The sequence below is a fragment of the Kribbella sp. NPDC023972 genome, from assembly GCF_040639075.1.
GTDB lineage: Bacteria > Actinomycetota > Actinomycetes > Propionibacteriales > Kribbellaceae > Kribbella.
The window spans coordinates 652,334-707,978 of record NZ_JBEZZH010000003.1 but is presented as its reverse complement, the minus strand read 5'-3'; the positions used below and the strand labels follow the sequence as shown (position 1 = coordinate 707,978).

The 55,645-nt window shown below is 68.9% G+C and carries 55 protein-coding genes (2 of these 55 cut by a window edge); 28 read left to right on the top strand and 27 right to left on the bottom strand.

From position 1 onward, the window contains the following. Positions 1 to 399, top strand: partial view of an AAA family ATPase gene (locus AB0F43_RS16525; protein WP_360476499.1) — the 3' portion only. It extends 321 nt beyond the left edge of the window; the window shows 399 of its 720 coding nt (coding positions 322-720); its start codon lies beyond the left edge, outside the window; its stop codon occupies positions 397 to 399. Here AB0F43_RS16525 and AB0F43_RS16520 read toward each other — a convergent pair. Continuing rightward, on the bottom strand, positions 396 to 752 hold the full coding sequence (locus AB0F43_RS16520; RefSeq protein WP_360476496.1) for a metalloregulator ArsR/SmtB family transcription factor: 357 nt from the start codon (positions 750 to 752) through the stop codon (positions 396 to 398). The two genes, AB0F43_RS16525 and AB0F43_RS16520, sit on opposite strands and share 4 nt — an antisense overlap. A gap of 114 nt (positions 753 to 866) precedes the next feature. Here AB0F43_RS16520 and AB0F43_RS16515 point away from each other — a divergent pair, with 114 nt between their 5' ends. Next, entirely contained in the window at positions 867 to 2,102 is a 1,236-nt protein-coding gene (locus AB0F43_RS16515) for a sodium:proton exchanger (protein ID WP_360476493.1), read from the top strand. Between the two features lie 60 nt (positions 2,103 to 2,162). On the opposite strand, the gene AB0F43_RS16510 is transcribed toward AB0F43_RS16515, so the two are convergent. From AB0F43_RS16510 to AB0F43_RS16495, 4 genes are all read right to left on the bottom strand, one after another. Further along, entirely contained in the window at positions 2,163 to 2,456 is a 294-nt protein-coding gene (locus tag AB0F43_RS16510) for a WhiB family transcriptional regulator (protein WP_360476490.1), read from the bottom strand. A gap of 138 nt (positions 2,457 to 2,594) precedes the next feature. Next, the gene (locus AB0F43_RS16505) at positions 2,595 to 3,098 is read right to left on the bottom strand and encodes a GNAT family N-acetyltransferase (protein WP_360476488.1); all 504 of its coding nucleotides are present in this window, start codon (positions 3,096 to 3,098) and stop codon (positions 2,595 to 2,597) included. Continuing rightward, positions 3,099 to 4,067: a zinc-binding dehydrogenase gene (locus AB0F43_RS16500; RefSeq protein WP_360476485.1), complete on the bottom strand. Its 969-nt coding sequence runs from the start codon at positions 4,065 to 4,067 to the stop codon at positions 3,099 to 3,101. It lies immediately after the preceding gene. A gap of 28 nt (positions 4,068 to 4,095) precedes the next feature. Then, positions 4,096 to 4,449: a MerR family transcriptional regulator gene (locus tag AB0F43_RS16495; RefSeq protein WP_360476813.1), complete on the bottom strand. Its 354-nt coding sequence runs from the start codon at positions 4,447 to 4,449 to the stop codon at positions 4,096 to 4,098. Positions 4,450 to 4,515: 66 nt separating this feature from the next. Between AB0F43_RS16495 and AB0F43_RS16490 the strand changes: the two genes are divergently transcribed. Then, a complete protein-coding gene (locus AB0F43_RS16490) occupies positions 4,516 to 5,316 on the top strand; it encodes an alpha/beta fold hydrolase (protein WP_360476483.1) in 801 nt (266 codons plus the stop codon). Here AB0F43_RS16490 and AB0F43_RS16485 read toward each other — a convergent pair. Further along, a complete protein-coding gene (locus AB0F43_RS16485) occupies positions 5,220 to 6,428 on the bottom strand; it encodes an NADP-dependent malic enzyme (RefSeq protein WP_360476480.1) in 1,209 nt (402 codons plus the stop codon). The genes AB0F43_RS16490 and AB0F43_RS16485 overlap by 97 nt on opposite strands. 314 nt (positions 6,429 to 6,742) lie before the next feature. Between AB0F43_RS16485 and AB0F43_RS16480 the strand changes: the two genes are divergently transcribed. The 5 genes from AB0F43_RS16480 to AB0F43_RS16460 all read left to right on the top strand — a co-directional run bounded on the left by AB0F43_RS16480 (position 6,743) and on the right by AB0F43_RS16460 (position 10,657). Continuing rightward, on the top strand, positions 6,743 to 7,591 hold the full coding sequence (locus tag AB0F43_RS16480; RefSeq protein ID WP_360476478.1) for an ABC transporter substrate-binding protein: 849 nt from the start codon (positions 6,743 to 6,745) through the stop codon (positions 7,589 to 7,591). Then, the gene (locus AB0F43_RS16475) at positions 7,588 to 8,418 is read left to right on the top strand and encodes an amino acid ABC transporter permease (RefSeq protein ID WP_360476475.1); all 831 of its coding nucleotides are present in this window, start codon (positions 7,588 to 7,590) and stop codon (positions 8,416 to 8,418) included. The genes AB0F43_RS16480 and AB0F43_RS16475 overlap by 4 nt, the downstream gene beginning before the upstream one ends. Further along, positions 8,418 to 9,173: an amino acid ABC transporter ATP-binding protein gene (locus AB0F43_RS16470; RefSeq protein ID WP_360476472.1), complete on the top strand. Its 756-nt coding sequence runs from the start codon at positions 8,418 to 8,420 to the stop codon at positions 9,171 to 9,173. The genes AB0F43_RS16475 and AB0F43_RS16470 overlap by 1 nt, the downstream gene beginning before the upstream one ends. A gap of 158 nt (positions 9,174 to 9,331) precedes the next feature. Then, positions 9,332 to 9,724 (top strand): anti-sigma regulatory factor, encoded by a 393-nt coding sequence (locus AB0F43_RS16465; protein WP_360476469.1) that lies wholly within the window; start codon positions 9,332 to 9,334, stop codon positions 9,722 to 9,724. A 138-nt stretch (positions 9,725 to 9,862) separates the two neighbouring features. Beyond that, positions 9,863 to 10,657 carry an RNA polymerase sigma factor SigF gene (locus tag AB0F43_RS16460; protein WP_360476467.1) on the top strand — a complete coding sequence of 265 codons (795 nt, stop codon included), beginning with the start codon at positions 9,863 to 9,865 and terminating at the stop codon, positions 10,655 to 10,657. Positions 10,658 to 10,668: 11 nt separating this feature from the next. Here the strand turns inward: AB0F43_RS16460 and AB0F43_RS16455 are convergent, their stop codons facing one another. Beyond that, complete coding sequence (locus tag AB0F43_RS16455; protein ID WP_360476465.1) at positions 10,669 to 11,079, bottom strand: hypothetical protein; 411 nt, start codon at positions 11,077 to 11,079, stop codon at positions 10,669 to 10,671. Positions 11,080 to 11,575: 496 nt separating this feature from the next. Here AB0F43_RS16455 and AB0F43_RS16450 point away from each other — a divergent pair, with 496 nt between their 5' ends. After that, entirely contained in the window at positions 11,576 to 11,827 is a 252-nt protein-coding gene (locus AB0F43_RS16450; RefSeq protein WP_012922773.1) for a WhiB family transcriptional regulator, read from the top strand. Between the two features lie 269 nt (positions 11,828 to 12,096). On the opposite strand, the gene AB0F43_RS16445 is transcribed toward AB0F43_RS16450, so the two are convergent. After that, positions 12,097 to 13,575, bottom strand: coding sequence for a histidine kinase N-terminal domain-containing protein (locus AB0F43_RS16445; RefSeq protein WP_360476462.1), 1,479 nt, complete (start codon positions 13,573 to 13,575; stop codon positions 12,097 to 12,099). A 104-nt stretch (positions 13,576 to 13,679) separates the two neighbouring features. On the opposite strand from AB0F43_RS16445, the gene AB0F43_RS16440 reads away from it, so the two are divergent. Next, on the top strand, positions 13,680 to 14,585 hold the full coding sequence (locus AB0F43_RS16440) for a DUF2785 domain-containing protein (RefSeq protein WP_360476459.1): 906 nt from the start codon (positions 13,680 to 13,682) through the stop codon (positions 14,583 to 14,585). Here AB0F43_RS16440 and AB0F43_RS16435 read toward each other — a convergent pair. Further along, entirely contained in the window at positions 14,572 to 15,585 is a 1,014-nt protein-coding gene (locus AB0F43_RS16435; protein WP_360476456.1) for an endonuclease/exonuclease/phosphatase family protein, read from the bottom strand. The two genes, AB0F43_RS16440 and AB0F43_RS16435, sit on opposite strands and share 14 nt — an antisense overlap. 81 nt (positions 15,586 to 15,666) lie before the next feature. Here AB0F43_RS16435 and AB0F43_RS16430 point away from each other — a divergent pair, with 81 nt between their 5' ends. From AB0F43_RS16430 to AB0F43_RS16420, 3 genes are all read left to right on the top strand, one after another. Then, a complete protein-coding gene (locus tag AB0F43_RS16430) occupies positions 15,667 to 15,948 on the top strand; it encodes a DUF3311 domain-containing protein (protein ID WP_360476453.1) in 282 nt (93 codons plus the stop codon). Further along, positions 15,945 to 17,600 carry a monocarboxylate uptake permease MctP gene (gene mctP, locus AB0F43_RS16425; RefSeq protein ID WP_360476450.1) on the top strand — a complete coding sequence of 552 codons (1,656 nt, stop codon included), beginning with the start codon at positions 15,945 to 15,947 and terminating at the stop codon, positions 17,598 to 17,600. The genes AB0F43_RS16430 and mctP overlap by 4 nt, the downstream gene beginning before the upstream one ends. Before the next feature lie 117 nt (positions 17,601 to 17,717). After that, complete coding sequence (locus tag AB0F43_RS16420; RefSeq protein WP_360476447.1) at positions 17,718 to 18,335, top strand: DUF5317 domain-containing protein; 618 nt, start codon at positions 17,718 to 17,720, stop codon at positions 18,333 to 18,335. Here AB0F43_RS16420 and AB0F43_RS16415 read toward each other — a convergent pair. Further along, positions 18,297 to 19,574 (bottom strand): HD domain-containing phosphohydrolase, encoded by a 1,278-nt coding sequence (locus AB0F43_RS16415; RefSeq protein WP_360476444.1) that lies wholly within the window; start codon positions 19,572 to 19,574, stop codon positions 18,297 to 18,299. The two genes, AB0F43_RS16420 and AB0F43_RS16415, sit on opposite strands and share 39 nt — an antisense overlap. After that, on the bottom strand, positions 19,571 to 20,818 hold the full coding sequence (locus tag AB0F43_RS16410) for an HD-GYP domain-containing protein (RefSeq protein ID WP_360476442.1): 1,248 nt from the start codon (positions 20,816 to 20,818) through the stop codon (positions 19,571 to 19,573). The genes AB0F43_RS16415 and AB0F43_RS16410 overlap by 4 nt, the downstream gene beginning before the upstream one ends. Before the next feature lie 762 nt (positions 20,819 to 21,580). Here AB0F43_RS16410 and AB0F43_RS16405 point away from each other — a divergent pair. Continuing rightward, a complete protein-coding gene (locus tag AB0F43_RS16405; protein ID WP_360476439.1) occupies positions 21,581 to 24,037 on the top strand; it encodes a tetratricopeptide repeat protein in 2,457 nt (818 codons plus the stop codon). A 7-nt stretch (positions 24,038 to 24,044) separates the two neighbouring features. Here the strand turns inward: AB0F43_RS16405 and rsrA are convergent, their stop codons facing one another. From rsrA to AB0F43_RS16380, 5 genes are all read right to left on the bottom strand, one after another. Beyond that, on the bottom strand, positions 24,045 to 24,323 hold the full coding sequence (gene rsrA / locus AB0F43_RS16400) for a mycothiol system anti-sigma-R factor (protein ID WP_360476436.1): 279 nt from the start codon (positions 24,321 to 24,323) through the stop codon (positions 24,045 to 24,047). Continuing rightward, on the bottom strand, positions 24,320 to 24,934 hold the full coding sequence (locus tag AB0F43_RS16395) for a sigma-70 family RNA polymerase sigma factor (protein ID WP_132207908.1): 615 nt from the start codon (positions 24,932 to 24,934) through the stop codon (positions 24,320 to 24,322). Before AB0F43_RS16395 ends, rsrA begins: the two co-directional genes overlap by 4 nt. A gap of 129 nt (positions 24,935 to 25,063) precedes the next feature. Beyond that, on the bottom strand, positions 25,064 to 25,696 hold the full coding sequence (locus tag AB0F43_RS16390; protein WP_360476433.1) for an alpha/beta family hydrolase: 633 nt from the start codon (positions 25,694 to 25,696) through the stop codon (positions 25,064 to 25,066). 104 nt (positions 25,697 to 25,800) lie between these two features. After that, a complete protein-coding gene (locus tag AB0F43_RS16385; RefSeq protein ID WP_360476430.1) occupies positions 25,801 to 26,601 on the bottom strand; it encodes an SOS response-associated peptidase in 801 nt (266 codons plus the stop codon). A 153-nt stretch (positions 26,602 to 26,754) separates the two neighbouring features. Then, positions 26,755 to 27,570, bottom strand: coding sequence for a hypothetical protein (locus AB0F43_RS16380; RefSeq protein ID WP_360476427.1), 816 nt, complete (start codon positions 27,568 to 27,570; stop codon positions 26,755 to 26,757). 265 nt (positions 27,571 to 27,835) lie between these two features. Here AB0F43_RS16380 and AB0F43_RS16375 point away from each other — a divergent pair, with 265 nt between their 5' ends. From AB0F43_RS16375 to AB0F43_RS16355, 5 genes are all read left to right on the top strand, one after another. Further along, the gene (locus AB0F43_RS16375; RefSeq protein WP_360476424.1) at positions 27,836 to 30,124 is read left to right on the top strand and encodes a sigma-70 family RNA polymerase sigma factor; all 2,289 of its coding nucleotides are present in this window, start codon (positions 27,836 to 27,838) and stop codon (positions 30,122 to 30,124) included. Between the two features lie 248 nt (positions 30,125 to 30,372). Continuing rightward, positions 30,373 to 31,662 (top strand): aspartate--tRNA(Asn) ligase, encoded by a 1,290-nt coding sequence (aspS, locus tag AB0F43_RS16370; protein WP_360476421.1) that lies wholly within the window; start codon positions 30,373 to 30,375, stop codon positions 31,660 to 31,662. A 58-nt stretch (positions 31,663 to 31,720) separates the two neighbouring features. After that, the gene (locus tag AB0F43_RS16365) at positions 31,721 to 32,983 is read left to right on the top strand and encodes an ArgE/DapE family deacylase (RefSeq protein WP_360476418.1); all 1,263 of its coding nucleotides are present in this window, start codon (positions 31,721 to 31,723) and stop codon (positions 32,981 to 32,983) included. A 12-nt stretch (positions 32,984 to 32,995) separates the two neighbouring features. Next, the gene (locus tag AB0F43_RS16360) at positions 32,996 to 35,587 is read left to right on the top strand and encodes an AAA family ATPase (protein WP_360476415.1); all 2,592 of its coding nucleotides are present in this window, start codon (positions 32,996 to 32,998) and stop codon (positions 35,585 to 35,587) included. Between the two features lie 126 nt (positions 35,588 to 35,713). Next, positions 35,714 to 36,427, top strand: a complete 714-nt coding sequence (locus tag AB0F43_RS16355) for an alpha/beta hydrolase (protein ID WP_360476413.1) — start codon at positions 35,714 to 35,716, stop codon at positions 36,425 to 36,427. An 84-nt stretch (positions 36,428 to 36,511) separates the two neighbouring features. Here the strand turns inward: AB0F43_RS16355 and AB0F43_RS16350 are convergent, their stop codons facing one another. Continuing rightward, entirely contained in the window at positions 36,512 to 37,348 is an 837-nt protein-coding gene (locus AB0F43_RS16350) for an aminoglycoside phosphotransferase family protein (RefSeq protein WP_360476410.1), read from the bottom strand. A 69-nt stretch (positions 37,349 to 37,417) separates the two neighbouring features. Here AB0F43_RS16350 and AB0F43_RS16345 point away from each other — a divergent pair, with 69 nt between their 5' ends. From AB0F43_RS16345 to rsgA, 4 genes are all read left to right on the top strand, one after another. Further along, positions 37,418 to 38,143: a DsbA family oxidoreductase gene (locus AB0F43_RS16345; RefSeq protein WP_360476407.1), complete on the top strand. Its 726-nt coding sequence runs from the start codon at positions 37,418 to 37,420 to the stop codon at positions 38,141 to 38,143. A 217-nt stretch (positions 38,144 to 38,360) separates the two neighbouring features. Next, entirely contained in the window at positions 38,361 to 38,939 is a 579-nt protein-coding gene (locus tag AB0F43_RS16340) for a DoxX family protein (protein ID WP_360476405.1), read from the top strand. 266 nt (positions 38,940 to 39,205) lie between these two features. Next, the gene (aroA, locus tag AB0F43_RS16335; protein ID WP_360476402.1) at positions 39,206 to 40,477 is read left to right on the top strand and encodes a 3-phosphoshikimate 1-carboxyvinyltransferase; all 1,272 of its coding nucleotides are present in this window, start codon (positions 39,206 to 39,208) and stop codon (positions 40,475 to 40,477) included. Next, a complete protein-coding gene (gene rsgA / locus AB0F43_RS16330; protein ID WP_360476399.1) occupies positions 40,477 to 41,490 on the top strand; it encodes a ribosome small subunit-dependent GTPase A in 1,014 nt (337 codons plus the stop codon). Before aroA ends, rsgA begins: the two co-directional genes overlap by 1 nt. Here the strand turns inward: rsgA and AB0F43_RS16325 are convergent. Beyond that, positions 41,483 to 41,974, bottom strand: a complete 492-nt coding sequence (locus tag AB0F43_RS16325; protein WP_360476396.1) for a DUF2231 domain-containing protein — start codon at positions 41,972 to 41,974, stop codon at positions 41,483 to 41,485. The two genes, rsgA and AB0F43_RS16325, sit on opposite strands and share 8 nt — an antisense overlap. A 307-nt stretch (positions 41,975 to 42,281) precedes the next feature. On the opposite strand from AB0F43_RS16325, the gene hisN reads away from it, so the two are divergent. Beyond that, on the top strand, positions 42,282 to 43,061 hold the full coding sequence (gene hisN, locus AB0F43_RS16320) for a histidinol-phosphatase (RefSeq protein WP_360476393.1): 780 nt from the start codon (positions 42,282 to 42,284) through the stop codon (positions 43,059 to 43,061). A 16-nt stretch (positions 43,062 to 43,077) separates the two neighbouring features. Here hisN and AB0F43_RS16315 read toward each other — a convergent pair whose 3' ends face one another. Together AB0F43_RS16315 and AB0F43_RS16310 are read right to left on the bottom strand one after the other, a co-directional pair. Then, positions 43,078 to 44,289, bottom strand: a complete 1,212-nt coding sequence (locus AB0F43_RS16315) for a DUF6596 domain-containing protein (protein WP_360476390.1) — start codon at positions 44,287 to 44,289, stop codon at positions 43,078 to 43,080. Beyond that, on the bottom strand, positions 44,282 to 44,629 hold the full coding sequence (locus AB0F43_RS16310) for a YciI family protein (RefSeq protein ID WP_360476387.1): 348 nt from the start codon (positions 44,627 to 44,629) through the stop codon (positions 44,282 to 44,284). Before AB0F43_RS16310 ends, AB0F43_RS16315 begins: the two co-directional genes overlap by 8 nt. A gap of 114 nt (positions 44,630 to 44,743) precedes the next feature. Here AB0F43_RS16310 and AB0F43_RS16305 point away from each other — a divergent pair, with 114 nt between their 5' ends. From AB0F43_RS16305 to AB0F43_RS16295, 3 genes are read left to right on the top strand one after another with little or no spacing between them, the layout of a single operon-like run. Then, the gene (locus AB0F43_RS16305) at positions 44,744 to 46,030 is read left to right on the top strand and encodes a pitrilysin family protein (protein ID WP_360476384.1); all 1,287 of its coding nucleotides are present in this window, start codon (positions 44,744 to 44,746) and stop codon (positions 46,028 to 46,030) included. Continuing rightward, positions 46,027 to 47,376, top strand: a complete 1,350-nt coding sequence (locus AB0F43_RS16300) for a pitrilysin family protein (RefSeq protein WP_360476381.1) — start codon at positions 46,027 to 46,029, stop codon at positions 47,374 to 47,376. Before AB0F43_RS16305 ends, AB0F43_RS16300 begins: the two co-directional genes overlap by 4 nt. Positions 47,377 to 47,432: 56 nt before the next feature. Next, positions 47,433 to 47,801 (top strand): DUF4190 domain-containing protein, encoded by a 369-nt coding sequence (locus AB0F43_RS16295; protein ID WP_360476379.1) that lies wholly within the window; start codon positions 47,433 to 47,435, stop codon positions 47,799 to 47,801. On the opposite strand, the gene AB0F43_RS16290 is transcribed toward AB0F43_RS16295, so the two are convergent. Next, on the bottom strand, positions 47,788 to 48,606 hold the full coding sequence (locus tag AB0F43_RS16290) for a DUF4190 domain-containing protein (RefSeq protein ID WP_360476376.1): 819 nt from the start codon (positions 48,604 to 48,606) through the stop codon (positions 47,788 to 47,790). The two genes, AB0F43_RS16295 and AB0F43_RS16290, sit on opposite strands and share 14 nt — an antisense overlap. Positions 48,607 to 48,645: 39 nt before the next feature. Further along, positions 48,646 to 49,071, bottom strand: coding sequence for a CBS domain-containing protein (locus AB0F43_RS16285; protein ID WP_360476374.1), 426 nt, complete (start codon positions 49,069 to 49,071; stop codon positions 48,646 to 48,648). A 365-nt stretch (positions 49,072 to 49,436) separates the two neighbouring features. Here AB0F43_RS16285 and AB0F43_RS16280 point away from each other — a divergent pair, with 365 nt between their 5' ends. Next, entirely contained in the window at positions 49,437 to 50,909 is a 1,473-nt protein-coding gene (locus AB0F43_RS16280; RefSeq protein ID WP_360476371.1) for a PxKF domain-containing protein, read from the top strand. A 73-nt stretch (positions 50,910 to 50,982) separates the two neighbouring features. Here the strand turns inward: AB0F43_RS16280 and AB0F43_RS16275 are convergent, their stop codons facing one another. The 5 genes from AB0F43_RS16275 to AB0F43_RS16255 all read right to left on the bottom strand — a co-directional run. Then, the gene (locus AB0F43_RS16275; RefSeq protein ID WP_360476368.1) at positions 50,983 to 51,633 is read right to left on the bottom strand and encodes a response regulator transcription factor; all 651 of its coding nucleotides are present in this window, start codon (positions 51,631 to 51,633) and stop codon (positions 50,983 to 50,985) included. Beyond that, positions 51,630 to 53,030, bottom strand: a complete 1,401-nt coding sequence (locus AB0F43_RS16270) for an ATP-binding protein (protein WP_360476365.1) — start codon at positions 53,028 to 53,030, stop codon at positions 51,630 to 51,632. The genes AB0F43_RS16275 and AB0F43_RS16270 overlap by 4 nt, the downstream gene beginning before the upstream one ends. A 165-nt stretch (positions 53,031 to 53,195) precedes the next feature. Next, on the bottom strand, positions 53,196 to 54,023 hold the full coding sequence (locus AB0F43_RS16265) for a carbohydrate ABC transporter permease (RefSeq protein ID WP_360476362.1): 828 nt from the start codon (positions 54,021 to 54,023) through the stop codon (positions 53,196 to 53,198). Further along, positions 54,020 to 54,961: a sugar ABC transporter permease gene (locus tag AB0F43_RS16260; protein WP_360476359.1), complete on the bottom strand. Its 942-nt coding sequence runs from the start codon at positions 54,959 to 54,961 to the stop codon at positions 54,020 to 54,022. Before AB0F43_RS16260 ends, AB0F43_RS16265 begins: the two co-directional genes overlap by 4 nt. Before the next feature lie 43 nt (positions 54,962 to 55,004). Next, a protein-coding gene (locus AB0F43_RS16255) for an extracellular solute-binding protein (protein ID WP_360476356.1) crosses the window boundary here: on the bottom strand, positions 55,005 to 55,645 show its end. It continues 757 nt past the right edge of the window; the window shows 641 of its 1,398 coding nt (coding positions 758-1,398); its start codon lies beyond the right edge, outside the window — the gene reads right to left on this strand; the stop codon is at positions 55,005 to 55,007.

Sequence of the window (55,645 nt, the reverse complement as noted above, 5' to 3'; positions counted from 1 at the left end):
CGCGCCGAGACGATGCACGGGTTCTACACATATCTGGAGCAGAACCCCGGCTCGTCACCGGAGCCGGTCTTCCACGAGATGAGCCACGGCGAGAGCTTTCTGAGCCTGATCCAGAGCCGGTTCGATCGGCGCGGCTTCTACTGCCTGGACGAGCCCGAGTCCGCTCTGTCGTTCTCCAGCAGCTTGGCGGTGGTCGGCGTACTGAACCAGCTGGCCGAGTCGGGCTCGCAGGTCGTGTGCGCCACCCACTCCCCCGTGATCGCGGCCCTGCCGGGCGCGACGATCCTCGAGGTCGGCGAGTGGGGCCTGCGTCGTACGACGTGGGACGAGCTGCAACTGGTGGAGAACTGGCGCGCGTACCTGCAGGCACCGGAAAGGTACCTGCGGCACGTCCTCTAGTCGGTGTGTGGGGGCCTGGTACGGCGGGGTGGATCAGGCGCCAGCGAGCCGTCGGGGGCGATGTGCTCGAAGATCTGGTCGACCAGGTTGAGCACGTGCGGGTCGTCGACGGTGTAGATGTGCCGCCGGCCCTCGCGGCGGGCCGTGATGATGCCGGCCAGCCGGAGCTTGCCGAGGTGCTGGCTGGCGGTGGCGATGCTGACGCCCGCGCGCTCCGCGAGCGTGCCGACGTCGTACTCGCCCTGAGCCGCCAAGGAGACCAGATGCAGCCGCACCGGGGCGGACAACATCGCGAAGGTGCCGGCGGCGGATTCCAGCTGGGCCTTCGTCGGTTCGGGGATCGGTGTCGTCATCGCGCAGTCATTGTGACCGCTCGAGCGGTCCTGCGGCAGCGCGGCAGGCCGGGGTGACGACGCTCTCATACTTTCGCAATTGCGAAAGTGTTAAAACGATGGCAGGCTGGAAGCATGCTCCGAGCTCTTCGCCCCGTGCTGTTGCTGCTCGTGGTGGCGATCCCCGCGGTCGCCCTGCGGCTCACCGGCACGCACCCGCCGGCCCTGGCGTCGATGCTGATCTTCGGCGCGGCCGTGGTCGCCGCGGCGTTCGTGCTGGCTTGGGCGGCGGAGGCCGCGGAGGTGGACATCTCCGGCGGCCTGGCGATCGCGCTGCTCGCGGTGATCGCGGTCCTGCCCGAATATGCGGTCGATCTCTACTTCGCGCACACCGCCGGCACCAACCCCGACTATGTGCAGTACGCCGCCGCCAACATGACCGGCTCGAACCGGCTGCTCCTCGGCCTCGGCTGGTCCAGCGTCGTCCTGATCAGCCTGTACGTCGCGTCCCGGCGCAGCGGCCGGACGATCAAGACGCTCGTACTCGACTCCGGTTACCGCCGTGAGCTCGGCTTCCTCGCCGTCGCCGCCGTGGTCGCGTTCATCATCCCGATGACCGGCGAGATCCACCTGGTGCTCGGGATCCTGCTGCTCGCGTTCTTCTCCTACTACCTGTACCGGGCGGCCGTCTCGGAGCACGACGACGAGCCGGAGCTGATCGGCCCCGCCGCGACCATCGGCGCACTGCCGACGGTGCGGCGGCGGATCACGGTGATCGGCATGTTCCTGGTCTCGGCCGGGGTCATCCTGGCGGCCGCGGAGCCGTTCGCGGACTCGCTGGTCGAGGGCGGCCACGCGCTGGGAATCGACCAGTTCCTGCTGGTGCAGTGGCTGGCTCCGCTGGCGTCGGAGGCGCCGGAGTTCATCGTGGCGCTGCTGTTCGCCTGGCGCGGCAAGGGCGCGGCCGCCCTCGGCCTGCTGATCTCGGCCAAGGTGAACCAGTGGACCCTGCTGATCGGCAGCCTGCCGGTCGCCTACCTGCTCGGCGGCGGATCGCCGGCTCTTCAGCTCGACGGGCGGCAGGTCGAGGAGTTCCTGCTGACCGCCACGCAGACGCTGCTCGGTCTCGCCGTACTGCTGAGCCTTCGCTTCCCGCGCTGGGCGGCCTGGACGTTGCTGGGGCTGTTCGCGGTCCAGTTCGCCGTACCGGGTCAGACCGGGCGGTATGTGCTGTGCGGGATCTACCTCGTGCTCGCGGTGGCTGCGATGGTCAGGAACCGGCAGCACCTGCTCGCCACGATCACTTCCCCGTTCCGGCGGACGGAAAAGCTCGCCGACGCGGAGCGCGCCGACGAGCTTGTCGGGGTCTGAGCCACGGTTTCCGGATGCTCAGTGCCACCCAGTGCGAATTATGTTCCGGAAAGCGACCGGTCAGCTGGCCTGCTGTTCCTCGACGATGGGACGGCGGCGCTCCTGCGGGCCCGGCCGGCCACGGCGGCGGCCGGAGAGGAACTTCTCGCCGGCGGCGGTGCCGGTGAACTTGGTCCGGCGGGCCCACTCACGGCATTCCTCGATCACTGGGCAGGACGTCAGGCACAAGGCCTGGGCCTTGCGCTGCTCCCACTGGCTCGCGGTCTCGTCGTACGACGGCGCCTGCCCCACACAGGCGGCCTTGGTCATCCAGCGGTCGGCGGGATCGGCGATCACCGTCAAGGTCAGCCTCATGGGCACTCCTGATCCTCATCGATCGGGCGGATCGAACTCTGTGCTGCGGTAGGACCAGACTGAGCCAACCTCGTTGCCCCGGTGCGACGCGCATGTTTCCGGCGTGAAACGGTGCCCGGCACAACAGTGCCGGTGACACTAACGCCGTACCATCCGGATCTCCGGCAGCCCGAAGAACGGGTCGTCCACCACGGCGCCGTCCGCGGCGAAACCGTTGCGGCGGTAGAAGTTCCGGGCCCGCTGGTTGGCCTCGAACACCCACAGACTGGCCGGATCTTTGCCGATGGCAACCTCCAGCAGCCGGGCCCCCAGGCCGCTCCCCCACCACCGGCTGCGGGTGTAGAGCGAGTAGAGCTCCAGCGGCGTGGGCGCATCCTCGTCCCGGGACGGACCGGGCACCGCGAAACCGGCCAGCCGGTCCTTGACGCCGGCGGCCGGATCAAGGTTCAGCGCGATCCAATGGACCCGGCCGGCCCCGATGTGTGTGGTCCATCGCTCGATCCGCCGATCGATGTCGCTGGTCCGCTCGGCCAGTACGCCGGGGTCGACCAGGCCGGCGTACGCCTCCCGCCAGCAGAGCAGATGGCACCACGCCGCGGACTCCGCGTCCTCGATCGTCGCGCGGCGGATCTCCGGTTGCACTCAGACAGTAAAGACGATCTTCCCGAAGACGTCTCCCTCGTTCATCTTGGCGAAACCCTTGCGGGCGTCGGCGAGCGGGAGCACCGAGTCGATGTGTGGCGAGATGCCCGCGTTCGCCATGAACTGCACGAGCTCGGCCAGCTCGGCCCGGGTGCCCATCGTCGAGCCCTGCACGCGCAGTTGGAGGAAGAAGATCCGGTTCAGCTCGGCCGACTTCGGCGCCTGGCCGCTGGTCGCGCCGGAGATGACCACGGTGCCGCCCTGCTTCAGCGACTTCAGCGAGTGCGACCAGGTCGCCTGCCCGACCGTCTCCATCACCGCGTCGACCCGCTCCGGCAGTCGCGCCCCGGACTCGAACACGTCATGCGCGCCGATCTCCAGCGCCTTCGCCCGCTTACCGTCGTCCCGGCTGGTCGCCCAGACCCGGATCCCCGCGGCTCGCGCCAGCGTGATCAGCGCGGTCGCCACGCCGCCACCGGCACCCTGCACCAGCACGGTGTCACCCGGCTTGAGCCCCGACTGCGTGAAGAGCATCCGGTACGCCGTCAGCCACGCGGTCGGCAGGCACGCGGCCTGCTCGAAGCTCAGCCCGGCCGGCTTCGGTACGACGTTGCGCGCGGGTACTGCGACCTTCTCGGCCAGCGTCCCCTGGTACCGCTCGCTGAGCAGCGACCGCTTCGGGTCGAGGGTTTCGTCGCCTCTCCACGCCGGGTCGGAGATCACCGCGTGCACGACGACCTCGTTGCCGTCCGGGTCGACACCGGCCGCGTCACAGCCGAGGATCATCGGCAGACTCTGCTCGGCCAGCCCGACGCCCTTCAGCGACCACAGGTCGTGGTGATTGAGCGCGGTCGCCCGCACATCGATCGTCACCCACCCCTCGGGCGCCGTCGGGCCGGGGCGCTCCCCCACCTCCAGTGCGGCGATCGGGTCGTCGGCGTCGAACTTGGCGGCATAGGCAGCAAGCATGCGTACCACCCTAGGGGGTGGTCTGAGCCTAGTCAGTTACCCACTTCACCACGGGTTTCGCCAGCACGCCGTCGAGCAGCTGCCGCGACTCCTCGAGCGCCTTGATCGACGCGGTGATACGCGCCCGCTCCTGCCGCAGCTGGTCGATCAGCACCGGACACGTCGGCTCCAGCTTCTCGGTGACACACGGCAGCACCTGAGCGATCGTCGACGTCGACAACCCAGCCGCCAGCAACGTCCGAATCCGCCCCACCAGCTCGACGTCGCTCTCGGCGTACTCGCGATATCCACTCGGCAGGCGCTCAGGCGTCAGCAATCCCTGATCCTCGTAGTACCGCAACAACCGCTCACTCACCCCGGTCCGCGCCACCATCTCCCGCATCCGCACCGAACCACCACCCTCAGCGACTTGACTCTGACATCCATGTCGGAGTTTAGCCTCCAGCCCATGACCACAGTTCTGCTCGCCCACGGCGCCGGCGGCGGCATCCAGGCCAACTACGCCGCCCTCATCGAGGACCTGTCCGCCGACCACACCGTCATCGGCTTCGATCTGCCCGGCACCGGTGGAGCACCACGGCGCCCCGAACCACTCTCCCTCGACGGTCTCGCCGACGAACTCGTCGCGGCTGCCGACGGCCACGACCGCTTCGCCATCGTCGGCTACTCCCTTGGTACGGCGCTCGCCATCCGCGCCGCGACACGGCATCCCAACCGCGTCAGCGCCCTCGTCCTGACCGCGCCGTTCGCCAAGCCCAACCCGCGAATGACCTTGCTGGTCAAGTTCTGGCGCGAACTGCTCGACACAGATCAGCTCGCAGCATTCGTTCACCTGATCGGCATCGGTGCGCCGACCCTCGACCGCCTCGGTGCGGCCGAACTGGCCGACTCACTCGCCATGCAGTCGCCACCCGGTACGCCGGACCACCTCGACCTGATCGACACGATCGACGTACGCCCAGACCTTGCGCGGATCGCCGTACCGACGCTGGTCATCTCGACCACGCAGGACAACCTCGTCACGCCTTACCACCACCGGGAGGTTGCCCAGGGCATCGAGGGGGCCCAGTACGCCGAACTCGCCGCCGGACACCTCCCGTTCGTGGAGGCCCCGCAGGAATGGATCCGGCTGATCCGGACCTTCCTCGAGGATCAGGCGCGGGCGACGCCGTCGGTTTCGGCGGCGGTGGCGACCGCGGCGGCCACTGCTGGGGCGACGCGGGCGTCGAACGGGGACGGGATGATGTAGTCCGGGCGCAGGTCGGCCTCGGTGATGAGGCCGGCCAGGGCGTCGGCGGCCGCGAGCTTCATGCCTTCGGTGATACGGGAGGCGTTGGCGTCGAACGCGCCGCGGAAGATGCCAGGGAACGCGAGCACGTTGTTGATCTGGTTCGGGAAGTCCGACCGGCCGGTCGCGACCACGGCGGCGTGCCGGTGCGCGATGTCCGGGTGCACCTCCGGGTTCGGGTTCGCCAGCGCGAAGATCATCGACCCGTCGGCCATCCGGGCGATCGCCTCCTCGGGCACCGTCCCACCGGACACCCCGAGGAACACGTCCGCGCCGTCCAGCGCGTCCACCAGGCGGCCGGAAAGCCCACCGGTGTTGGTGTCCCGGGCCAACGACAGCTTGACCGGGTTCAGGTCCGGGCGATCCTGGTGCAGCACGCCCTTGCTGTCGACAACGGCCAGGTCGCCGACGCCGGCCTGCAACAGGATCCGGGCACACGCGACCCCGGCCGCACCGGCCCCGGAGATCACCACCCGGATGTCCTCGATCGACTTCCCGGTGACGCGCAGCGCGTTCCGCAGCGCGGCCAGTACGACGACCGCCGTACCGTGCTGGTCGTCGTGGAACACCGGGATGTCCAGCCGCTCCTTCAGCCGCCGCTCGATCTCGAAGCACCGCGGCGCGGAGATGTCCTCGAGGTTGATCCCGCCGAAGGTCGGGGCCAGCCGGACAACGGTCTCCACGAACTCGTCCACGTCGGTGCAGTCGAGCGCGATCGGCACCGAGTCGACCCCGCCGAACTCCTTGAACAGCAGGGCTTTGCCCTCCATCACCGGCAGCGACGCGGCGGGGCCGATGTCACCCAGTCCGAGGACGGCGGTGCCGTCGGTGACGACCGCGACCACGTTGGACTTCCAGGTGTAGCGCCGGACCAGGGACGGGTCCTCGGCGATCGCCGTACAGACCCGGGCGACCCCCGGCGTGTAGGCCTTGGACAGGTCGGCGGCGTCGCGCACGGGCACCGACGACGTGACCTCGATCTTGCCGCCGCGGTGCAGCTCGAAGACGGCGTCACCCGCGTACTGATCGGAGTCGGGAACGGCGGAAACGGACGGATGGGGCTGGGCGACCATGCGGGGACCCTTCGAAGAAACAGCGTGCAGGCAGTCGGTTACAGTGAGTGGGCGGTTCGATCAGTGGGTGCGTCGAACAACGCCGCGGCCAGGGGGTCACCCGTCGCACCGAGTAAACCACACACCGCACTGGTCTGCTCTGTGAGGGTCCCCACAACGGCTCCGGGGCTGCGGTGGAGCGGCAACAGGGTGACGATGAGGTATCAGCGGGAGTCTCCAGCCGACACCTGGCTGGTTGCTGTGTCAGGATGCGGCATCCGGCCCGGTTACCGAGCGGGACGGAATACAAGTTCCAGTGTCGAGGAGTATCAGCGATGAACATCGTCTCCACCCTCCGCAAGAGTCGCGCCCGCGTCATCGTCGCCGCGGCCGCCGTGCTCGCGCTCACGCTCTCAGCCTGCGGCAGTGACGACTCGGGCAGCAGCGGTGGAACCGAGGACAAGGCCGCCGCGGCCGGTATCACCCTGGTGAAGCCCGGCAAGCTGATGGTCTGCACCCACCTGCCGTACAAGCCGTTCCAGTACAAGGAAGGCACCGAGGTGGTCGGTTTCGACGTTGATCTCCTCGACCTGGTCGCCAAGGACCTCGGCCTGAAGCAGGAGGTCGTCAACATCGAGTGGGCCCAGGTCACCTCCGGCGCCGCGTTCAAGGCGAAGAAGTGCGACATGGGCATGGGCGCGATGACGATCACGCCGGAGCGGCAGGCCGCGATCAGCATCACCGAGCCGTACATGGACGCCACCCAGGTGCTGATGGCCAAGAAGGACGCCGGCATCAAGGGCCTGGAGGACCTGCGCGGCAAGAAGATCGGCGCCCAGGCCGACACCACCGGCAAGAAGTACGCCGACGACAACGCCAAGAAGTACGGCTACACGGTGATCCCGTTCAACGACCTGGCGCTGCAGGAGAACAACGTCAAGTCCGGCCGGGTCGATGCCGCCATCAACGACAACGGCGTGCTCTACGACTTCGTCAAGGAGAACCCGGACATGGCCATCGTCGCCGAGTTCAACACCGGCGAGCAGTACGGCTTCGGCGCCCTCAAGGACGGCAGCGGGCCGAAACTGGTGGCCAAGTTCAACGAACTGCTGACCAAGGCCAAGCAGGACGGCACCTACAACGAGATCTACAAGAAGTGGTTCGGGGTTGAGCCGAAGAAGTGAGCACGCCGACCCGACCCACCGACACCGTTGAGCGGAAGGGGCTGAGCCCGCGGCAGCGGGCTCGGCGCTCCCGCTCGATCCAGTACGCGATCCTCGTCGTCCTGGTCGTGGTCGCGGCGTTCACCGCGGACTGGGGCCAGATCGTCAGCGTCTTCTTCAAGCCGGAGTTCATCAAGGCGGCGTTCGAGGACGGCCTGATCAACGCTCTGGTCAAGACGCTGGAATACACCGCCGGCGCCTTCGTGATCGGCCTCGTCGGCGGCACCATCCTGGCGCTGATGCGGCTGAGCAGTGTCGGCCCGTACCGATGGATCTCGACCGCCTACATCGAGTTCTTCCGCGGCCTGCCGGCCATCGTCGTGTTCATCGCGTTCAGCCTGCTGCCACTGGCCTTCGAGGGCCTGACGATCCCCTGGGACCCGTACGGCGTCGTGTGGCTGGCACTGGGCATCGTCGCCTCGGCGTACATGGCCGAGGTCATCCGCGCAGGTATCCAGGCCGTCCCGAAGGGGCAGGTCGAGGCGGCCCGTTCGCTCGGCATGCCGCCCGGTCTGGCCACCCGCAAGATCGTGCTGCCGCAGGCGTTCCGGATCGTGCTGCCACCGCTGACCAACGACCTCATCCTGCTGGTCAAGGACTCCTCGCTGGTCTTCATCATCGGTGTCAGTGCGGACGGGTACGAGCTGACCGGTTTCGGCCGCGACCTGGCGAACACCTACTCCAACCTGACTCCCCTGGTCACCGCGGGCTTCTGCTACCTGGTGATCACCCTGCCGTTGGGTCTCCTGGTCCGCCGGCTCGAGGCGAAGGCGGCGAAGGCGCACTGATGGCACTGGTCGAGATCAAGAACCTGCACAAGTCCTTCGGCAGCAACCACGTCCTGCGCGGCATCGACTTCACCGTCGAGCAGGGCGAGGTCGTCTGTGTGATCGGGCCGTCGGGCTCGGGCAAGTCCACCCTGCTGCGGTGTGTCAACCTGCTGGAGCGGCCGCAGGAGGGGCAGGTGATCGTCCGCGGTGAGGACATCACCGACCCGGACTGTCACCTGGACGCCGCCCGGCAGCAGATCGGGATGGTGTTCCAGCAGTTCAACCTGTTCCCGCACCTGTCCGTGCTGGCCAACTGCACGGTCGCCCAGACGACCGTGCTGAAGCGCAAGCCGGCCGAGGCGAACAAGATCGCCCGGGCCAACCTCGAGCGAGTCGGTCTGACCGAGAAGATCACGGCGTACCCTGCGCAGCTGTCGGGCGGTCAGATGCAGCGGGTGGCGATCGCCCGGGCGCTGTCGATGGACCCGGCGCTGATGCTGTTCGACGAGCCGACGTCGGCGCTCGACCCCGAGCTGGTCGGTGACGTGCTGACGGTGATGCGCAAGCTGGCGCTGGACGGGATGACGATGCTCGTCGTCACCCACGAGATGGCGTTCGCCCGCGAGGTGGCCGACCGGGTCGTGTTCATGGACGCCGGTGTCATCGTCGAGCAGGGCTCACCCGCCGACGTGATCGGCAACCCGACGGAAGAACGCACCCGCACCTTCCTCCGCCGCGTCCTCGACCCCACCCACGTCGAGCCCACCACCTGAGTCCCACTCGCTTGCGTCCGAAGAACTGGCGGGACATCCCGCCAGTTCTTCGGACGCAACTTGTGCGGATGGCGGTGCTTGCCGTGCATTGCGGGCTTTGAGCGTGGAAGATGTACGGCGTGGTGGGGCGATTGCCCGCCGGACACGAGGGAGGCAGTGTGGGCAGCACCGGACGATCCGCCGAGGTCCGTCTGAGCATTCCGGCGGACAGTGCGTACATCGCCGTACCGCGGTCGGTGGTCGGCAACCTGGCGGCTCGCAACGACTTCACCGTGGACGCGATCGACGACCTGCGGATCGCCGTCGACGAGGCGTGCGCGCTGCTGCTGCCTCAGGCCTCGGACGGCGAACTGCACTGCGTTTTCGAGATCGATCCGCCGCAGCTGACCGTGCGGACGAGTGCCGTCGTGCCCAATGGCTGGAAACCGGACACCGAGTCGTTCGGCTGGACCGTGCTGACGGCGCTGGTCGAGTCCGCGGCCGCCGAGACGATCGACGGCCGGCTCACCATCACCGTGACGGCAACCGCCACCGCCGCGGAGAAGCTGTGAGCGAGCGGAGAGCACCGTTGTCGGTCACGCCGGAGCCGAGCGCCAGCGAGGTGGAGGCGTGAGCGAGCGTAGCGAGCGAACAATGGGTAGAGCACCGTTGTCGGTCATGCCGGAGCCGAGCGCCAGCGAGGCGGCGGCGTGACCGAGGAACGAATCCTGGGCGAGCCCCAGGAGACCCCCGATCTGCGCACCCGGACGGCCGAGCTGTTCCGGGCGATGGCGGCCGCCGGTCCGGGCGACCCGGCCTACATCGCGGCCCGGGACGGCCTGGTCGCGCTGCACATGCCGCTGGTCGAGCACCTGGCCCGCCGGTTCCGGAACCGGGGTGAGCCGTACGACGACCTGGTCCAGGTGGCCACCATCGGCCTGATCAAGGCGATCGACCGGTTCGACTCCGACCGCGGGGTCGAGTTCTCGACGTACGCGACCCCGACGATCCTGGGTGAGATCAAGCGGTACTTCCGGGACAAGGGCTGGGCCATCCGGGTGCCGCGGCGGCTACAGGAGTTGCGGCTGTCGCTGACCGCGGCGACGGCCGAGCTGACCCAGGAGCTCGGCCGGGCGCCGACGGTCGCCGAGCTGTCCGAGCGGCTGGGCCTGTCGCCGGACCTCGTGATCGAGGGGCTCGAGTCCGCGAACGCGTACAACACGTTGTCCCTGGACGCCCCGGATCAGAACGAGGCCGACGCCACGACGGTCCTGGACGGCCTCGGCGGCGAGGACGAGGCGCTGGAGAGCGTGGAGTACCGGGAGTCGCTGAAACCGCTGCTGGCGCAGCTGGACACCCGGGAGAAGCGGATCCTCACCCTCCGGTTCTTCCGCGGCATGACGCAGTCCCAGATCGCCGAGGAGATCGGCATCTCCCAGATGCACGTCTCCCGCCTGCTGGCCCGCACCCTCACCGAGCTGCGCGCCGGCCTGCTCAAGGAGTAGGCCGAGCCTGGTCAGAGGACCGGGTGATCCTTCGTCGGGTCGTCCGCGAGTGCCTCGGTGGACTCCTTCTGGAAGATGCAGATCAGTACGCCGGCCGCCGCGAGCGCGAGCGCGATCGCGACCGGCCTGGTGCCGCCGCCCCAGAAGCTGTACGCGATCAGCAACTGGATCAGCTGGGCGAACACGGCCGGCCCGCGACTCCACGTCGACGCGCGGGCCAGGCCACGGGCGACCAGCATCAGGCCCCCGCCGTACAGGAGGAAGAAGACGGTGGTGGTGAGCCCGAGGACCAGTCGGGAGCCTTGGATCGTAAATGCTTCGGCAATTCCGAGAACGATCAGCACAAGCCCTTCCGCAGCGACCACAGCCGCGGCTAGCTTGAGCGGTCTCGGTACGGCGGCAGCTGTGGGCTCGGTCGGCATGTCCGTCAGCTTAGGGCGTGTCTCCTGAGTCCGTGCAGGGCGAGCTGCGCGGGGCGAGGAGACACTCCCTGGGTGCTCCGTGCCGTGGCGAACTGGGCACATGGGTCGACCACCTGCGCTTCCTGCGTGCCCGGCATGGGCCGCAGGAACCCCAGCCCCACAGGGATCTGAGGTTGTGCGTAACCAAAAGGCGGTTGGATCGGTTACTTGCAGTGAACAGGTGTTTGCGGGAGCGCTTCTCTGTCCGGTTACCGGACGGGGAGAACCGCCGCGCACCGGTTCGGAGTGTTAAGGAAGTGTTGTGATCTGATCGACAGCTCCAGAACCCTTGTTTCGGTCAGCCGAGATTGGGAACATGGTCTCGTTCGTGAAAACGTTCACAACGCTTCGCACCACCCAAACTCCCGTGCGAGACGAATCACGAGTAAAGCACCGCTGATCGGGCACTGACCTTCCCGACAGCGTACGACAACTACTGAGAGAGATGGGATTCGCCATGGATTGGCGCCACCGGGCCGTTTGCCTCGATGAGGACCCGGAACTGTTCTTCCCCATCGGCAACACCGGGCCCGCGATCATGCAGATCGAGGAGGCCAAGCAGGTGTGCCGTCGCTGCGACGTGCGTGAGCAGTGCCTCGCCTGGGCACTCGAAGCCGGCCAGGATCACGGTGTCTGGGGCGGCCTGAGCGAGGACGAGCGCCGCGCCCTCAAGCGCCGCAACGCCCGCGCCCGCATCCGCACCGCCTGAGCAGTACCTCCGGGCCCCGCGGATCGAACCGCGGGGCCTTTCGCTTTCCCCGCCGTACCGTCGGCCCGGCCGACTCCGCCCCCTCCCCAACGCTCCCCGCCCCGGCCGCCCGCCGGGACTCGGGGCCTGGCACACCGTCTGGTGGGCTTGAACAGGAAATACCCTGTGCCAGCCCACCAGGTTCTGTTCAAGGCCCCGGCTCATGGCGGTTCTGTTCAAGGCCCCGGCTCATGGCGGGTCTGTCCAAGGGCCCGGCACTTGGCGCGGGTTCAGTCCTTGACCGGGATGTCCAGGGTGACCTGGGCGCCGGATCTGCCGTCGTGGCGGGGGCCGAAGTCCAGGGTGCCGTCCAGTTCGCCGATGACGAGCGTGCGGACGATGGACAGGCCGAGGTTGCCGGACAGCTCCGAGTCGAAGTTGGCCGGCAGTCCCTGGCCGTCGTCGACCACGGTGACGCGGAGTCGGCCCACCGATCGCTCGGCGGACAGCTCGATGGTGCCGGTGGCGGCGCCGCCGTCCCGGGAGCGGAAGGCGTGCTCGACCGAGTTCTGCATCAGTTCGGTGAGCACCATCGCCAGCGGGGTCGCGATCTCGGAGTCCAGTACGCCGAAACTCCCGGACCGCTTGGTCTCGACCGAAGTGGCGACCGTGGACACGTCCGCCACCATCGCCGCGACCCGGTCGGCGACGTCGTCGAAGTCGACGTGCTCGTCGAACGACTCCGACAGCGTCTCGTGCACGATCGCGATCGACCCGACCCGCCGGACCGCCTCGGCCAGCGCGGCCTGGGCTTCCGGAACGGTGATCCGCCGGCCCTGCATCCGGAGTAACGCGGCGACGGTCTGCAAGTTGTTCTTGACGCGATGATGAATTTCCCGGATGGTCGCCTCTTTGGTGACCAGCTCCCGCTCCCGGCTGCGCAACTCGGTGACGTCCCGGAGCAGGATCAGTGCCCCCACGTGCTGCCCGTCGGCGCGCAACGGGATCGCGCGCAGGAACAGCGTCGCCTCCGGGTTCTCGATCTCCAGCTCCTTGGCCGCCCGCCCGGTCAGCACCGACGCCAGGACGTCGTCGACCTTGTGCCCGCTGTGCAGCAGCTCGCCGGTGATGCCCTTCAGCCGGCTCCCGACCAGATCGGTGACGAGCCCCATCCGCCGGTACGCCGACAACGCGTTCGGGCTCGCGAACGTCACCATCCCGTGCCGATCGACCCGGATACACCCGTCACCCACACGCGGCGAGGTGGACAGCAGCCGCTCCCCGCCGTACGGGAAGACGCCGTCGGTGATCATCCGGGCCAGGTCGGTGGCGCTTTGCAGGTACGCGATCTCCAGCCGGGACGGGGTCCGGACGCCGAGCAGGTTGGTGTTCCGCGCGATCACCGCGATCACCCGGGTGCCGCGCCGTACCGGGATCGTCTCGACCCGGACCGGTACGTCGTCGCGCCACTCCGGGTCGCCCTCGCGGCAGATCCGGCCGCCGTCGTACGCCTGGTCCAGCAGGTGCCGGCGGCCGCGCGGGATGAAGCTGCCGACGATGTCGTCCAGGTACGCCGTCGGCCCGGTGGTCGGCCGCATCTGCGCACCGGCCCAGAAGCCGAGGCCGTCGGTGTCCGGCAGCCAGAGCACCAGGTCGGCGAACGACAGATCGGCCAGCATCTGCCAGTCGGAGACGAGCAGATGCAGCCGGTCCAGGTCGTCCTGGTCAAGCGTTGTGTGGTTTCGCGCCACGTCGGTCAGAGACGGCACGCTCCGATGCTACCGACGCCTTGTACCAGTACCTGCGATGGTCCACGCGACAGATGGGTGTAGACAGGTGTTCATTGATCGGGTCGGGATGAAAGGATGCTCGGGTGGAGTCGACGTACTGGCAGGACGTGATGGCCGCGGACTACGCGGTACCGGGCGATCGTGCGCTGACCGACCTCACCGAGGAGCTCGTCCGCGGCCTCGCCAGTACCAACCCGCAGGTCCGCGACGCGCTCGCGTACCCGACGCTCGCGACCTGGCTGGAACGCGGGGTGTACGACGACCTGCTGCCGGGATTCGGTGACGGCCTGTGCGCCGGGCTCGCGTACGGACTCGGTGAGGACGGCACGGACACCGTCTTCCGCCGGTCCTTCACCGCCTTGACGCTGGCGGAGGTGATCCACCGCGACAACGCCGAGTTCCTGGTCCACGACGAGGTGGTGATGCGCTGGGGCGACCGGCTGGCCACCTGGCTGCTGCGGGAGCGCGACCTGCGCGGGTACGTGCCGGACTGCGGCTGGGCGCACGCCGTCGCCCACGGTGCGGATGCGATCGGCGCGCTGGCGCGGTCGCGGCACTGTGACGCCGGTGTGCTGCGCGCTCTGCTCGACGTACTGGCGGACCGGATCGTGAAGGACACGCAGTACCGCTGGGTGCACGAGGAGCACGACCGGGTCGCGCACGCGGTGATGACGATCCTGCACCGGAACATGCTGACCAGCGACGAGCTGGAGCGCTGGCTGAAGCCGATCGCGGCGACCGCTGCCGAGCAGCCGTTGATGCACGAGACGCTGCCGGAGTGGCCGACTCCCTCGGTCTTCAACGCCCGCGGCGTACTGCACGTCCTGCTGAGTCAGCTGGCGATCGGGGTGAAGGGCTTCCCGATCCCGGGTGACGACGAGCTGTTCGGCCGGCCGATCGAGGCGCGTGCCGACATGCTGCTGATGCTCACCGAAGCCGTGCAGGCCTCACAGCCCTACATCTACCGCCCGGCCGCTACTCAGTCTTAGGTACGCCGCCAGACCGGGGCGGTGGGGTGGGACCTGGAACGAACACCGTGGCCACCACGGCCCGGTGATCGCTGCCCTGGATCGCGTACGTCGTGAACCGGCCGGGCTCGAGCTGACGGGTGATCAGCACGTGGTCGATCTGGGTCCGCGTGACGGCCGGCCGATTCGACGGCCAGGTGCCGATCAGCCCCGCGCCGGTCAGCGACGCGACGCTGCGGCAGTTCGAACCAAGCGCGTGCCGGAAGTCCGCATGATCCGTGGTCGCGTTGAAATCGCCGGCCACGATCGTCGGCGGATTCTGCGCACACCACTGCCGGAGCACCCCGAGATCCCTTTTCCACGTGGTTACCTCGGCCGGCAGCGGTGGGAAGCCGTGGTATGCGATCAGCCGTACCTCGCCCAGGTTCCCACCGGTGACGATGATGTGCCCGAAGGTCGTCGCGGACGGGTCCTTGGTGAACCGCACCGCACCGAGTGACGACGAGACCAGCACACTCGTCGCGCTCTCCACCGCCGCGCTCGACTGCAGCGTGTAACCGTTGTAGGCAAGGCCTTGCAGGTGTGCCCGGATGGCCTCGCGTACGTCGGCCTGTGCCTCGGGCAACGAGACCAGGTCGGGTTTGCGCTCCCGGATCACCTTGGCCACCGCACTGGCCTCGGCTCCACCACCGAGCACGTTGGCGGCCATGATCGTCAGCACCCGCGACCCGGCCGGCGGCGGATCCGCGTCGGAGAACTGGCGGGGAGTCGTCAACGCGGCGCCGGTCAGCGCCAGCCCCATCACCAGTACGGCGGCGATCCGCCATCCCCGCCGTACCAGCATCAGCACGCCCAGCACCAGGACGACGACCAGCCCTTGCGGGCGAAACGCGACGAGCTGCGGGAACGGGGTGACCTCGTCCACGCCGAACAGCTCCGGATACAGCGGGACGGCAACGACCAGCAGGAAGAGCACGGACAGCACGATCTTCCGGACCAGCCATGCGCGTTCGTTATTCATGAACCACCCTTGAAGCTCTGGTCCGGCCTGCGGTCGAACGGTAGCGTGCTCCGTTGCGCCTGTGTCCCGAGGAGGTTTGCAGTGTCCCGATTGTCCGCGGTCAAACCCGCGTACTGGATCTCCGGCGTCCTGCTGGCGATCGCGGTCGTCGTACCGCTCCTGGTGTCCACGTACGCCAGGGACGAGCCCAGATTGTGGGGCTTCCCGTTCTTCTACTGGTACCAGTTCCTGTGGGTCTTCCTCTCCGCGATCCTGGTCAGCATCTGCTACAAGCTGGTGATCACCGAGGAGCGTAAGCGGCGGGCGGCACAAGGGCTGGGCGACCCCGACAAGGCGGGTACGGCGAAGGAGGGCGACCAGTGAATCACAGTGTCGACTGGGTCCAGCTGATCATCGTCATCGTGATCTTCGGTGCCGTCACCGCGATGGGCTTCATGGCCGCCCGGTGGCGCAGCACCGGCACCCTGGACAACCTGGACGAGTGGGGTCTGGGCGGTCGCGGGTTCGGCACCTTCATCACCTGGTTCCTGCTCGGTGGCGACCTCTACACCGCGTACACCTTCGTCGCCGTACCGGCCGCGATGTACGCCACCGGCGCGATCAGCGGCTTCTTCGCGGTGCCGTACACGATCGTGGTCTATCCGATCATCTTCATCTTCATGTCCCGGCTGTGGTCGGTCTCGCATCGCCACGGCTACGTCACCCCGGCGGACTTCGTCGGTGGCCGGTACGGCAGCAAGTCGCTGTCGCTGGCGATCGCGGTGACCGGCATCCTCGCCACGATGCCGTACATCGCCTTGCAGCTGATCGGTATGCAGGCCGTGTTCGAGACCATGGGCCTGGGCGGCGACAACCAGTTGGCCAAGGACCTGCCGCTGCTGATCGCGTTCGCGGTGCTGGCGGCGTACACCTACTCCTCCGGCCTGCGCGCGCCGGCCATGATCGCGTTCGTCAAGGACGGCCTGATCTACCTGGTGATCGCGGTCGCGATCTTCTACCTGCCGCACGTCCTCGGCGGCTGGGGCTCGATCTTCGACGCGGCGGAGGCCAAGCTGACCGCGACGAACCCGAACACCGGTAAGCCGGTCGGCGCGTTCGTCCCCGGTGAGTCGGGTTACTCGGCGTACTGGACGCTGGCGCTGGGCTCGGCGATGGCGCTGTTCATGTACCCGCACTCGGTGACCGCGGTGCTGTCCACCAAGAACCGCAACATCGTCCGGCGGAACGCCGCGATCCTGCCGGCCTACTCGCTGCTGCTCGGCCTGCTCGCGCTGCTCGGCTTCATGGCCATCAAGGCCGGAGTGGATGTCCGCGGCCTGGACGGGATCCCGAACCCGCAACTGGCCATCCCGCGGCTGTTCGACCAGGAGTTCCCGTCCTGGTTCGCCGGGATCGCGTTCGCGGCGATCGCGGTCGGCGCGCTGGTGCCGGCGGCGATCATGTCGATCGCGGCGGCGAACCTGTTCACCCGCAACATCTACCGCGACTTCCTCAAGCCGGACGCGACACCGGCCCAGGAGGCGAAGGTCTCCAAGCTCGCGTCGCTGCTGGTGAAGCTGGGCGCGCTGGTGTTCGTGCTCACGCTGGACAAGACGCTCGCGCTGAACTTCCAGCTGCTCGGCGGGATCTGGATCCTGCAGACCTTCCCGGCCATCGTGGTCGGCCTCTACACCCGCTGGTTCCACCGCTGGGCGCTGCTGGCCGGCTGGGGGACGGCGATGGTGTTCGGCACCGTCGAGGCCTACAACGTGGTGAATCCGGCGACCAGGAAGCACTTCGGCGGCTCGCTGGCCAACGTCCCGTTCACCGACACCCAGTCGTACATCGCGCTGACCGCGTTCGGGCTCAACCTGATCGTGGTGGTCGTGCTGACGCTGGTGTTCCGGGCGCTGAAGGTGCCGGACGGCGTCGACAGCACGCACGCGTCGGACTACCGCGCCGACCAGGGCGACCCGGGGGTGAAGGACCTGCCGGAGCTCCTCGACGAGGAGGGTACGGCACCGGCCAAGCCCTAGCCGGTCGATGGCGGTCCCTTGGTGACAAGGGACCGCCATCACTCTTTGCTGCTATGTCGACACGCTGCGGGCTCAGCTTGCCCGGGATTCCCGGGCCGGCGCGGGAGAATCGCGAGGGTGTTGCTGGTCCTCCTCGTGATGGTGCTCGCCGCCGGTGCGGCCTGGGCGAGCGGTGGACGCTTCACCCGGCTGGCCGAGAACGCGTTGACCGGCGTGCCCTGGCTGGCCGCCGCGGCGATCGGCCAGCTTCTCGGCTCGATCTCCGGAGGCACGGCGTACCCGGTCGGGCTGATCGGCTCCGCGTTATGCATCGCAGTCTTCCTCCGGCGGAACCTCCGGCACCCGGGCGTCGGCCTGCTCGCGCTGGGTTTCTTCTGCAACGCCTTGGTGGTCGCCCTGAACGGCGCGATGCCGGTAGCGGCTGACGCTCTGGCTCGCGCCGGCGTCGGATCGTTCGTCAGCGATCCACGCCACGAGTTGTCCGATGCGGCGACGAGGTTGCCTTGGCTCGGTGACGTCGTACCGGTGGCTCTGCCCGGCCTCGGCCAGGCGGTCAGCCCCGGCGATGTCCTGATCGCCGCCGGCGCCGGTCTCCTGCTGTACGCCGGCATGGGCGGATCACACCGCATCCCGGCCACCACCGCGCCGGGGTGGGACGAATTGCAGCCTGGTGAGGGAACGTCCGTCCTGCTTCGGTTAGAAGCGGAAGCCCCGCCCGATCACCCTTCTCAGTGACTCGACCACGACCGGGTCGTACTCCGCCCCGATCCCCAGCCCGATCGACTCCATCGCCTTGGCCGGCGACTGACCGGTCCCCTCGCCCACCAACTGCTCGTAGGCCAAGGCCACGTTGACGATCCCGCTCTCCAACGGAATGTCGGCGTTGCTGGCCCGCCCCTGCCGGTACGGATCATTCGAGTGCCGCACGATCTCGGCCACATGATCCAGCACGCCCGACCGCTCGATCACCGAGGCCCCGATCTCCGCCGCCCGCTGCCGCTCGTCCCGAGTCCGCAACAACGAAGCCCCACCCGGACTGGGATCGGCCAACGCCAGTTGCCCGACGCCCGACAGCAACGCGGCGTACTCCAACGCTTCCATCCGCGCCGGCGTCAGCCCCAGGTCATGACCCAACGCCACCGCCAGTTGCGCCGTACGCGCGTTCTGCCCGGGACTGCTGAAGCCGGCGATCTCCGTACTGCGCGCCATCGACCGAACCGTCGTCCGATACGTCCGCTGCGCCGAAGCGAACCGCCGAAACGCAAACTGCGTCAAGAACAACGGCACCACGACCAGCGGCAGCGCCCACAGACCGAGCAGTGACGTACTCGCCGCCAGCAGTACGCCGCTGATACCCATCGCGAGACCGATCCTCGTCAGGACCGCCAACTCGTCTCGCAGAGCGGCCGGGAAAGGCCGGTTCGACGCCTCGGTCACCTGCCCGGCTCCGACCAGGGCATCGCTCACAGCGGCGGTCAGTACGGCGAGAAACATCGCTGCGGTGATCGGCAGCGCGTTTGACCACGTCCCGTCCCACTGCATGTCCCGCGGTAGAACAACCGAGAACACGGCTGCGGCCGCGGTCACCGAGATCACGCGTCGGCAGGAGATCACCATGTCCCACCGGAGGCCGGCTACCGCGCGGGGAATGACTCCGGCAACGGTCGCCACTGTCACAACGGTGACGATCTGGGCGAGATCCGGCACAACCGGCACCTCGGGTCCGCGCAGTAGCGCGTAGGCCAGGGCGGCACTCGTCGCGATCGGCGCCCGGTTGCGACTCCGGTCCACCCGGAACTGCACCATCTCGCCGATGGCGATCAGAAACCCGAACGTGATCGCGAAGGACCAGCCGGTGACTCCTCGCTCGATGGTGAGGATCAGCGCCGTCGGCCCGAGGACAGCACCAACCAGCAGGATGGCGACGCCGCTGCCGGAGATCCGGAGCTGATAGTTGCTCTGCGAAGCGTTCATGCGTCGGCCGGGCCCGCCGCCGACCCTGACGCACCGCCGCCACTGCCGAGGCTGAGGTCGTCGTGGTCGATGCTCGCCTCCACGTTGGCATCCGGCGCCGGCTGATCCGCGGCCGACTTCCAGCCGTGCCGGCGGATCACATCGACGAAGGCGTCGACCAGCCGCGGATCGAAATGCGTGTAGCGGTCCTGCAGCAGGATCTCCAGTGTTTCCTCCACGCCCCGGGCCGGCCGGTACGAACGGGTGGACGTCAAGCAGTCGAACGCGTCCACGATGCCGATGATGCGGGCGAAGTACGGGATCTTCTCACCGGCCAGACCGGCCGGGTAGCCGCTGCCGTCGTACTTCTCGTGGTGGTGCAGGACGGCCGACTTCACCTCTTCCAGGAAAGGGATGTTGCCGATCAACTCCACGCCGCGCGCGGGATGCAGGCGGATCGCGTCCATCTCGGCGTCGTCCAGTCGCCCGGGTTTGCGGATGATGCTGGTCGGGACGCCGACCTTCCCGACATCGTGCAACAGTCCGGCGTGCTCGAGGGCGCTCTGGCGATCCTGGTTCAGTCCGAGGTACCTGCCGAGCAGACCGACACCTTCACTGACCCGCTCCGAATGCCCTCGGGTGTAGAGGTCCTTGGTCTCGATCACCTGGATGAACGCGCGCATCGTCGCTTCCTGCGCGAGTCGCTCGGCCTCGTACTGGGACAGCGCCCAACGGGCAACGACCAACGGCCCCAGGATCAGTACCCCGGCGAAGATGTTCAGCCCGCCGATCCAGACGACGGCCATGGACAGACCGAGCAGTCCGTAGCCGAGCACCGGGAGGGCGGTCGTCCGGACCACGTGCCGGAGGAACTCCTTCACACTGCTCGGTCCGCGCTCGAGGCTGAGAACCATCGAGACGAGCACCGCGTTCACGAGCTGGAGCGCGACACTTGCGACCGTCGTCGCGATCAGTGCGTCCGGGACGCGGGTGAGAACTTCTTCACCGACCGGACCGTCCAGGGCCGCGTAAGCGACGGCCCCACCGGCGGCGGACACCACGCGCTGCGCACTGTTGAAGATCCGCTTGATCGCCGGGGCCGGCGCCTGAACGAGAGATCCGGCGGCAGCGACGATGACGGCCGCTGCTGGTCCTGCGATCACGTAGACAGCTACCAGCACCACAGAAACCAGTTCGATCTGGCGTTGGGTGTGAACCGAGCGCAGTGAACCGGCAACAAGTGCGACCAGGCACAGCCCGGTCACAACGAAAGGATTCTGTGTCTCAGAGATGGCAAGCCCCAGGACAACCAGGGCGACGACGACGGTACCCGCGACAGCAGCATGCAGCGTCCTGACACGGGGGCGCCACGTCATCTCATGCCCTCCATGACAGAAGGTTCACCAGTCCCAGACGTCTCCGAACATAGTACGTCACCTCCGATCAGCGGTCGCTGGTCTTACGCCCGCCGAGCGGGCGCAGGGGGGCAGACAGCACATCGCTGACTCGACTTCAATTTTGCTTCATCAGGACTGCGTCGAAACACTGTAAGCCAGACCGTGACCCGCCCGCACGACATGAAGTCCCGTGGATGGTATGAGAGACTGTGACTCTTTGCAGTTGTTTCAAGGAGGCTTAGGAATGGGCAAGACCGGCCGCAAGCGCCGCGCACGCAAGAAGAAGGGCGCTAACCACGGTAAGCGCCCCAACGCTTGACTCAGGCGGCTACAGAAAGCGAAGACCCCGGTCCAAAACCGGGGTCTTTGCAATTTGGTCACAGGTACGGCAAGACCACCATTCCCACAGGTCTTGTATTCGGAGCGTTCCGAACCGAATACCCATTGCAATCTTCAAACGATCGCTTGTGACGCTGAGGCACTCCCCCGGCACACTCACCGGACCGTTTCCGGCCCGCGTGTGGATAACGCCAGCGACCGGTCGCCGCACTCTCCTAGAGTTAGCTCGGGCATCCGGAAACCGACCGTAGCCACACCGGTTCGGCGAGTGAGGGAGGTGGTGGGCCGATCATGGAGAGTCTCGGCGAACTCCTGCGCAGACATCGGACCGGGCTCGGCCTGACCCAAGCCGCTCTGGCCGGCAAAGCGGGCCTCAGCGAGCAGGCGATCAGCGTCCTGGAGCGCGGCACCCGTCGCCGTCCGCGCGTCGACACGATCCGGGCGCTGACCACCGCCCTCGGCCTGAACGCCGCGGAAGCCGCGGAGTTCATGGCTGTGGCCCGCGGCAAGAGCCATCAAGCCAAGGCGCCTGCCGCGGACACGCGACGGCCCGCTGCAGTCGATTCCCTGCCGATGCCATGGCAGCTGCCACCGGCGATCCCGGACTTCACCGGTCGTGCCGCCCAGGTCGAGGCCGTGCTGTCGGCACTGCGAGATCCGGATGGATCGCGCAGTGGCGCGGTCGGCCTGGTCGCTGTGACGGGTATGGGCGGTATCGGCAAGACCGCGCTGGCCGTTCGGGCCGCACATCGGCTGGTGGACAGCTACCCCGACGGCCAGCTGTATCTCAACCTTCGCGGCTACGGCCCGGGCAGGCCGATCGCAACCTCGGACGCCTTGGGCCAGTTACTTCGGTCGCTGGGGTTGGACCTTCAGCTGATCCCCGACGGTGTGGAGGAAGCAGCCGCCCTGTTGCGTTCCCAGCTGGCCGGTCGCCGGATGCTCATGTTGCTCGACAACGCGACCGACGTACATCACGTCCTGCCGCTTCTTCCCGGCAGCCCCGGATCAGCGGCGATCATCACGAGCCGGGGTTCGATGGCCGCACTGCCCGGCGCACGCCAGATCCGTCTGGACGCGTTGTCCGAGACGGAGTCCGTCGACCTCCTGTCCGGAGTCGCCGGTCCGGACCGGGTCGCCGCCGAGCCGCAGGCCGCCGAGAGACTGACCCACTTCGCCGGCCGGCTGCCACTCGCCGTCCGGCTGATCGGTGCCCGGCTGACCGCCCGCCCGACCTGGCCGATCCAGCACCTCGTCGACGTACTCCAGGACGAAGGACGGCGGCTGGACGGCCTGGGTTCCGACGAAACCGGCGTACGGGCGAGCATCGCCGGCTCCGTGCGGTTCCTCGAGTCCAGCGACCGCGACCTCGACCGCAAAGCCGCCCGTGCGCTGCCGATCCTCAGCGTCCCCGACGGATCAGACCTGCACACCGTCGTCGCCGCACATCTGCTCGACGTCCCCGTCCGGCAGGCCGACGTCATCCTCGAACGTCTCGCGGACCTCAATCTCCTCGACGCAGCCGCCCCTGAACGCTATCGCTTCCACGACCTCATCCGCGCCTACGCACGGGAGCTGGCCGACCAGTCTCTCACCCAGGCCGAGCAACACGCCGGGCTGGAGCGCGTCATGCGGTTCTACATCGGCTTCGCGTGGGCCTGCCAGAGCCTCACCCACGAGGCGAGCCAGCGGCTCGGCCTCGCGATGACCCGGATCAAGCCCGTTCCGGCCCTCAGAGACACCGCGTCGGCACTCCGATGGCTCGACGACGAGCAGCGCAATCTCATGGACAGGTTCCGTCAAGCGTCCACGACTTCATTGGCCGGCTCCGCTCTCTTCCCCGAGCTGGCACTCGCGCTGTTCGGCTACAACGATGCGCGGTCACGCTGGACCGAGATGCGCGAGTTGAGCCGTGGCGCGGTCGAGCTGGCCGAACAGCTGAATCTGCCCCTGATGGCGGCATGGCTCGAGCATGACAACGCGATCCCGAAGGTCGAGCTCGGCGACTTCGAGCCCGCCCGAGCGCACCTGCTCAAGGCGCTGACGATGTTTCGCGCCGTCTCGGACGTTGCCGGCCAGGCGCGCTGCTGCTCTTCCCTGAGCCATGTCCTCGAACGGCTCGGCCGGACGGACCAGGCCCTTTCAATGATCCACCAGGCACTCGAACTCAGTCGCCGGCTCGACGACACGTCGGTCGAAGGAGTCACGCATCTCGCCCTCGGCGGCCTGCACAATCGACTGGGAGATTTCGCCGAGGCCGACCGGGCGTTCGCGGAGAGCGTGCGACTTGCCGAACAGAGCGGCGATCACCGTTCGCTCGCGAAACGGCACCTCAACGCGGGAATCTCACATGTCGCGAACCGCCGTTTCGACAATGCGATCGAATCGCTGCTCAGGAGCATCGAGGTCTCCGGCCGCCTCGGTGACGGCAGTGCCCAGGCCGAGAGCAGGGAGGTCCTCACCATGGCCTTCGCCGGCAAGGGGGAGTTCGCCGCAGCGGAGGAACACGCCCGATCCGGCATCCAATTGGCCAGGACTTACCGAAATCGATTACGCGAGGCGCGATTGCTACTGCAACTGGCGAAGATCAGTGCAGCCACAGGGGATTCACACCGCGCCCGGAAATTGCTCACCGAAGCCATCCCGACACTCCACGCCGCCGCCGACAAGGTCGAGCGAGAAGCCCTCGACCTCCTGGATCTCCTCGGACGGGCCGAGAGCTACACCTACCGCCCGAATTTCGCCTGACCGCCGGTCAGTCGGTGCTGGTGATGGTGGTTTCCACCTGGATTTGGGTGAGGCGAAGAAGGATTTTCTGGCGGAGGGCGTCGGGGGCGTGGTCGGAGCCGCAGGAGCGGTGGACCAGTTTCTTGACGCAGCGTTCCAGGTCGTATTCGTCCAGGCAGGGGGCGCACTCTTCCAGGTGCTGCCGGATCTCCTCGGTGCTGGCGTCCTCGAGCTCGTTGTCGATGAAGACGTACACACGCTGCAGGATCTCGCTGCAGTCGACGTCGTGGTGCTCGCCGCAGCTCACGACTCCTCCTCGGTTCCGGTCTCGTCGGACGGGATCAGTCCCCGGTCGCGCGCGTAGTCGCCCAGCAGGTCACGCAGCTGGCGCCGGCCACGGTGCAGCCGGGACATCACGGTGCCGACCGGCGTACCCATGATGTCGGCGATCTCCTTGTAGGCAAAGCCCTCGACGTCGGCCAGGTAGACGGCCAGCCGGAAGTCCTCCGGGATCGCCTGCAGGGCTTCCTTGACGTCGGAATCGGGCAGATGCTCGAGCGCGACCGCCTCAGCCGACTTCAGGCCGCCGGGAGTGTGCGACTCGGCGGCGGTCAGCTGCCAGTCCTCGATCTCCTCGGTCGGCGACTGCGTCGGCTGGCGCTGGCGCTTGCGGTATCCGTTGATGAACGTGTTCGTCAGGATCCGGTACAGCCACGCCTTCAGGTTGGTGCCGGGCGTGAACTGGTGGAACGAGCTGTACGCCTTCGCGAAGGTGTCCTGGACCAGGTCTTCGGCGTCCGACGGATTACGGGTCATCCGCATCGCCGCGGCGTACATCTGGTCGAGGAAAGGCAGCGCCTCGCGCTCGAAGCGCGCGGTCCGCTGCTCGGGTGTCTCGGTCGTGGTGGGAGTCGGCATCGGGATCGAGAATACCGGGGTCTTCCCGCCGGTCCTCGCCGGAGCCTCTCTCGTCGCCATCATGTTTGCCACAACACGCCCGAGCGCGGGGCCATTCCCCGCTCAGGCCCGGCCGTCAGCCGGTGACCACTATCCGGACACCTCGCGGATCACCCATTCGAACACGGCTTCGATCAGCAGGTCGTGCGTCTCCTGCTGGCTCAGTTCGGCCCGTTTCGGCACCTTGAACGAGTGGTCGGCATCCGGGACGACGGCCATCTCGGTGAGCGGAGGGAACTCCTCGGGTGTCCCGAACGGGTCCCGCTCCCCCTGCACCACCAGCGTCGGCAAACCGGCCCCCTGCAGCTCGTCCACCCGGGACTTCTCCGGCTTGCCCGGGGCGTGCAGCGGAAAGGCCATCGCCAGTACGCCGGACGCACCCAGACTGCTCGCGGTCCGGCAGGCCACCCGGGCCCCGGCGCTGCGGCCGCCGATGACCAGTGGGGTGCGGATCCGGAGCTGGCCGATGATCGCGATCCAGGCCTCGTCGAGGATCTTCGGGCCGGGTGCGATCTTCTTCCCGGCATGGCGCCAGGGCTGCTCGATCAGGAACACGTTGATGTCCTGCTTCGGCAGCCGGGAGGCCAGCGCGGTCAGGTCCTCCGACTCGATCCCACCCCCGGCACCATGACCGAGGGCCAGCGTCGCCACCGGCCGCCGGGCCCGATGTGCCACGATCCGGGCGTCCCCGTGCGGCGTCCCCACAATCCGTTCGTCGGTCACCGCCCCATCCTGTCATCACTCGTTGCCGGATCGCGGGTGTTCGCGCGGTGCGTCAGCAGCGAGTGCCGCAGAGGCTGCGGAGAAGAGAAGGAGACAGGGGCCATTCAGAAGAGAGTGGTCTCCTCGGGTTCGTCGGGTTTGTCGATCGGGTCGACGCCGTCGGGTGGCAGCGGGTCGATCAGGTGCGGCCCGTTGTTCTTCACCGAGCTGACCGCCTTGGACACGGCGTACGCCTCCAGCCGGCCGGGGGCGGCCGGGACCAGCAGGCTGAGCAGGTCGTCGGGGTCGGGGCTCAGTGGGTCGAGCCAGGCGTCGTACCGCTCGCGCTCGACCAGTAGCGGCATCCGGTCGTGGATGCGGCCGAGGTCGTCGGTGGCCGTGGTGGTGAGGACCGTGCAGGTCCACAGCCAGGCCTCGTCGGAGTCCGGGTCCTCGACCGACTTGTCCCGCCAGATCTCGTACAGCCCGGCCATCGCGAGTACGCCGCCGTCGGCCGGGCGGATGAAGTACGGCTGCTTGACCGGCTTGCCGTTCACCTTCTGCTCGGACTTGTACCACTCGTAGTACCCGTCGGCCGGCAGGATGCAGCGGCGGCTGGCGAAGGCCTTCTTGAACGCGGGCTTCTCCGCGACCGTCTCCATCCGCGCGTTGATCAGCCGATTGCCGGTCGAGGTGTCCTTCGCCCAGGACGGCACCAGCCCCCACTTGACCGTCGTCAGCTTGCGGACCGTCTCGTCCGGCACCTCACGGTTCTTCCGCTCGACCACCGCGATCACCTGGTCGGTGGGCGCGACGTTGTAGTTCTCCGGCAGGTCCTGCACGGACTCGCGCACGTTGCCCGCCTCGATCTCGAACTCGACGACGAGGTCCGCGGGATCCCGGCTGGACGCGTATCGACCGCACATGGAACACAGCCTAGTCAGGCCCACCGACAACGACCGAGGACGAACGGCGGTGGATCGCCCACCCCGTGTCGGGCGATCCGCCGCCGGCCTGATGCGTCCGGGCGCCCCCCTGTTGGCGTCCGGACGCACGTCCTGAGGTCTGGTCAGTTCGTCCTAGGGTCTGGCCAGTTCGTCGAGCACCCGCCCGGCCATCGCGTCGGTGCTCGGCAGGCCCTCGATCCAGATCCGGGCCAGCTGGGGTACGTCGGTGTCCAGCCGCCACTGGGTGATCAGGGCTCGTACCGTCTCGACCTGCTCCGGCAGGTTCGGCTCGCGGCCGACGAGCGCCGCCGCCTTGCGTGAGCCGACGCGGCCCAGTACGTCACCGCCGCAGAAGACGATCCGCAGGCACTCCGCGACGTCGACCAGCCGGAGCTCGCGGTCGAAGGGCGTCGTCCCCGCGGGATTGACCGGCTCGACAACCACCAGTGCGTGGGTCTGCGGTACGGAAGTTCCACGAAATTCCGCCTCTCGGTAGAGCTCGCCGAGCCGGGACCGCAGGTGCGCCAGGCTGGACAGCCCGGTCAGCGGGTCCTCGCAGGACAGCGAGTGGAGGTAGATCAGCGAGGCCTCGGCCCAGCTGGAACTGAGTGCACGTACCGCTGCGAAAGCCGGCTCGCCCCCGGCGATCGAGCGGTACAACGCACTCAGCCCATCAAGTGCCTCGAGCAACGAGACTCCGTCGGCCGCCAACTGCCGGCCGACCTCGTCACTCGCAGGCACGACATCGGCTCCGTCCCGCAGCGCCTCGGCAATCGCGAGATAGGCGCTGTGGTCCGTGCCAGCTGTGCCGTGCGAGTCCCTCCACTCGCACGGTTGCTCGTCGGGAAACGACGCCTCGGGCCGGATCCGGGCGGGCGACCCCGCCAGGTTCAGGGACGGGTGCGGACGCAGGTCGAACCGTCGGCGGATGTCCGCGAACAGCGACATGGCCCTCCTCGATCAGCCCCGTCAGTCTCCCGACCGGGCGGCCGGAAGCGTCGTTCCGGGAGTGAGACAGCCCGGGGCGGACTTCATGACGCGGATTCGCCGAAGTTTTTTCGCGTAACTTCCGCCCGCCCGCTGTCGTCAGGAAAGGAGCACCGTTCCGCGTCAGGCAGATGCGCGGATCCGTCCCACGTGGGAACCTTGTTCCCGGCAACGATGTGACGGACGGTGACGTCGCGCCACAGAAGTCGTAATCACGGGGAGACACATGGAGACGCCGGAGGGACCGAGCGATGCCGAGCTGATCGCGCGTGTCCGCAACGGCGATCTCGAGGCGTACGGCGAGCTCTTCGGCCGGCACCACCACGCGGCCGAGCGGATGGCCCGCCAGCTGGTCCCGGCCAACGACGCCGACGACCTGGCCGGTGACGCGTTCGCCAAGGTGCTCGACGCGCTGCGCTCCGGCGGCGGACCGGACCTCTCCTTCCGGGCCTACCTGCTGACGACGGTACGCCGGGTGCACGTGGACCGGATCCGGTCCGGCCGGAAGGTCCAGGCGACCGACGACATCGCGGCGTACGAACGAGAGCCGCAGACCTTCGACGACCCGACCGTGACCGGGTTCGAGAGCGGCGCGGCGGCCAAGGCGTTCGCCAGCCTGCCCGAGCGCTGGCAGGCCGTTCTCTGGCACACCGAGGTCGAGGGTGAGAAACCCGCGGCCATCGCTCCGCTGCTGGGCCTGACCGCGAACGGTGTCTCCGCGCTCGCCTACCGTGCCCGCGAGGGACTGCGGCAGGCCTATCTGCAGCAGCATCTGGCCGACGTCGCCGGCGACCGCTGCCGTTGGACCACCGAGCGCCTCGGTGCGTACGTCCGCGGCGGCCTGACCAAGCGGGAGAACCGCACCGTCCGCGAGCACCTGGACGGCTGCGCGAAGTGCACCGCGGTCTACCTCGAGCTGGTCGAGGTCAACAGCGCGCTGCCGGCGCTGCTCGCCCCGGCCCTGCTGGGCACCGCCGGTCTCGGCTACCTGGCCGCCGCCTCCGGCGCGAAGGTCGGCCTGGTCGGCCTCCTCGTCACCGGCTGGAAGAAGGCGACGGAGAACAGCACCCGGACGGCGGCCGGCGCCGGAGCGGTCGTGGTTGTCGCGGGCGCCGCCGTACTGGCCGCGATAGTGCTCACCAGCAACGAGACGCCTCCGGCGGCGATCGACAACCCACCGGTGCAGCAGCCGACCCAACCGCCGGCCAAGCCACCGACGGTCCCGCCGGTGGTGCCGCCGACGGTCAAACCGCCGTCCGCGAAGCCGACGACAGCTCCCACCACAGCTCCCACCACAGCACCGACGACCGCACCGACGACCGCGCCGACCACTGAGCCTTCAGAGCCCGAGCCGACGCCCACGCCGACGCCCACGCCGACGCCACCGGCTCCGACGACCGCGACCCCGACCGCCACACCGCCGGTGCCGACGACACCGATCCTGGACGAGAGCTTGCTGACCATCAGCACGCCGCCAGGCGGCGGCGCGCCCGGTGCCCGCGCCGAGGGGACGCAGAGCGCGGCCGCGGTGAGGTTCGTCATCACGATCAAGGCACCGGCAGGCAACGAGAATCCTGTGGCCATCGGCCTCAAGTACGGCAAGGCCCTCAAGTGGCCGCTCAGTGGCAACCCGAGTGGCTGGACCTGCACCCCGGCGACCGGCAGGTGTACGGCGAACAACCCGGCCGCACCCGCGCCGATCCCCGTCACCTTCGACGCGCCGACCGGCGGCTCCGCGGACGACCGGACGTTCACCGTCTCGGCGAAGACCGGCCGGCTGTACGACGACGACTCCGAGACCCTGACCGCCCCGCCGCGGACCGACGAAAACCTGCTCAAGATCATCGACGGCAAGACCGACCCGGACGTGCACCACCGCATCCTGACGGTTGCCCCCGGCACGGATCGGCCGGGCGTCACGCTGCAGATCACGTACGGCGGCTCGCTCGAGTGGCCGATCGCGGCGAACCCGGCGGGCTGGAGGTGCTCGGCCAAGACCCAGACCTGTACGGCGCTCAATCCGGCCGAACCGGCTCCGCTGCCGGCCGCCTTCGACGTACCGTCGGACGGATCGCCGGCGGCGCGGACGTTCACCGTGGCCGCGAAGGCCGGGCTGGTGAGTGACACGGACTCCGAAGTGCTGCCGGGGATCCAGCCGGACGAGTCGCTGCTGCAGATCGTCACGCCGACGCCGGGGACCGACCCGAACCCGTTCGTCTACAACCGGTTCCTGAAGGTGAACGGTGTCGCGAACCGCCGGGTCACCCTGGACATCTCGTGGGGCCGCAACCTGTCGTTCCTGTCCGCGCTCGACAGGGGCTGGACCTGTTCACGCTCGAGCGACGTACGACGCGCCACCTGCTGGACCGAGCACTACGTCAAGCCGTTCAACTCCGAGTGGACCGCCTGGCCGCCCGGCACCGGCACGGCCAACCAGATCACCGTGCACGCGCGGGTCGGCGGCCGCGAGGACACCGACACCGCTCAGATCCCGCCCTCGACGACCAGACGCTGAAATCCCGTTGCCGGCTGCTCTATCCTGGGTGTGTTCGCGGTGACGGAACCAAGTAGCGCCGTACCCCACGTCCGAGAGAGTCGCCGGTTGCTGTGAGGCGATACGTGGAGCGGTGACGAAGACACTCCTGAGCGAATGCACGGCAAGAGGCCGGGTCCGTCGGATCCGGTGAAGGTGTGGTGGCACCGCGAGATCCCCTTCGCCCACACCTCCGGGGTACGAGAAACGACCTGGAGGTGAAAACAGCGATGCGCATTCTCAGCCATGAGATCCCCTCAGCAGTGGGCCAGACCGTCACGGTGGCCGGCTGGGTGCACCGAAGACGACGGCTCGCCGCCGTCAGCTTCCTGATCCTGCGCGACCGGTCCGGCCTCGGCCAGATCGTGGTCAAGGACCAGGAAGCCCAGGCACTGCTGGACGAGCTCGGTGAGGAGACCGTCGTCCAGGTGACCGGTACGGTCGCCGCCAACCCGCAGGCACCTGGTGGCGCGGAGCTCGTCGACCCGGTGATCGAGCCGCTGACCGAGCCGGCGCAGACGCCGCCGATCGAGCTCTGGCGTCCCAGCGTCGGCGCGGGCCTGCCCGTCGTACTGGACAACGCGCCGGTGGCGCTGCGGCATCCTGCGGTCCGAGCGGGCTGGGAGATCGCCGCGGCGGCGCTGCACGGTTTCCGTACAGCGCTGGACAGTCAGGGCTTCACCGAGATCCAGACGCCGAAGATCGTTGGTACGGCGACCGAGTCGGGCGCCAACGTGTTCGCGCTGGACTACTTCGGCGGTCCGGCCTACCTGGCGCAGTCGCCGCAGTTCTACAAGCAGACGATGGTCGGGGTGTTCGAGCGGGTCTTCGAGGTCGGGCCGGTGTTCCGGGCCGAGCCGCATGACACGGTCCGGCACCTGGCCGAGTACGTGTCGCTGGACGCGGAGTTCGGTTTCATCGCCGACCATCGCGACGTGCTCGCCGTACTGCGGTCGGCCGTCGCGGGAATGTTGTCAGCGGTGGGTGAGCGGGCCGCGCCGGCGCTGGAACGCCTGGGCCTCCAACTGCCCGAGATCCCGCTCGAGGTGCCGGTGGTGCACTTCACCGAGGCGCTGAGGATCGCCGGCGCGGACCCGGACGAGCCCGACCTGGCGCCGGCCGACGAGCGAGCGGTCGGCGAGTGGGCTTTGCGCGAGCACGGCAGCGAGTTCGTCGCGGTCGAGGGGTATCCGATGGTGAAGCGGCCGTTCTACACGCATCCACAGCCGTCGGACCCGCGCTGGTCGAACTCGTTCGACCTGCTGTTCCGCGGCATGGAGCTCGTCACCGGCGGGCAACGGCTGCATCGCTACAGCGACTACGTCTCGGCGCTCACCGCTCGTGGTGAGTCGGCGGACGCCCCGGCGTACAGCTCGTACCTGCAGTCGTTCAGGCACGGCATGCCGCCGCACGGCGGGTTCGCGATCGGCCTGGAACGCTTCGTGGCCCGGCTGACGGGTGCGGAGAACATCCGCGAGGTCACCCTGTTCCCCCGCGACCTCCACCGCCTGACGCCGTGACGCGTGCCTCCGCGGGGACGACCGTCCCCGCGGAGGCTGCTGCAGGCATGATGTGCGCATGCTGAGTGAGGTTGAGGGCCGGCTGTTGGCGGCGATTGACGACGATCGGATTGTCGACGATCTGCGGGAGCTGGTGCGGATTCCGAGTGTTGACGGGTCCCCCGCCGAGGCAGAGGTGCAGGAGTGGTGTGCGCGGCGGTTGGGCGAGCTCGGGCTCGGTGTCGATCACTGGCGGATCGACCTGGCGTCGGTGATCGCGGATCCGGAGTTCCCCGGGATGGAGGTCGAGCGGGATCAGGCCTGGGGGTGCGTCGGCGTACTCGGCGGGGACGGGACGCCGGGGCTGATCCTCAACGGGCACGTGGATGTGGTGCCGCCGGGCGAGCTCGGGTTGTGGCCGGACCGGGATCCGTTCTCGGCGCGGGTCAACGACGGGATCATGTGGGGCCGCGGGACCTGTGACATGAAGGGCGGGGTGGCGGCCATCCTGGGTGCGGTCGCCGCGCTCGTTGCCTCGGGCATCCAGTTGCGGAAGCCGCTGGCCGTGCACACCGTGGTCGGCGAGGAGGACGGCGGCGTCGGTACGTTCGCGACCCTCCGGCGCGGCCACACCGGTGAGGCGTGCCTGATCGCCGAACCGACCGCGGGCTGCGTGATCCCGGCCAACGCCGGGTCGCTGACGTTCCGGCTGGAGGTCCCCGGCCTGGCGACGCACGGCTCGACGCGGACCCGCGGGGTGAGCGCGATCGAGAAGTTCGTCGTACTCGAGGCCGCGTTGCAGGCGCTGGAGGCCGAGCGCAACCGCGATCCGCACGCCCTCCTGGCCCACCTCGACCTGGCGAACCCGCTGTCCGTCGGCACGATCCATTCCGGCGACTGGGCCAGCACCGTCCCCGACGTACTCGTTGCCGAGGGCAGGTACGGCGTACGCCTCGGGGAACCGGTCGCCGCGGCCCGCGAAGCCTTCGAGTCCGCGATCGCCGAAGCCTGCGCCAAGGACGACTGGCTCCGCGACCACCCCGCGAAGGTCACCTGGCCCGGCGGCGCCTTCGCCTCCGGCCTCCTCCCCGCCGAACACCCCCTCCTCCCCCAAACCCTCCAAGCGGCGACAGACGTGGCCCTGGGTGAGGCAGCTCCGGAGGTGAAGGGCGCGCCGTACGGCTCGGACCTTCGGCAGTACGCCGCCGCCGGCATCCCCACGCTGCAGTACGGCCCCGGCGACGTCCGCTACGCCCACGCCACCGACGAGCACGTCCGGCTGGACGAAGTCCTGCACGCCGCCCGCGCCTACGCCCTCTTAGCCGTCCGCCGCTGCGGCTGATAGAAATCCCGCATGGGGCCGTTGCGGGGGCGTTCGAAGGAGCTAGGACAGCTCCTGGAAGCACTGCGCGCGTCGGAGAGCGGCCAGGCGTCTCTGGCGGTGGTCGCCGGCGAGCCCGGCATCGGCAAGTCCGCACTCCTGCGGGCAGCTGTCGAGCAGGCCGAGCGCCGCGGTTTCCTGGTGACCAGCGCAGCAGCGCACCAGACCGACAACATCAGCCCACTCGCCTCCCTCGCGCCAGCCCTCCGCGCCGGCGAGCACCCACTGATCGACACAGAGCAGTTCCTCGAGCTGGCCAGTCTCAACACCCAACCCCTCTGGCTGGCCGAGCGCTTGGCCGACCTCATCGGCCGCCGCCTCGACGGCATCTCCGTCCTGGTCGTGCTGGACGACGCCCAGTGGTCCGACCCACTCACAGCCTTCGTACTGCGGGTCGTCATCGCCCGCCTCAACACCAGCAAGCTCCTGTGGCTCCTGGCCACCAGACCGGTCCCCGGCGGCATGACCGACCAGCTGGCCGATGCCGTCCGTCCCCACGTCCCCGTCCACGTCATCGACCTCGCCCCGCTCACCCCGGACGCCATCCAGGACATCGCAACCGACCTTTTGAACGGTCCTGTCGACCCGGCCCTCGCTGTGCAACTGGCCGGCGTACAGGGCATCCCGTTCCTCGCCGAGCAGCTCGTCGCCGGCCTGTACCTCGACCACGCCACGGACTCGACCGGCCCACTGCCCACAGGTCTGGTCGAAGGCGTACGACGTCGTACCAGTGGACTGTCCGAACTCAGCCGCACTCTCGTCCGGACGGCCGCGGTGTTCGGCAGCGAGTTCCGCCTGGAGGACGTCGCCGTACTGATGGGTGAGCCGGTAGCCAAGCTGGCCGTGCCGTTGGAAGAGGTGATCCAGGCTGGGCTGCTGGCCGATGCCGGTTCGGTACTGCGGTTCCGCCACGAGCTACTGCGGTCCGCCGCGCTGGCCGACGTACCCCTGTCGGCTCAGCGCGCGTTGCACGGGGCCATCGCCGGCCAACTGATCTCGGCCGGTCGCGGTGCGGCAGCAGCGGCACCGCACGTACTCGCAGTCGCACAGCCCGGCGATGCATCCGCGGTCAACACACTGCGTCGGGCGGCTCAGGACCTGCTCGCGACCATGTCGACGACTGCGGCCGAGGTCATCCAGCAGGCGTTCGACCTGACGCTGGTCGATGAGCCGTTCCGGGCCGAGGTCGGAGAGGATGTGGTCAGCGTCCTGCTCGCGGCACGCCAGTACGACCGCGCCAAGGCCTTCGCCGACGACCTGCTCAGCGGTACGGCGCTCTACCGCGGACCCGTCACCCCGGACCTCCGCGCATCGATTCGACTGCGGTTGGCTCCCCATCAGTGGGCCACCGGCCAACTGGAAAGCCTCACCATCCCAGCGGCGGCGCCACCTCTCGCAGAGCGACTAGCCGCCTACCGAGTCCTGGCAGGTGCAGAAGCTCCAACCGAAGCGGCAGACCCAGTGGCACGAGCCGTGCTGCAGGTGGCGGCGGCCGAGCGTGCGCGGGCTGAGGGCAGGTACGAGGAAGCCCGCGACTTGTACGTCGAGGCGCGCCAGGCGACTGCTGACCTGGGCGGCCTGCCGGACACTCTGGTCGAGGTAGGCGAGCTGTACTGCCGCGCCGAGACTGACGAGCTTGCGACGGCGTTGGAGCGTGTCCGCGAACTGCTGGGCGCCGGCGACTCGTGGTCCGCGCCGCAACTGGCAGTCCTCCGAGCGCGGCTCGAACTCGCTGCAGGCGACCTGCAACAAGCAGAAGAGGCCGCCCAGACCGCCCTGCGGTGGATGACCGACCTTCACGACACCACGCAGGCACCGGTCGCGCAGCAAGTCCTCGCACTGATCGCTCTGCTGCGCGGCCAGCTCACCGAGGCCCGTGAGCTCGCGGGACACGATCCGACGATCAACGCGTTGCTCGCCCTCGCCGATGGCGACACCAAGGCTGCCGCTCGGCTGCACCACGTACCACTCGACTTTCCTGAGCGCACCGACGTACTCGTCCAGGCCGATGCCAAGGGCCAACTGACAGCACAAGCCGCAGCCACCGCCTCGACAGCCTTCCGGGGAGCCGCCGAGTTGGTGGCCGCTGGCAACGATGTGCAGAAGCTGGCGGTGGCTACCGACCTGCTGCGCGAGGCCCACAGGCCACTGCTGCTGGCCAGAGCGGAGGAGCGCTACGGCCGGGCCGAGCTCGAGACCGGCGACCGGTCCACCGGCGTCTCGGTGCTCGAGCATGCCCTCGACACCCTGACCACACTCGGCGCCACCGCACCGGCCGCGAGAATCCAGGCCGTGCTCCAGGCGGCCGGCGTACGCCGACGTCGCTGGGCTGCCGTACCGCCTCGAGCCCAGCAGGGCTGGGAGGCCCTCACCCCGATGGAGCGCCGGGTCGCTCTGCTCGTCGCCGAGGGGCACACGAACCGCTCGGCCGCCGACGAGCTCGTCCTCTCCGTCAGCACGGTCGGCACCCACCTCCGCTCCGTCTTCGGCAAACTCGGGGTCAACTCCCGGGTCCAGCTGACCCGTCTGGTGCTCGAGCGGTTCACCCCTCCCCCAAACGCATGAGATTTGGGTGCACCGGTGCCCGGACAGGCGTGATTCGCGGTCGATGAGTTCGGTTGTTCGGTCGATCCGCCGTAACGGCCTCGCGCGGTTTCCTTCTAGCACGTTCAACCGAAGGAGATCGAGAGCATGAGTGACAAGACCCCCACCGTCGTCCTGGTGCACGGTGCGTTCGCGGACGGTTCCAGCTGGGCCGGTGTGATCGAGGAGCTGACCAGCCGCGGCATCCCCGCGCAGGCCGTCGCGAACGAGCTGCGCGGCGCCGGGATCGACGGCAACCGGGTCGCCGCCCTGGTCCGTGAGATCGACGGCCCGGTCGTCCTGGTCGGGCACTCGTACGGCGGTGCCGTGATCACCACCGCCGCCGACCAGGCCGACAACGTGACCGGCCTCGTCTACGTCGCCGCATTCGCCCCCGACGAGGGCGAAAGCCTGCAGGATCTGCTCGGCAGCTTCCCGGCCAACGACTTCGCGACCGGACTCGTGCCGCACAACCTGCCGACCGGTGATGGCGGTGAGGAGACGTTCCTGAGCATCGCGCTGGACAAGTTCCCGGCGCTGTTCGCGGCCGACGTACCCACCGCTGAGCTGCTCGGCCGGTTCCAGCGTCCGATCGCCGCGGCGGCGTTCGAGGAGAAGTCCGGCCCGGCCAGCTGGAAGCGGCTCCCGGTCCACTACCTGGTGGCCACCGGCGACCAGGCGATCCATCCGGACGGCCAGCGCAAGATGGCGACCCGCGCCAACGCCACCACGATCGAGGTCGACGGCTCGCACGCGGTCGCGGTCTCCCAGCCGAAGGCCGTCGCCGACCTCATCGCGACCGCCGTCGAGGCAACCAGCTGAGCGGTTGGCCGGTCGCCGTCCTGATCGAAGAAGCCACCGCTGAACACGCCGGCCGACCCCATCGCGGGGTCGGCCGGCGCATTCTCACAGCAGCCGTTCCAGAGTCCGGCGGCCCGCAGGTCCCCAGGTCGGCTTCCCACCGGGCAGGCCGCGGTCCCCGGCATTGCCGACCGAGATGAGCCCGAGGGCTTTCCAGGCGGCCCAGCCGCGGGCCCTGGCGATCGTGGCCTCGTCCGCCACCGCGTAGACGTCGAAGAACCGCTCCGCCGCGCCGTCGGGGAGCAACACCCAGGCGGCGGCCAGGTCAGTGGCGGGATCGCCCGCGGCCATGTCCCCGAAGTCGATCACCCCGGTGAGCGCGCCGTCCGTCACGACGACATTCGCGGGATGCAGGTCGCCGTGCAGCCACAGCGGCGGACCGTCCCACTCCGGCGCGGCCACGGCCTCGTCCCAGATCTTGCGGACGGCAACATCCAGGGAGCTCGCGTCGAATGGCAGAGTGCGCAGCGGAACACCCCGGTCCGGGCTGACCGGCGCATCCTCGGGTGCTTTCACGTGCAGCGCCCGCAGGAATGCCGCCAAGGTGTCCGCGGACTGCTCGGAGCTGATCGGCGTACGGTCAGCGGGTTCACCCTCGACCCAGGAGGTGACGAGCCAGGTGTCAGGAAAGCGGTCGGACGGTACGCCCATCCGCTGCGGCCTGGGCACCGGCAACGGCAGGCGCGGTGCGAGCTCCGGCAACCACTGGTACTCCTTCCGCAGCAGCTCCGGGCCACGTTCGGTCCGTGGCAACCGCACCGCCAGCTCGTCCCCCAGCCGCCACATCGCGTTGTCCCAGCCGCCGGCCACTCGCCGCAACGGCAGCTCCGCGAGGTCCGGATGCTGTTCCTTCAAGAGTCCGCGCACCAGTTCGTCGTCCATGGAGCGTCAGACGCGTCACATGCGGGGCTGGTTGGGAATAGGTCCGGATCAAGTGAGGTTGCCGCGAGCATGCGTATTGATGTGTGGTCCGACGTGGTCTGTCCGTGGTGTTACATCGGGAAACGGCGACTCGAGCAGGCGCTGGCCGAGAGCGGCGACCAGGCCGAGATCGTCTGGCACAGCTTCCAGCTGGACCCGTCGTCCACCAACGACGACCCCCGGGACCTCCCGACCCGGCTCGGTGAGAAGTACGGCCGCGGCCGTGAGTGGGGCGTCCAGGCCAACGCGCACGTGACCGAGATCGCGGCCGAGCTGGGCCTCGAGTACCACCTCGACCAAGCCAAGGCCGCCAACACGGTCGACGCTCACCGCCTGCTGCACCTCGCGCGCGAGCTGGTCGAGGCAGGCCAGGTCCCCGCCGATACTCAGGACCGCCTCAAGGAGCGCCTGCTCAAGGCCTACTTCACCGACGGCCTGCCGGTCGGCGACCACGCCACCCTGGCGAGTCTCGCCGACGAGGTCGGGCTCCCCTCCGACCGGGTCACCGACGTCCTCGCCGGTACGACGTACACCGAAGAGGTGGCCGCGGACCAGGCTCAGGCGCTGGCGTACGGCGCGAACGGGGTGCCGTTCTTCGTCATCGACGAGAAGTACGGCGTGAGCGGCGCACAGCCGGTGGAGGTCTTCCGCGAGGCGCTCAGCCGGGCGAACGCCGACCGCAAGCCGGTCACCCTGATCACCGGCCCCAGCGCCACCGACGACCCCACCTGCGGCCCCGACGGCTGCCCGATCTGACCCACTCCCGCCCCGACGGCTGCCCGATCTGACCCACTCCCGCCGCGTCGCCTGACGTCTCAGGGATATCCGCCCGCGTTGGGCCTTCTCCCCCCGTATGCGAGGGGAGAAGGCGGCGTTCCAGGGGTCATCAACTCCAATGGGGCGGGGGGAAGTGCTTGTGGGCCGGCAGCCGTGGGTACAGGGAGTCGTCCGGAACGTGGTGTATGAAGGAGGCATGACTGTCGTGCGCGCACTGGCCAGGCCGTTGCTGTCCATGATCTTCGTCGTGCAGGGTGCGAATTCGATCCGCAACCCGGAGCCACTGGTGCCGAAAGCCCAGCCGGTGGCGGACCGCCTGGTGCCGATGGTGAAGAGGGTCGCGCCGCCGCAGCTCGGCGACCGCATCCCGGAGACCACGGTGAACCTGGTCCGCCTGAACGGCGCGGTCCAGGTGCTCGGCGGTCTCGCGATCGCCACCGGCAAGGGCCGGAGGCTGGGCGCCGCGACGCTGGCGACCACGCTGATCCCGGTGACCGTGGCCGGGCACCCGTTCTGGCAGGTGAAGGACAAGGAAACCCGGGCGGCCCAGCGGATCCAGTTCTTGAAGAACCTCGGCCTGCTCGGCGGACTGCTGCTGGCAGCGGTCGACACCGAGGGCAAGCCGGGGGTCGCCTGGCGGGCCGCGCACGGCGCCAAGACGGCGAAGCGCGGGACCAGGCGCGGCGCCAAGGCGGCCAAGCGGGAGGCCAAGCAGTTCGCCCACGAGGCCAAGCAGGCGGCCCGACTCGCGAAGGCCGAGCTCCACCTGGGCTGACCTGCCGCAGCTCTGCACGGTGCAGTGACGCTCATGCCCTAGGCTCGGAGCAGGGAATCCGAGTTGAAGGAGTGGGATGAGCGAGCGGAGCGAGCTCATTAGACAGCACAGCGCGCCTTGTGTCTCATCCGCGCCCGGAGCGAAGCGAGGACGCGGATGAGCGAGCGGAGCGAAGCGAGGACGCGGATGAGCGAGCGGAGCGAGCTCATTGGACAGCACAGCGCGCCTCGTGTCTCATCCGCGCCCGGAGCGAAGCGAGGACGCGGATGAGCATGGAAACCGGCTGGCCGGCGCCGCGGGTCGAGGGACCGGTCAGCGGCCGGATCACGGTGCCGGGATCGAAGTCGATCAGTAACCGTGCGCTCATCCTGGCCGCGATCGCGGACGGTCCGTCCCACCTGACCGGCCTGCTCGCGGCCCGCGACACCTCGCTCATGCGCGCCGCGCTGGTCTCGCTCGGCGTAGGCATCACCGAGAACGGCGGCACGGTCACCGTCACCCCCGGCTCACTCAAGGGCCCGGCGAGCGTGGACTGCGGCCTGGCCGGCACCGTGATGCGGTTCGTCCCGCCGGTCGCCGCGCTGGCCGACGGCGTGGTCGAGTTCGACGGCGACCCGTACGCGCGTGAGCGGCCGATGAACGTGATCCTCGGTGCCCTGCGCACCCTCGGCGTACAGATCGACGACCAGGGCACCGGCCGGATGCCGTACGCCGTCTCCGGCGCCGGCTCGGTCCGCGGCGGCAAGGTCACCCTGGACGCGTCCGGGTCCAGCCAGTTCGTCTCCGCGCTGCTGCTCGCCGGAGCCCGGTACGACGAGGGTGTCGACCTCCGCCACGACGGGAAGCCGGTGCCGTCGCAGCCGCACCTGGACATGTCGGTGGCGATGCTGCGCGAGCGCGGCGTCCAGGTGGACGACAGCGAGCCGAACCGCTGGGTCGTTGCCCCCGGCCCCATTCGGGCGCTGGACACCGCGATCGAGCCGGACCTGTCCAACGCCGCGCCCTTCCTGGCCGCGGCCGTCCTCACCGGTGGCGAAGTCACCGTGACCGGTTGGCCGGCGCAGACCACGCAGCCCGGCGACCAGTTGCGCGACATCTTCACCCGCTTCGGCGCCGAAGTGACCCGCACCGGCGACGGCCTGACCGTGCGCGGCACCGGCCGGGTGCAGGGTGTCGACCTCGACCTGAGCGAGGTCGGCGAGCTCACCCCGGTCATCGCGGCGGTGGCCGCGCTCGCGGACGGACCGTCGTACCTGCGGGGCATCGCTCATCTGCGCAACCACGAGACGGATCGGCTGGCGGCGCTCGAGCGGGAGCTCAACGCGCTCGGCGGGGACGTGACGCAGACCGCCGACGGCCTCGAGATCCGGCCGAAACCGTTGCACGGCGGGCTTTTCGGCACGTACCACGACCACCGGATGGCGCACGCGGCCGCCGTACTCGGGCTGCTCGTCGACGGTCTCCAGATCGAGAACATCGCGACCACGGCGAAGACGCTGCCGGAGTTCCCCGAGCTCTGGTCGGGCCTGGCCGGCTGATGTCGCGGTACGACGAGGAGGCCCGGTACGACCGGCCGAAGCGCCGGACCCGGCCGCGGACCAAGGACCGCCCCTCGTACGACGACGCCGTCACCGGTTTCGTCATCACTCGCGACCGCGGGCGCTACACCTGCTGGGTCGAGCCCGGCGATCGGGTCGTCACCGCGATGAAGGCCCGCCAGCTCGGCCGCACCGGCGTGATCGTCGGCGACCGGGTCAAACTCGACGGCGACGCGAGCGGCGACGAGGGAACCCTGGCCCGGATCGTCGGAGTCCATCCCCGGACGACGCTCCTGCGCCGGTCAGCCGATGACGACGACCCGGTCGAACGTCCCCTGGTGGCGAACGCGGACCAACTCGTCATCGTGGTCGCCGTCGCCAACCCCGAGCCCCGGACCGGCCTGATCGACCGCTTCCTGGTCGCCGCGTACGACGCCGGGATGCGGCCACTGCTTTGCCTCACCAAGACCGACCTTGCCGATCCCGATCCGCTGCTCTCCGTCTACCGTCCACTCGGCGTCGAGTCGGTCGCCACGCAGCAAGACGGCGACCTCAGCGCACTCCGCGAGCAGTTGGACGACCGCACCAGCGTCCTCGTCGGTCACTCCGGCGTCGGCAAGTCCACTCTGGTCAATGGACTGATCCCGGGCGCCGACCGGGCGATCGGCGTGGTCAACGAGGTGACCGGCCGTGGGCGTCACACGTCGGTCAGCACTCTGGTCCTGCGCCTGCCCGATGGCGGCTGGATCATCGACACCCCGGGCATCCGCTCGTTCGGTCTGGCCCACGTCGACCCGGACAAACTGATCAACGCCTTCCCCGACCTGGCTGACGTGGCCGAAGACTGCCCCCGCGGCTGTACCCACACCGAGACCGCACCGGATTGTGCGCTGGACGAAGCCGAGGGCGTCGACCGGGAACGCGTCGCCTCCTTCAGGCGCCTACTCGCCAGCCGCGAAGGCCGCGAGACCCGGGCCGGGCGCGACGACGCCGTACCCGAGGGGACTACTTAGGCAGCTGCCCGTCCCAGACCGCCTTGGCGCCGGCGTCTCCGGTGCGGATGGTCTGCCAGATGACGAGTACGCCGATCACCACGACGGCCGCGCTGGTGAGGAGCTCCAGCGGCCTGCTCTTGGTTGCCTTCGCACCCTTTCCGCTGGCGAGCGGCGACGTCCCGCCGAGCAGCAGGACCGCGGCCACCGCCACCGCCGCGAAGATCAGGCAATACCAGAACAGCAGGTCGCCGCGCGCCTCGTGCTCGCGCACCGCCTGCTCCAATGTCGGCACCGCGGCGACGAACGCGTCACCGCTCTCCTTCGCGACGTACGCGAGGACCAGGGACCCGAGCCCGAGCAGCAGCACCGGCCACCGCAGCAGCCAGCGCCAGCGCGGCACCAGCGCGAAGACGATCGCGGTGAGGGCGGCCACCGGCAGAACCACCACCGCGGCGTGGATCACCAGCACGTGCAGCGGCAGGTCACCGAAGCGCTCGAACATTGACGCCTCCAGGGCAGTCGTGATCTGGGTCAGACACAGTGTCCCGTGCGTGACCTGGCTCGAACGATAGCGGCGTTCAGGTGCGTGCATCGCGGTGCTGGAGGAGCGTCCTCGATGCGGAGCATCGTGGATGCTTCTCCAGTGCCGTGAGGTGCGTGCCTGGGCGTCGGTAGCGTCGAGCCAGGTCACGCACGGGACACTTACTGCACGTTCAACGACCGTGTTCGGTTCAATCCGCGCCGCAACCGATCCGCAACGTTTCGGGACACCTGGTCACCTGAGCGGGGGTTCAGGCTAGCCTTCCGGCATGCCTTCGCACACGGATGACCTGCGGCTCGCCCACATCCTGGCCGACGACGCGGACTCGACCACGATGGACCGCTACAAGGCGCTCGACCTGCACGTGGCCACCAAGCCGGACCTCACCCCGGTGAGCGAGTCGGACCAGAAGGTCGAGGACGTGATGCGCAAGACGCTGGCCCGGGCCCGCCCACGGGACGCGTTCGTGGGCGAGGAGGACGGCACCACCGGCTGGGGCGTACGCCGCTGGGTGGTCGACCCGATCGACGGCACCAAGAACTACATCCGCGGCGTCCCGGTCTGGGCGACGCTGATCAGCCTGATGATCGAGGACCAGGTCGTCGTCGGCGTGGTCTCGGCGCCGGCGCTCGGCAAGCGCTGGTGGGCGTCGTACGGCGACGGCGCCTGGACCGGCCGGGCCCTGCACTCGTCCCAGCCCTGCCGGGTCAGCGACGTCAGCAGGATCGAGGACGCGTCGCTCTCGTACGCCTCGCTCAAGGGCTGGGAGAAGATCGGCAAGAAGAACCAGTGGGCCGACCTGATGGACTCCTGCTGGCGGACCCGCGCGTACGGCGACTTCTGGTCCTACATGCTGGTCGCGGAGGGCGCCGTCGACATCGCCGCCGAACCCGAGCTGAACCTGTACGACATGGCCGCGCTCGCGATCATCGTCGACGAGGCCGGCGGCAAGTTCACCTCGATCGACGGCGTCCCCGGCCCGAACGGCCCGAACGCCGTCGCCACCAACGGCCGCCTCCACGACGAGGTCCTCCAGCGCCTCGCGTGATCCGCCGTACCAGGCTCTATTGGATTCTCCTTGCCAGGTGGGCCGCTTCGACCGCGTTGCTGGTGAAGGCCAGCGCCTCCTCGTATGCGGCGACAGCCTCCGTCCAGTTGCCGGTACGCCGAAGCAGCTCGGCCCGCGTGGACGCCAAGTACGGATAGGTGGCGAGGGCGGGATCATCGGCCAATGACGTGAGGGCGTCCAGCGCGGCCTTCGGGCCCTCGACATAGCTGAGCGCCACCACCCGGTTCAAAGCGATGACAGGAGACGGCCAGCGAGCGAGCAGGAGGTCGTACAGCCCGAGGATCTCCTGCCAGTCCGTGTCCTCCCAACGCTCCGCCTCGGCATGCACGGCAGCAATCGCCGCCATCAAACCGAAGCGCCCGGCCGGCCACCCCAACGCCTCGTGCACCAGTGCAAGCCCTTCGGAGATCAGCGACCGGTCCCACAGAGAACGGTCCTGGTCTTCCATCAGCACCAACTGCCCGGCAGCGTCGACCCGCGCGGACTGCCGCGCCTGCGTCAGCAACAGCAGGGCCAGCAACGCCGTCGCCTCACCGCTGTCCGGCAGCAGCAGCCGCACCATCCGCGCCAGATCGGTCCCACGCTGAGCCAGGTCCGGCCGCGTCAGCTCAGCGCCATCCGCTGCCGTGTGCCCCGCGGTGTACACCAGGTGAACGACGTCCAGCACCGCGTCGATGCGCTCCGGCAGCTCGGTCAGCCGCGGGATGCGATAGGCGATCCCCGACCGGGAGATCTTGTGTTTCGCCCGGGTGATCCGGGCCTGCATCGCGGTCTCCTTGACCAGGAACGCCTTCGCGATCTCCGCCGACGACAGTCCACACACCAGCCGCAGCGTGAGCGCGATCTGCGTCTCCTGCGCGAGCGCCGGATGGCAACAGGTGAACACCAGCCGCAACCGGTCGTCCGGGAACACCTCGGCGCCGGTGTCGTCGACGGGATCCGGCACGAGCAACGGCAGTTTCCGCTCGGCCACCGCGGCCCGGCGGCGCACCTCGAGCGCCCGGCGAGTGGCCACGGTCGTCAGCCACGCACCGGGACGACGCGGTATGCCCTGCTCTTTCCAGTGCACCAGCGCCTGCGCGTAGGCGTCCTGCACACAGTCCTCGGCCAGGTCCAGGTCGGCCGCGACCCGAGCCGTCGCGGCCAGGACGAAGGCCCACTCCGACGAGTGGGCCTCCGCCACGGCCTGGGTGACGGCGTCAGCCACCGTTGACGACGGGCCGGACCTCGACGCCGCCCATCGGGGCCGGGACCTGCTTGGCGATCGCCAGCGCCTCGTCGAGGTCCGCCGCCTCGATGAGGTAGTACCCGCCCATCACCTCCTTGGTCTCCACGAACGTCCCGTCGGTGACGACGTACCCGCCGTTGCCGTCCGCGCGGATCGACGTCGCGGTGTTGCTCTCACCCAGCTGCGCACCGCCGCGCAGCGCAGCTCCGTTGGCCGCGGCGAACGCCTGGTGCCGCTGGTGGTTCGCCTCCGCCACCTCCGGACCGGCGTCGGCCCACATCGCCTCGTTGTCGTAGATCATCACCAAGTACTTGCCCACTGAAGTCACCTCTCGCATCCAGGTCGGAATCCAGCATCTACCACTCCGATGCGCGAGCCGGGCCGAGATCGACATCTCACCCAGAGAATTCGCGGACCACGTAGGGTGGCTGGCATGCCCTTGACCTACCCCATCGCGGAGCAGACGCTGGACAACGGCTTACGTGTCGTCGTCAGCTCTGACCGCGCCGTCCCGATCGTCGCCGTGAACCTCTGGTACGACGTCGGCTCACGCCACGAGCCGCCGGGGCTGACCGGGTTCGCGCACCTGTTCGAGCACTTGATGTTCCAGGGGTCACGCAACGTCGCGTCCGGTCAGCACTTCAGCCTGCTGGAGACGGCCGGCGCCAGCCTGAACGCGAGCACGTTCTTCGACCGGACCAACTATTTCGAGTCGCTGCCCAGCGGCGGGCTCGACCTGGCCCTGTGGCTCGAGGCCGACCGGATGGGCTACCTGCTCGACGCGGTGAACCAGGAGAACCTGGACAACCAGCGTGACGTGGTCAAGGAGGAGAAGCGCCAGAGCTACGACAACCGCCCGTACGGCGATTCCTACGAGCGGCTGGTCAAGCTCACCTTCCCGGCCGACCACCCGTACGCGCACATGACGATCGGCTCGATGGCCGACCTGGACGCGGCCTCGGTGGAGGACGTGCACGCGTTCTTCCGTACGTACTACGGCCCGAACAACGCCGTCCTCACGATCGTCGGCGACGTCTCCGAGGAGGACGCCTTCGCCGCGGCGAAGCGGTACTTCGGCCACCTGCCGGCCATCCCGCAGCCGCCCGCCGCCCCGGACGGCACGATCGGCCCGCTGACCGAGGTGGTGCGTGACGACGTCGTGTCCGACGTACCGTCCGACCTGATCACGATGATGTTCCGGCTGCCGGTCGACGGGACGCCGGAGCTGGACGCGGCCGGGCTCGCGCTCGACATCCTCGCGGCCGGGCAGAGCGGCCGGCTGAATCGCCGGCTGGTCCGCGACGAGCAGATCGCCCAGTCGGTCTCCGGCGGCGCGCTGCCGCTGATCGGCGGGGTCTCGTTCGGCACGCTGACCGGGATCGCCTCCGACGGCGTGGACCTGCAGAAGGTCGAGGACGCGCTGCTCGAGGAGATCGAGAAGCTGGCCGAGGGCGGGATCACCGAGGACGAGCTGGCCACCGTTCAGGCGCAGGCCGAGCGGGACTGGCTGGAGCAGCTGGCGACCTGCGCCGGGCGGGCCGACGAGATCTCCCACCACGCGCTGCTGTTCGGCGACCCGAACCGGATCAACACCCGGATCGACCAGGTCCGCGCGGTCACCGCCGCGCAGGTGCAGGCCGCGGCCGCGCAGTGGATCCGCGCGTCCGGCCGCGCCCAGGTGACTTACCGCCGTACCGCTACGGCAGGAGACGACGCATGAGCCAGCTTCTGACCATCCCACCCGCCGTCGGCGCGCCCCGCCCGTGGAACTTCCCCGCGGCGACCACGACGACGACCGCCGCCGGGACCCCGGTGCACGTCTTCGACCGCCCCGGCCAGTACGTCGCCACCGTCCGGGTGACGATCGCGATGCCGCTGATGGCCGAACCGCGCGAGCTCGAGGGCGTCGCGACGATCATGTCCCGGACCCTCGACGAAGGCACCGAGCTGCGATCGGCGAACGACTTCGCGGCCGCGCTGGAGCGGCACGGAGCGGCGTACGGCGTGGACGTCAGCTCGGACGCGCTGCACGTGGAGATCTCGGTGCCGGTGTCGCACCTGGCCCCGGCCGTGAAGCTGCTCGCCGAGGCGGTCACCCGGCCGGCGTTCAACCAGGCCGATGTCGGCCGGCACGTGACGATCCGGCTCGGCGAGATCAACCAAGAGCGGGCGAACGCCGGGTACCGGGCGCGCGAAGCATTCGCGGCGCACCTGTTCGACCCGACGACCCGGCGCTCCCGGCCGACCGCCGGCACCCCGGACACGATCCGGCCGCTGACCAACGTGCAGGTGGCCGAGTTCTACCGCGACAACATCGGACCGGGCCGGGCGCAGATCCTGTTCGCGGGTGACGCGACCGGCGTGGACGTGGCCGGGATCATCGACGAGGCGTTCGGCGGCTGGACCTCCGCGGCCGGCCCCGCGCTGGAGGGGCCCGAGCCGATCTACCTGCCGGGTGACCGCGTCGTCCTGGTCGACCGGCCGGGGTCCGTGCAGAGCCAGCTCCTGATCGGCTGCGCCGGTCCGGACCGCCGCGATCCCGCCTGGGGTGCGGCCGCGGTCGCGAACCACGTGGTCGGCGGCACGATCACCTCCCGCGTCGACACCGTGCTGCGCGAGGAGAAGGGCTACACCTACGGCACGCGGACGAGCTTCGCCGCGCCACGCAAAGGCGGCACGTTCAGCCTCGGCGGCGCCGTACGCACCGAGGTGACCGGCGCGGCGATCAGCGACGCGCTCCGGATCCTCCGGGAGGCCCGCGACGGGCTGACCGAGCAGGAGGTCCAGGAGGCGAAGGACAGCCTGATCCGGACCGCCCCGCTGCGGTACGAGCAGGCCGACTCGGTCGCCCAGCAGGTCGGCAGCAACATCGCGAACGGCGTACCGATCGGCTTCGCCGACACCTACCTCGCCCAGATCGCCGCGACCACCGCCGACGAGGCCACCGAGGCCTACCGCCGGTACGTCGGAACCAACGGCCTGCTGGTCGTCGTCGTAGGGGAAGCGAAGGACGTCCGGCCGCAGCTCACCGAGCTGGCGCTGGGCGACCTGATCGAACTGAGCTGACGGCCTGGCCTCCTCTGCTCAGGACCGGGGACACTGAGCAGAGGAGGAGCCAGACCATGTCGTTCACCGAACGGCCGACGGATGCGACCGACCGCACCCACACCTTCTGGTCACCGGCGTACCCGCTCCAGCCGGGCTTCCCGGATCAACCGGCGTACGGCATCCTGCGGGACCACTCGCAAGCCACCATCTCCCTCGTCCTCGGCGCGATCGCGCTCTGCACCGGCCTGCTGATCGTCTCGCCGGTCGCCTGGTGGCTCGGCAGCCAGGCCCTCACCGAGATCGACGCGTCACCGGGCGTCTACAACAACCGCGGCATGGCCCAGGCCGGCCAGATCTGCGGCCTGATCGGGACCGCCCTGCTCGGACTCGGCCTGCTCTTCCTGCTCGGGATGGTGGTCCTGGTCCTCGCTACTTCGGCGTGACCAGGCAGGTGGTCCCCCGGTCGCCGAGGCTCCAGCCATTTTCGATGGGGTGCAGGTAGATGATGTCCGACGCGTCATCGAGCTGCTTGCCCGTCGCCGCCCACCGGTCGACGCAGCCCTTCTCCGCGGCCGTCTGGACGGCGGTCAGCCCTGGCCACTTCCCCGCCGGCAGGTCGAACACGGCGAACACCTTCCCGCCGTTCGGCTGGTCACAGGGCACCAGCTCGAGATTGCGAACCTCCGCGGCCTCCTTGATCTCGCTCACGCAGTCACCGACGCGGAGCTTGTCCGCTCGGGTGTTCTGCGTGGTGGTGACCTGACCGGAGGCGTCCCGATCCGGCTCACCGTCGCCGAAGACCGCGATCCCCACCACCAGGCCGACCAGCCAGAGGCCGGAGACCGCCAGCCCGGCGATGGCCAAGCCCTTGCCCTTCTGGCCGGTGGTGCTGATCTTGCTCAGCGCGACGATCCCGAGGATGACGCTGATCAGAATCGCCCCGACGATCCCGAAGACCAACGACAGGATCGCCGGGGTGCTGGTCTTCTGCGGCTGACCGGGGTACTGCGGCCCGTGCGGCATCCCCTGCACCGGCGGCATACCGGCGTACGGCGCTTGCCCTGGGTACGGCGCTTGACCCGGGTACGGCGGTTGCCCGCCGAACTGCGGTCCCGGGTTCGGCGGCTGACCCGGCTGCTGGGGTTGTCCGCCGTACTGCTGGCCCGGCTGCTGGGGTGCGCCGCCGTACGGAGGTTGCCCCGAGGACGGCGTACCGGGGTGTCCGTCCGAGGGACGTGTCGGTTCCATGGACGGACTCTAGACCCCGGGCCGCGACTGCGCCGTGAATTACCTGGTGATGTAGTTCGACAGTTGCTCGCGCTCGAACTCGAGCTCGCCGATCCGGGACTTGACCACGTCGCCGATGCTGACCAAACCGGTCAGCGAACCATCGACGACGACCGGAACGTGCCGGATGCGGCGATCGGTCATCAGTCGCATCAGGTTGTCGATGTGGTCATCCGGACCGCAGGTGGCGACGTCGGTCGTCATGATCGAGCTGACCCGGACGTCACCCGCGTCCGGCGTGCCGTTCCAGAGCCGGACCACGTCGCGCTCGGAGACGATCCCGGCCACCGACGACCCGTCCGGGCTCACCACGACGGCACCGATGTTGTGGTCGGCCAGCAGGGCGAGCAGTTCGGTGACTGTGGCTTCTGGGGAGATGGTGACGACCTGGTTGCCCTTGCCGCGCAGTACGTCGTTGATCTTCACGGAGCCTCCTGCAAATCGAGGGACCAATACCCAAAGGTAGCGAAACCCGGTCCGAAGGGGCAGCCCTCGCACTGCGCATCGTGACCATCCCGTGCCGTTGCCCACCGCGCCCCGCTTACATACCGTCACCACCGGTAACCACCGAACTGCCAGCCCACCACAACTGCGTCCGAACCGCCGTCCCTCCGCGCAAGTCCAACCGTCGCGCCCAGTTGTGATGGTCCGGGCGTCCGGTGCGGCCTCGAGCGTTTAGATGTTTGAACGCTCAAAAGGTCCTTTGTCCCTGGCCGGGCCGACGATTGTTACCTAGCGTTACCGCAACTGGTGTGCGCGGAGGGGTGCACATCAATTACGGGAGGCAACACATGACCAAGTACGGCACGCTTGCGCGACGAGCGGCTCTGGGGACGGCAATCGCCGCTGCTGCCGCACTCACCGTCGGTGGCATCGCGCACGCCGACAACATCAACGACACGATCGAGGGCACCGCCAGTCTGTCGCTGGTCGCCGGCGACCCGGCGTCGACCGGATCGGCCCAGGTCAAGGTGGTCGCGACCGGCGCCGACGGCTGCAACATCAATGAGGGCGAGCAGTTCGTCATCACCTTCGTCACCCCGGCCGGCGTGACCGCCTCGCCGGCCTCGCTGACCTTCACCGACTGCAACAACTTCAAGACCGTCAGCTTCACCGCGGCAGCCGGCGCGGTCGACGGCACCGTGACCGCGACGATCACCACCAACACCACCGGTTCCGGTGACTTCAACAACAACGTCCAGATCCCCATCGACGTGACGACCCCCGTGGTCGTCGACACCGATGCCGACGACGACGGCGTACCGGACGCGTCCGACAACTGCCCGGCGGTCGCCAACGCCAACCAGGCGAACGCGGACGGCGACGCCCTCGGCAACGCCTGCGACGCGAACTCCTACGCCCCGGCGGCAGGCGCCGCGCCGGCCGACGAGAACGGCGACGAAGGATCGGCGCTGACCACGACCGGCTCCTTTACCGATGCCGATGGCAACCAGACTCTGACGGTCAGCCAGGTGACCGGCGCCGGTGCCGTCACCGACAACGGCAACGGCACCTGGTCCTGGTCGCACAGCACGACCGACGACGCCAGCGGCAGCGTGGTCGTGCAGGCCACCGACGGCGAGCACGCCGCCGCGACCGCGACGTTCGACTGGACGGCCTCGAACGTGGCGCCATCGGTCGGCCCGGTCACCGTGACGAGGACCAGCGCCTGCTCGGTCTCCGTCAACGCACCGTTCACCGACCCCGGCACGGCCGACACCCACAGCGCCGCCATCTCATGGGGTGACAGTGGTACGACGGCTGTCGACCCGGCCACCGCCTCGGTCGCCGGCACCCACACGTACGGCGCGAACGGCACCTACACGATCGGTGTCTCGGTCACGGACGACGACGGCGGCAACGACGCGGCCACCGCGACATTCGCCACCAAGAACACGCCGAGCGCGATCCTGCAGCCGATCAACTCCACCGGAACCCGGAGCGTGTTCAAGCTCGGCAGCACGATCCCGGTCAAGATCACGGTGACCGGTTGCGACGGGGCCGCCGTCTCGACGCTGAACCCGACCGTCGCGCTGTTCAAGCTCGACGCCATGCCCGATGGCACGCCGAACGAGACCGCGCTCGAGGTCGCGGCCACCAACGGACTGCAGATGCGTTGGTCGGACACGCTGTACATCTACAACCTGTCGACCAAGCTCAGCCAGCACACCGGCGCCGCACTGACGGCGGGCACCTACAAGGTCACCGTCTCGGACAGCAGCTTCACCGGTTCGGTCTCAGCGCAGTTCGACCTGCGGAAGTAGGTCTTCGGGGAGAAGCAGACCGGTCGTGCGGGTGGCGGGGAGGGGGAGCCGCCCGCGCGATCGGTCCACGTCGTCACGACCGGTCGTCGCGCAGCAGGTCGATGGCCGCCTGGCGGTCCTTGACGCGAAGCTTGCGCAGTACGGACGAGATGTGCACCCGGACTGTGGTCGGTGAGAGGAAGAGGCGCTTGGCGACGTCGTCGGTGCTCAGCCCTTCACCGAGCAGGCCCATCACCTCCCATTCGCGCGACGTCAGCAACCCGGTCGCCGTCGATCGCCGGCCCAGCCGCCGCTGGCCGGGCATCCGGAACTCGTCCAGGATGCGCGCCACCAGCGTCCGCGGGATCGCCGCCTCGCCGGACAGCACCCCGCGCAGCGCGGCCGGCAGCCGCTCGGGGTCGGTGTCCTTGAGCAGGTAGCCGGACGCCCCGGCCCGGAGTGAGTCGAACAGATCGCTGTCGTCACGGGAGACGGTGAGCATCACGATCGCGATCTCCGGTAACAGCCGGGAGATCTCTGCCGCGGCCCGGATCCCGCCGCCCGGCATGTGGATGTCGAGCAGTACGACGTCCGGCTGGTGCTCCTGCGTGAACCGGACAGCCTCCGGCCCGCTGGAAGCCTCAGCGCACACCTCGAAGCCGCCCACCTCCAGGGACCGCCGGATGTGCGCCCGTAGCCGTGGATGGTCGTCCGCCATCACGACCCGAAGCGGTTCCGCGTTCACCACCTGATCATCACCGTCGTCCCCGTGCTTGGCCGTGAGCTGATCTCGAACGTCCCGGGCAGAGCCACCGCACGCTCCCGCATACTGATCAGCCCGAAGCCGGTCTGCCGCGCCCCCGGGTCGAAACCGGCCCCGTCGTCGGCCACCCGCAGATAACTCCCTTCGGCGTCGCGGCCCAGCTCGAGCCTGATCCGTTCCACCCTGCCATGACGTACGGCGTTCAGCACCGCTTCCCGGGCGATTCGGACCAGCGCGTGCCGCTGGTGCCGGTCGACCACGATCGATTCGTCCAGCTCCAGGTCGAGCGCGACGCCGTACCGCTGTGCCACCTGTTCGACGGCGCGGTGCAGCACGAGACCGAACGGCTCGTCGTCCGGCCGGCCGAGTGCTTCCAGCAGCTGCCGCGCCTCGTCGAGCGCGCGTTCGCTGGCTCCGAGGACGCGCTCGACCCGTGGTCGGTCGGCGACCGTGAAGGCCTTGATCTCGGCGCGGATGTAGCTGAGCTCCTGCAGTACGCCGTCGTGCATCTCACGGGCCAGCCGTCGCCTGTCCTCCGCCACCGCGGCCTCGGCCTGCGCGGCCCAGTGTCTGCTGATCTCCCGGCCCGCGGCGACGAGCAGGAGGAGATAGGAACCGGTGCGCAGGACGTCGCCGCTGTACAACCAGTCAGCGTGATCGGCAGGAAAGATCAGGTAGTTCAGCCGCGCGAACGCAGCCAACGCGCAGGCCGGCCCCAGCCAGCGCAGCAGTACGTCGTCTCGACTTCGCGACTGGATGGTGAACGCCACCGCGGCCACGGAGAAACAGGTGAGCGTCAGGATCTGGGGGACCAGCAATGCCGGGTGCCCGCTCGTAGTGGAGGTGAACCCCGCGTCGCCGGTCAGCGCAGCCTGCGGGAGCGAGTCCCTCCGCCAGGACAACACCGCACCGAGCAGTGCTACAAACGCAATGACCGGCACGAGTGCCCAATCCCGCCAGCCGCGATGACGAGCTTTGCGGCCTGGGACCAGGGCGGATGCGGCGATCAGCAGCGCCCCGACGACCCGCAGGCACGGCGGCAGCCACAAGCCGACAGGGCCTACTGGATCGGTCGCCACGAGCGTGGCGCTGAGCAGTGCGTTCGCAGTACCGAGCAGCGCAAGCCCCTGCAACAGCAGCAGATCCTGCCAGGCATTGCTACGCCGGAACCGCCCATAGACGAGGTAAGCGAGCAGCAGCGCTACGCAGGCGTCGACGGTCTCGAGCACGAGGTGTGCGGCCGGGCTCTGATACCCGAACACCAGCTCCCGCCCGACCGCGAGCACCGCCGCGGCCACCCCGACGACGAGCACCACGAGCGCCACGGGGCCGCGCCCCGCGCTGAACCCGATCCGTCCCCGGGCAACCACACCACCCATGGTCACAGACCGTACGCCGAACACTCACTCCCCGAAACCCACCCCGCCGGACCCAAGCAGCTCGGCACCTGCGCCGAGTCGTCAACTTTGGTCAGTCGGAGCCCGATTTTCCCAACCAGAATCGACGACTCGGCGCACCTCGAGCTACCGGGCGCCCAACCCCTGTCAGCCCTTGATGGCGCCGCCGAGGGCGAAGGCGCCGCCGAGTTTCTTGCTCAGCAGGAGATAGAGCAGCAAAACGGGTGTGGTGTAGATGAGGGAGTACGCCGCCAGCTGGCCGTAGTTGGGTTCGCCGTACTGGCCGAAGAAGGTGAAGATGCTGACCGAGGCCGGCAACCGTTCCGGTGACAGCAGGAGCATGAACGGGACGAAGAAGTTGCCCCACATGCCGATGAAGGTGAAGATCAGCACCACCGCGATCCCCGGCCACATCAGCGGCAGCACGATCCGGCGGAGTGCCTGCATGCTGCCGGCGCCGTCCACCCAGGCGGCCTCCTCGAGCGAGATCGGTACGCCGTCCATGAACGTCTTGGTCAGCCAGATCGAGAACGGCAGCGAACTGGTCGCCATGAACATGATCGTGCCGCCGAGCGTGTCGACCAGGTTGAGCTGCACGAACAGGCCGTACACCGGCACCATCACCGCGGTGATCGGCAACCCGGTGCAGAACAGCACGGTGAGCAGGAACGGCCGGTTGAACTTCGACTTGAACCGGGACAGCGGGTACGCCGCCAGCACCGAGCAGATCATCGTGAGCAGTGCGGCACCACCACACAGCACAACGCCGTTGAGCACCGGCCGGTACGTCGTATCAGTGTTCAGCACCGCCTTGAAGTTGCCCAGGGTGGGACTCGTCGGGAACTCCACCCGCAGCCCGGCGGTGCGGTTGATCGACGCGAACAGCACCCACAGCAGCGGCAGCACGAACAGCACACCGATCCCCAGCAGAATCAGGTTGGCCGTCAGCTTGCTGATCTTGTCCCGGGCTATCATGCGGCCTCCGAACTCAGTCCACGCAGGTAGATCAGCGAGAACACCGCGCCGATTGCCAGCATCACCAGTGCGATCGCCGTACCGTAGCCGATCTGGGAGAAGCTGAACGCCTGCTCGTACATGTACAGCGGCAGCGTCTGGCTCTTCGTGCCCGGACCGCCGCGGGTCATCGCGTAGATGAGGCCGAACACGCTCAGCGTCTGCAGCGTGATCAGCATCAGGTTGGTCATGATCGCCCGGCTGATCATCGGCAGCGTGACGAACAGCAACCGCCGGCCGCCGCGCGCGCCGTCCATCTCGGCCGACTCCTCGATCTCCTTCGGTATCTCGCTCAACGCGGCGGAGTACACCAGCATCGAGAACGCCGTACCACGCCAGATGTTGGCCAGCGAGACCGCGATGATCGGTGCCGCGTACAACCAGTCCTGGCCGGGCAGGCCGACCGCGTGCAGCATCACGTTCAGCGTGCCGTCCTCGTTGAAGAAGGCGCTGAGCAGGTACGCCGCGACGACTTCGGGCAGCACCCAGGCTCCGATCACCGCCGTACCGACGAAGTTGCGGACCGCCTTGGTGGACTTGCGCATCAGCAGCGCCAGGCCGAGCCCGAGGGTGTTCTGGCCGATGATCGCGGAGATCAGCGTGAACACCAGGGTCAGCCAGATCGCGTTGGTGAACGCGCCGCTGCCGAAGGCCTTGCGGAAGTTGTCCAGGCCGACGAACCTCACCTCGGCGGCACCGGTGCCGGTGAGCGCCATGTTGGTGAACGCGGCGTACACGCAGTAGATGATCGGGCCGGCCAGGAAGACCAGCATCAGTCCGATCGCCGGTGTCAGCGGCAACATCCGGACCAGTTTGGCGCCTCGCGGCCGCCCGCTCGGCCCGGACTTCTTGCCGGACGGAGCGGGCTTGGCCGCGGCGGGGGCGACTGTCGTCGTCACAGGGGCAGTTCCTTCGTCAGCCGGGGGCTAGTGGACACCGGGGCTACTGGCCGCCGCTGTCGCTGGTCGTCTTGTCCTTGCCGACGATGCCTTCGACGGCTTCGTCGTAGTTCTTCGCGGCCTCGTCCGGTGACGACTGCCCGGTCATCACCGCCTCCATCGCGGTGATGATCTCGTTGGAGACCTTCGGGTACTCGGCGAACGCCGGCCGGTACACGGTCACGGAGACCAGGTCGGTGAAGAACTGCGTGCTCTTCGCGGACGACTTGTACCCGGCGTCGGAGGCGACGTCCTTGCGGACCGCGATCTGCGCACCCTCGGTGGCGTACTTGGTCGCGTTCTTCTGCGTCTGCAGGGTCTTGATCAGGTTCCAGGCCGCGTCCGGGTTCTTCGACTTGGCCGGGATCGCCCAGGTCCAGCCGCCGGACAGGCTGACCTTGCCCTTACCGCCACCGTCCTGGCTCGGCATCGCGGTCTGGCCGAGCACCTCGGTCCACTGCGGCCACGGCTTCGCGCCGGTCTTCTGCCAGTTGCCGTAGATCCAGGAGCCGTCCAGCGCGATCGCCAGCTTGCCGCCGGGCAGCAGCTCGGTGCCGACCTTGCTGCCCATGTTCGGGTCCAGCGCCTGTTTCGGCGTCGGCGCGAGGCCCTCGCTGTAGATCGTCTTGATGAAGTTCAGCGAGT

Excerpts from the sequence above, each read along its gene's own strand:
- AB0F43_RS16270 (WP_360476365.1), bottom strand. The coding sequence starts at position 53,030 with ATGGGTGGTGTGGTTGCCCGGGGACGGATCGGGTTCAGCGCGGGGCGC.
- AB0F43_RS16500 (WP_360476485.1), bottom strand. The coding sequence starts at position 4,067 with ATGCTTGCTGCCTATGCCGCCAAGTTCGACGCCGACGACCCGATCGCC.
- AB0F43_RS16395 (WP_132207908.1), bottom strand. The coding sequence starts at position 24,934 with ATGCCGACTCCCACCACGACCGAGACACCCGAGCAGCGGACCGCGCGC.
- AB0F43_RS16325 (WP_360476396.1), bottom strand. The coding sequence starts at position 41,974 with ATGTTCGAGCGCTTCGGTGACCTGCCGCTGCACGTGCTGGTGATCCAC.
- AB0F43_RS16360 (WP_360476415.1), top strand. The coding sequence starts at position 32,996 with ATGGGGCCGTTGCGGGGGCGTTCGAAGGAGCTAGGACAGCTCCTGGAA.
- AB0F43_RS16435 (WP_360476456.1), bottom strand. The coding sequence starts at position 15,585 with ATGAATAACGAACGCGCATGGCTGGTCCGGAAGATCGTGCTGTCCGTG.
- AB0F43_RS16290 (WP_360476376.1), bottom strand. The coding sequence starts at position 48,606 with ATGGAACCGACACGTCCCTCGGACGGACACCCCGGTACGCCGTCCTCG.
- AB0F43_RS16380 (WP_360476427.1), bottom strand. The coding sequence starts at position 27,570 with ATGTCGCTGTTCGCGGACATCCGCCGACGGTTCGACCTGCGTCCGCAC.
- AB0F43_RS16300 (WP_360476381.1), top strand. The coding sequence starts at position 46,027 with ATGAGCCAGCTTCTGACCATCCCACCCGCCGTCGGCGCGCCCCGCCCG.
- AB0F43_RS16385 (WP_360476430.1), bottom strand. The coding sequence starts at position 26,601 with ATGTGCGGTCGATACGCGTCCAGCCGGGATCCCGCGGACCTCGTCGTC.
- AB0F43_RS16280 (WP_360476371.1), top strand. The coding sequence starts at position 49,437 with ATGACCAAGTACGGCACGCTTGCGCGACGAGCGGCTCTGGGGACGGCA.
- AB0F43_RS16455 (WP_360476465.1), bottom strand. The coding sequence starts at position 11,079 with ATGCCGACCGAGCCCACAGCTGCCGCCGTACCGAGACCGCTCAAGCTA.
- AB0F43_RS16485 (WP_360476480.1), bottom strand. The coding sequence starts at position 6,428 with ATGGTCGCCCAGCCCCATCCGTCCGTTTCCGCCGTTCCCGACTCCGAT.
- AB0F43_RS16305 (WP_360476384.1), top strand. The coding sequence starts at position 44,744 with ATGCCCTTGACCTACCCCATCGCGGAGCAGACGCTGGACAACGGCTTA.
- AB0F43_RS16295 (WP_360476379.1), top strand. The coding sequence starts at position 47,433 with ATGTCGTTCACCGAACGGCCGACGGATGCGACCGACCGCACCCACACC.
- rsgA (WP_360476399.1), top strand. The coding sequence starts at position 40,477 with ATGTCGCGGTACGACGAGGAGGCCCGGTACGACCGGCCGAAGCGCCGG.
- AB0F43_RS16405 (WP_360476439.1), top strand. The coding sequence starts at position 21,581 with ATGGAGAGTCTCGGCGAACTCCTGCGCAGACATCGGACCGGGCTCGGC.
- AB0F43_RS16515 (WP_360476493.1), top strand. The coding sequence starts at position 867 with ATGCTCCGAGCTCTTCGCCCCGTGCTGTTGCTGCTCGTGGTGGCGATC.
- aroA (WP_360476402.1), top strand. The coding sequence starts at position 39,206 with ATGAGCATGGAAACCGGCTGGCCGGCGCCGCGGGTCGAGGGACCGGTC.
- AB0F43_RS16340 (WP_360476405.1), top strand. The coding sequence starts at position 38,361 with ATGACTGTCGTGCGCGCACTGGCCAGGCCGTTGCTGTCCATGATCTTC.
- AB0F43_RS16450 (WP_012922773.1), top strand. The coding sequence starts at position 11,576 with ATGGATTGGCGCCACCGGGCCGTTTGCCTCGATGAGGACCCGGAACTG.
- AB0F43_RS16415 (WP_360476444.1), bottom strand. The coding sequence starts at position 19,574 with ATGAACGCTTCGCAGAGCAACTATCAGCTCCGGATCTCCGGCAGCGGC.
- AB0F43_RS16520 (WP_360476496.1), bottom strand. The coding sequence starts at position 752 with ATGACGACACCGATCCCCGAACCGACGAAGGCCCAGCTGGAATCCGCC.
- AB0F43_RS16375 (WP_360476424.1), top strand. The coding sequence starts at position 27,836 with ATGGAGACGCCGGAGGGACCGAGCGATGCCGAGCTGATCGCGCGTGTC.
- hisN (WP_360476393.1), top strand. The coding sequence starts at position 42,282 with ATGCCTTCGCACACGGATGACCTGCGGCTCGCCCACATCCTGGCCGAC.
- AB0F43_RS16365 (WP_360476418.1), top strand. The coding sequence starts at position 31,721 with ATGCTGAGTGAGGTTGAGGGCCGGCTGTTGGCGGCGATTGACGACGAT.
- AB0F43_RS16265 (WP_360476362.1), bottom strand. The coding sequence starts at position 54,023 with ATGATAGCCCGGGACAAGATCAGCAAGCTGACGGCCAACCTGATTCTG.
- AB0F43_RS16470 (WP_360476472.1), top strand. The coding sequence starts at position 8,418 with ATGGCACTGGTCGAGATCAAGAACCTGCACAAGTCCTTCGGCAGCAAC.
- AB0F43_RS16490 (WP_360476483.1), top strand. The coding sequence starts at position 4,516 with ATGACCACAGTTCTGCTCGCCCACGGCGCCGGCGGCGGCATCCAGGCC.
- AB0F43_RS16345 (WP_360476407.1), top strand. The coding sequence starts at position 37,418 with ATGCGTATTGATGTGTGGTCCGACGTGGTCTGTCCGTGGTGTTACATC.
- AB0F43_RS16510 (WP_360476490.1), bottom strand. The coding sequence starts at position 2,456 with ATGAGGCTGACCTTGACGGTGATCGCCGATCCCGCCGACCGCTGGATG.
- aspS (WP_360476421.1), top strand. The coding sequence starts at position 30,373 with ATGCGCATTCTCAGCCATGAGATCCCCTCAGCAGTGGGCCAGACCGTC.
- AB0F43_RS16350 (WP_360476410.1), bottom strand. The coding sequence starts at position 37,348 with ATGGACGACGAACTGGTGCGCGGACTCTTGAAGGAACAGCATCCGGAC.
- AB0F43_RS16355 (WP_360476413.1), top strand. The coding sequence starts at position 35,714 with ATGAGTGACAAGACCCCCACCGTCGTCCTGGTGCACGGTGCGTTCGCG.
- AB0F43_RS16480 (WP_360476478.1), top strand. The coding sequence starts at position 6,743 with ATGAACATCGTCTCCACCCTCCGCAAGAGTCGCGCCCGCGTCATCGTC.
- AB0F43_RS16495 (WP_360476813.1), bottom strand. The coding sequence starts at position 4,449 with ATGCGGGAGATGGTGGCGCGGACCGGGGTGAGTGAGCGGTTGTTGCGG.